At 71.0% G+C, this 55649-nt stretch carries 52 protein-coding genes, 1 tRNA gene and 1 pseudogene (2 of these 54 only partly in view); 27 read left to right on the top strand and 27 right to left on the bottom strand.

Features of this window, described 5'->3' with window-relative positions; translation table 11 throughout:
* The 13 genes and pseudogenes from ssuD to BKE41_RS30780 all read right to left on the bottom strand — a co-directional run.
* Window positions 1-868, bottom strand: the 5' portion of a protein-coding gene (gene ssuD / locus BKE41_RS07870) for an FMNH2-dependent alkanesulfonate monooxygenase (RefSeq protein WP_012318327.1). Its footprint begins 308 nt before the window's first position; only the first 868 of its 1176 coding nucleotides appear in the window; it begins with the start codon at window positions 866-868; its stop codon lies off the left edge, out of view.
* Window positions 869-986: 118 nt separating this feature from the next.
* On the bottom strand, window positions 987-1838 hold the full coding sequence (locus BKE41_RS07865) for an ATP-binding cassette domain-containing protein (protein WP_024830602.1): 852 nt from the start codon (window positions 1836-1838) through the stop codon (window positions 987-989).
* Window positions 1838-2620 carry an aliphatic sulfonate ABC transporter permease SsuC gene (gene ssuC / locus BKE41_RS07860; protein ID WP_012318325.1) on the bottom strand — a complete coding sequence of 261 codons (783 nt, stop codon included), beginning with the start codon at window positions 2618-2620 and terminating at the stop codon, window positions 1838-1840. Before ssuC ends, BKE41_RS07865 begins: the two co-directional genes overlap by 1 nt.
* Complete coding sequence (locus BKE41_RS07855) at window positions 2620-3684, bottom strand: sulfonate ABC transporter substrate-binding protein (RefSeq protein ID WP_070999013.1); 1065 nt, start codon at window positions 3682-3684, stop codon at window positions 2620-2622. The genes ssuC and BKE41_RS07855 overlap by 1 nt, the downstream gene beginning before the upstream one ends.
* An 18-nt stretch (window positions 3685-3702) precedes the next feature.
* Window positions 3703-4662 carry an aliphatic sulfonate ABC transporter substrate-binding protein gene (locus tag BKE41_RS07850; RefSeq protein WP_012318323.1) on the bottom strand — a complete coding sequence of 320 codons (960 nt, stop codon included), beginning with the start codon at window positions 4660-4662 and terminating at the stop codon, window positions 3703-3705.
* 8 nt (window positions 4663-4670) lie between these two features.
* Window positions 4671-5243, bottom strand: a complete 573-nt coding sequence (gene msuE / locus BKE41_RS07845; protein WP_024830604.1) for an FMN reductase — start codon at window positions 5241-5243, stop codon at window positions 4671-4673.
* A 495-nt stretch (window positions 5244-5738) separates the two neighbouring features.
* Entirely contained in the window at window positions 5739-6101 is a 363-nt protein-coding gene (locus BKE41_RS07840; RefSeq protein WP_070999011.1) for a hypothetical protein, read from the bottom strand.
* A 142-nt stretch (window positions 6102-6243) separates the two neighbouring features.
* Complete coding sequence (locus tag BKE41_RS07835; RefSeq protein WP_059409712.1) at window positions 6244-7284, bottom strand: sensor histidine kinase; 1041 nt, start codon at window positions 7282-7284, stop codon at window positions 6244-6246.
* Window positions 7271-8779 (bottom strand): ATPase domain-containing protein, encoded by a 1509-nt coding sequence (locus tag BKE41_RS07830; RefSeq protein WP_070999009.1) that lies wholly within the window; start codon window positions 8777-8779, stop codon window positions 7271-7273. The genes BKE41_RS07835 and BKE41_RS07830 overlap by 14 nt, the downstream gene beginning before the upstream one ends.
* Before the next feature lie 273 nt (window positions 8780-9052).
* Window positions 9053-10585 (bottom strand): carbohydrate porin, encoded by a 1533-nt coding sequence (locus BKE41_RS07825; protein ID WP_083374316.1) that lies wholly within the window; start codon window positions 10583-10585, stop codon window positions 9053-9055.
* Between the two features lie 86 nt (window positions 10586-10671).
* Window positions 10672-11598, bottom strand: coding sequence for a Gfo/Idh/MocA family oxidoreductase (locus BKE41_RS07820; protein WP_053621415.1), 927 nt, complete (start codon window positions 11596-11598; stop codon window positions 10672-10674).
* 1 nt (window position 11599) lies between these two features.
* Window positions 11600-12580: an AraD1 family protein gene (gene araD1 / locus BKE41_RS07815; RefSeq protein ID WP_070999007.1), complete on the bottom strand. Its 981-nt coding sequence runs from the start codon at window positions 12578-12580 to the stop codon at window positions 11600-11602.
* A gap of 71 nt (window positions 12581-12651) precedes the next feature.
* A pseudogene (locus BKE41_RS30780) lies at window positions 12652-12912 on the bottom strand (aldehyde dehydrogenase (NADP(+))); the annotation flags it as partial.
* Between the two features lie 516 nt (window positions 12913-13428).
* Here BKE41_RS30780 and BKE41_RS07805 point away from each other — a divergent pair.
* Entirely contained in the window at window positions 13429-14178 is a 750-nt protein-coding gene (locus BKE41_RS07805) for a FadR/GntR family transcriptional regulator (RefSeq protein ID WP_244633069.1), read from the top strand.
* 57 nt (window positions 14179-14235) lie between these two features.
* Here the strand turns inward: BKE41_RS07805 and BKE41_RS07800 are convergent, their stop codons facing one another.
* Both BKE41_RS07800 and BKE41_RS07795 read right to left on the bottom strand, forming a co-directional pair.
* Entirely contained in the window at window positions 14236-16035 is a 1800-nt protein-coding gene (locus BKE41_RS07800) for an IlvD/Edd family dehydratase (RefSeq protein WP_012318313.1), read from the bottom strand.
* Complete coding sequence (locus BKE41_RS07795) at window positions 16032-17195, bottom strand: aldose epimerase family protein (RefSeq protein ID WP_029359199.1); 1164 nt, start codon at window positions 17193-17195, stop codon at window positions 16032-16034. Before BKE41_RS07795 ends, BKE41_RS07800 begins: the two co-directional genes overlap by 4 nt.
* 160 nt (window positions 17196-17355) lie before the next feature.
* Here BKE41_RS07795 and BKE41_RS07790 point away from each other — a divergent pair, with 160 nt between their 5' ends.
* The 14 genes from BKE41_RS07790 to BKE41_RS07720 all read left to right on the top strand — a co-directional run bounded on the left by BKE41_RS07790 (window position 17356) and on the right by BKE41_RS07720 (window position 32696).
* The gene (locus BKE41_RS07790) at window positions 17356-18711 is read left to right on the top strand and encodes a sugar MFS transporter (RefSeq protein WP_070999005.1); all 1356 of its coding nucleotides are present in this window, start codon (window positions 17356-17358) and stop codon (window positions 18709-18711) included.
* Window positions 18712-18740: 29 nt separating this feature from the next.
* Window positions 18741-19604 (top strand): SMP-30/gluconolactonase/LRE family protein, encoded by an 864-nt coding sequence (locus BKE41_RS07785; protein ID WP_059409717.1) that lies wholly within the window; start codon window positions 18741-18743, stop codon window positions 19602-19604.
* 436 nt (window positions 19605-20040) lie between these two features.
* Window positions 20041-21153, top strand: coding sequence for an SDR family NAD(P)-dependent oxidoreductase (locus BKE41_RS07780; protein ID WP_029359196.1), 1113 nt, complete (start codon window positions 20041-20043; stop codon window positions 21151-21153).
* Window positions 21150-22214 carry an SDR family NAD(P)-dependent oxidoreductase gene (locus BKE41_RS07775; RefSeq protein WP_070999003.1) on the top strand — a complete coding sequence of 355 codons (1065 nt, stop codon included), beginning with the start codon at window positions 21150-21152 and terminating at the stop codon, window positions 22212-22214. The genes BKE41_RS07780 and BKE41_RS07775 overlap by 4 nt, the downstream gene beginning before the upstream one ends.
* Window positions 22211-23518: a TIGR04295 family B12-binding domain-containing radical SAM protein gene (locus tag BKE41_RS07770; protein ID WP_012318307.1), complete on the top strand. Its 1308-nt coding sequence runs from the start codon at window positions 22211-22213 to the stop codon at window positions 23516-23518. The genes BKE41_RS07775 and BKE41_RS07770 overlap by 4 nt, the downstream gene beginning before the upstream one ends.
* Entirely contained in the window at window positions 23503-24636 is a 1134-nt protein-coding gene (locus BKE41_RS07765; RefSeq protein WP_029359195.1) for a glycosyltransferase family 4 protein, read from the top strand. Before BKE41_RS07770 ends, BKE41_RS07765 begins: the two co-directional genes overlap by 16 nt.
* Window positions 24633-25952 carry a glycosyltransferase gene (locus BKE41_RS32000; protein ID WP_245295921.1) on the top strand — a complete coding sequence of 440 codons (1320 nt, stop codon included), beginning with the start codon at window positions 24633-24635 and terminating at the stop codon, window positions 25950-25952. The genes BKE41_RS07765 and BKE41_RS32000 overlap by 4 nt, the downstream gene beginning before the upstream one ends.
* On the top strand, window positions 25949-27052 hold the full coding sequence (locus tag BKE41_RS07750) for a glycosyltransferase (protein WP_070999001.1): 1104 nt from the start codon (window positions 25949-25951) through the stop codon (window positions 27050-27052). Before BKE41_RS32000 ends, BKE41_RS07750 begins: the two co-directional genes overlap by 4 nt.
* Window positions 27049-28173 (top strand): glycosyltransferase, encoded by a 1125-nt coding sequence (locus BKE41_RS07745; RefSeq protein ID WP_024830622.1) that lies wholly within the window; start codon window positions 27049-27051, stop codon window positions 28171-28173. The genes BKE41_RS07750 and BKE41_RS07745 overlap by 4 nt, the downstream gene beginning before the upstream one ends.
* 15 nt (window positions 28174-28188) lie before the next feature.
* Window positions 28189-29196, top strand: a complete 1008-nt coding sequence (locus BKE41_RS07740; RefSeq protein ID WP_012318302.1) for a UDP-glucuronic acid decarboxylase family protein — start codon at window positions 28189-28191, stop codon at window positions 29194-29196.
* 27 nt (window positions 29197-29223) lie between these two features.
* A complete protein-coding gene (locus tag BKE41_RS07735) occupies window positions 29224-30306 on the top strand; it encodes a myo-inositol-1-phosphate synthase (protein WP_012318301.1) in 1083 nt (360 codons plus the stop codon).
* 109 nt (window positions 30307-30415) lie between these two features.
* Window positions 30416-31018 carry a histidine phosphatase family protein gene (locus BKE41_RS07730; RefSeq protein WP_024830625.1) on the top strand — a complete coding sequence of 201 codons (603 nt, stop codon included), beginning with the start codon at window positions 30416-30418 and terminating at the stop codon, window positions 31016-31018.
* Window positions 31015-31788 carry a TIGR04290 family methyltransferase gene (locus BKE41_RS07725; RefSeq protein WP_012318299.1) on the top strand — a complete coding sequence of 258 codons (774 nt, stop codon included), beginning with the start codon at window positions 31015-31017 and terminating at the stop codon, window positions 31786-31788. The genes BKE41_RS07730 and BKE41_RS07725 overlap by 4 nt, the downstream gene beginning before the upstream one ends.
* A complete protein-coding gene (locus BKE41_RS07720) occupies window positions 31785-32696 on the top strand; it encodes a beta-xylosidase (RefSeq protein WP_024830626.1) in 912 nt (303 codons plus the stop codon). Before BKE41_RS07725 ends, BKE41_RS07720 begins: the two co-directional genes overlap by 4 nt.
* Before the next feature lie 236 nt (window positions 32697-32932).
* Here the strand turns inward: BKE41_RS07720 and BKE41_RS07715 are convergent, their stop codons facing one another.
* Entirely contained in the window at window positions 32933-33154 is a 222-nt protein-coding gene (locus BKE41_RS07715) for a hypothetical protein (protein WP_012318297.1), read from the bottom strand.
* Between the two features lie 241 nt (window positions 33155-33395).
* Here BKE41_RS07715 and BKE41_RS07710 point away from each other — a divergent pair, with 241 nt between their 5' ends.
* Window positions 33396-33602, top strand: a complete 207-nt coding sequence (locus tag BKE41_RS07710) for a hypothetical protein (RefSeq protein WP_012318296.1) — start codon at window positions 33396-33398, stop codon at window positions 33600-33602.
* A 228-nt stretch (window positions 33603-33830) separates the two neighbouring features.
* On the opposite strand, the gene BKE41_RS07705 is transcribed toward BKE41_RS07710, so the two are convergent.
* Complete coding sequence (locus BKE41_RS07705) at window positions 33831-34514, bottom strand: DUF4142 domain-containing protein (protein ID WP_029359190.1); 684 nt, start codon at window positions 34512-34514, stop codon at window positions 33831-33833.
* Between the two features lie 341 nt (window positions 34515-34855).
* Here BKE41_RS07705 and BKE41_RS07700 point away from each other — a divergent pair, with 341 nt between their 5' ends.
* Window positions 34856-35911: a LacI family DNA-binding transcriptional regulator gene (locus BKE41_RS07700; RefSeq protein ID WP_070999000.1), complete on the top strand. Its 1056-nt coding sequence runs from the start codon at window positions 34856-34858 to the stop codon at window positions 35909-35911.
* Between the two features lie 19 nt (window positions 35912-35930).
* On the opposite strand, the gene BKE41_RS07695 is transcribed toward BKE41_RS07700, so the two are convergent.
* The 3 genes from BKE41_RS07695 to BKE41_RS07685 are packed head-to-tail and all read right to left on the bottom strand — an operon-like array spanning window position 35931 to window position 39734.
* Entirely contained in the window at window positions 35931-37679 is a 1749-nt protein-coding gene (locus tag BKE41_RS07695; protein WP_024830629.1) for an ABC transporter ATP-binding protein, read from the bottom strand.
* Between the two features lie 13 nt (window positions 37680-37692).
* A complete protein-coding gene (gene fhuF / locus BKE41_RS07690) occupies window positions 37693-38475 on the bottom strand; it encodes a siderophore-iron reductase FhuF (protein WP_012318292.1) in 783 nt (260 codons plus the stop codon).
* A complete protein-coding gene (locus tag BKE41_RS07685) occupies window positions 38472-39734 on the bottom strand; it encodes an MFS transporter (RefSeq protein ID WP_041372539.1) in 1263 nt (420 codons plus the stop codon). Before BKE41_RS07685 ends, fhuF begins: the two co-directional genes overlap by 4 nt.
* Before the next feature lie 223 nt (window positions 39735-39957).
* Between BKE41_RS07685 and BKE41_RS07680 the strand changes: the two genes are divergently transcribed.
* The 3 genes from BKE41_RS07680 (at window position 39958) to BKE41_RS07670 (ending at window position 42432) form a co-directional block, all read left to right on the top strand.
* Window positions 39958-40176 carry a hypothetical protein gene (locus BKE41_RS07680; RefSeq protein ID WP_012318290.1) on the top strand — a complete coding sequence of 73 codons (219 nt, stop codon included), beginning with the start codon at window positions 39958-39960 and terminating at the stop codon, window positions 40174-40176.
* A 105-nt stretch (window positions 40177-40281) separates the two neighbouring features.
* Window positions 40282-40659 (top strand): hypothetical protein, encoded by a 378-nt coding sequence (locus BKE41_RS07675; protein WP_070998998.1) that lies wholly within the window; start codon window positions 40282-40284, stop codon window positions 40657-40659.
* A 6-nt stretch (window positions 40660-40665) separates the two neighbouring features.
* The gene (locus BKE41_RS07670; RefSeq protein ID WP_012318289.1) at window positions 40666-42432 is read left to right on the top strand and encodes an HWE histidine kinase domain-containing protein; all 1767 of its coding nucleotides are present in this window, start codon (window positions 40666-40668) and stop codon (window positions 42430-42432) included.
* A gap of 169 nt (window positions 42433-42601) precedes the next feature.
* Here BKE41_RS07670 and BKE41_RS07665 read toward each other — a convergent pair whose 3' ends face one another.
* From BKE41_RS07665 to BKE41_RS07655, 3 genes are all read right to left on the bottom strand, one after another.
* Window positions 42602-42991, bottom strand: coding sequence for a phage holin family protein (locus BKE41_RS07665; protein WP_012318288.1), 390 nt, complete (start codon window positions 42989-42991; stop codon window positions 42602-42604).
* 79 nt (window positions 42992-43070) lie between these two features.
* Window positions 43071-43490, bottom strand: coding sequence for an RNA polymerase sigma factor region1.1 domain-containing protein (locus BKE41_RS07660; protein ID WP_012318287.1), 420 nt, complete (start codon window positions 43488-43490; stop codon window positions 43071-43073).
* Window positions 43491-43576: 86 nt separating this feature from the next.
* Entirely contained in the window at window positions 43577-44668 is a 1092-nt protein-coding gene (locus BKE41_RS07655) for an acyltransferase (RefSeq protein WP_070998996.1), read from the bottom strand.
* Window positions 44669-44845: 177 nt separating this feature from the next.
* Here BKE41_RS07655 and BKE41_RS07650 point away from each other — a divergent pair.
* Window positions 44846-44922, top strand: a tRNA-Arg gene (locus BKE41_RS07650).
* Window positions 44923-45170: 248 nt separating this feature from the next.
* A complete protein-coding gene (locus BKE41_RS07645) occupies window positions 45171-47798 on the top strand; it encodes a serine protease (protein WP_070998995.1) in 2628 nt (875 codons plus the stop codon).
* A gap of 370 nt (window positions 47799-48168) precedes the next feature.
* Here BKE41_RS07645 and BKE41_RS30120 read toward each other — a convergent pair whose 3' ends face one another.
* Genes BKE41_RS30120 through BKE41_RS30105 form a run of 4 tightly spaced genes read right to left on the bottom strand, consistent with a single transcriptional unit; the run spans window position 48169 to window position 51858 of the window.
* Window positions 48169-48828, bottom strand: coding sequence for a non-canonical purine NTP pyrophosphatase (locus BKE41_RS30120; protein ID WP_083374315.1), 660 nt, complete (start codon window positions 48826-48828; stop codon window positions 48169-48171).
* Window positions 48825-49667 carry an SIR2 family protein gene (locus BKE41_RS30115; protein ID WP_245295920.1) on the bottom strand — a complete coding sequence of 281 codons (843 nt, stop codon included), beginning with the start codon at window positions 49665-49667 and terminating at the stop codon, window positions 48825-48827. The genes BKE41_RS30120 and BKE41_RS30115 overlap by 4 nt, the downstream gene beginning before the upstream one ends.
* Complete coding sequence (locus tag BKE41_RS30110) at window positions 49664-50278, bottom strand: class I SAM-dependent methyltransferase (RefSeq protein ID WP_083374313.1); 615 nt, start codon at window positions 50276-50278, stop codon at window positions 49664-49666. Before BKE41_RS30110 ends, BKE41_RS30115 begins: the two co-directional genes overlap by 4 nt.
* On the bottom strand, window positions 50275-51858 hold the full coding sequence (locus BKE41_RS30105; RefSeq protein WP_159392736.1) for an HTH domain-containing protein: 1584 nt from the start codon (window positions 51856-51858) through the stop codon (window positions 50275-50277). Before BKE41_RS30105 ends, BKE41_RS30110 begins: the two co-directional genes overlap by 4 nt.
* A 636-nt stretch (window positions 51859-52494) precedes the next feature.
* Between BKE41_RS30105 and BKE41_RS07640 the strand changes: the two genes are divergently transcribed.
* From BKE41_RS07640 to BKE41_RS07625, 5 genes are all read left to right on the top strand, one after another.
* On the top strand, window positions 52495-53679 hold the full coding sequence (locus BKE41_RS07640) for a hypothetical protein (RefSeq protein ID WP_245295919.1): 1185 nt from the start codon (window positions 52495-52497) through the stop codon (window positions 53677-53679).
* Between the two features lies 1 nt (window position 53680).
* Window positions 53681-53911 carry a hypothetical protein gene (locus BKE41_RS07635; RefSeq protein ID WP_070998991.1) on the top strand — a complete coding sequence of 77 codons (231 nt, stop codon included), beginning with the start codon at window positions 53681-53683 and terminating at the stop codon, window positions 53909-53911.
* Window positions 53908-54429, top strand: a complete 522-nt coding sequence (locus BKE41_RS07630) for a hypothetical protein (protein WP_070998989.1) — start codon at window positions 53908-53910, stop codon at window positions 54427-54429. Before BKE41_RS07635 ends, BKE41_RS07630 begins: the two co-directional genes overlap by 4 nt.
* Entirely contained in the window at window positions 54429-54554 is a 126-nt protein-coding gene (locus BKE41_RS32405; RefSeq protein WP_280944514.1) for a hypothetical protein, read from the top strand. Before BKE41_RS07630 ends, BKE41_RS32405 begins: the two co-directional genes overlap by 1 nt.
* A 541-nt stretch (window positions 54555-55095) precedes the next feature.
* On the top strand, window positions 55096-55649 hold the 5' portion of the coding sequence (locus BKE41_RS07625; RefSeq protein WP_070998987.1) for an EVE domain-containing protein. Its footprint extends 253 nt past the window's final position; only the first 554 of its 807 coding nucleotides appear in the window; its start codon is at window positions 55096-55098; the stop codon falls past the right edge of the window.

The following is a 55649-nucleotide window of genomic DNA, read 5'->3' as shown; positions in this document are numbered from 1 at the left end:
GCTTGTCGCGGCTGCCGCCGTGGAGCGCCATCATGCGGCTCTGGCCGACGGAATCCTGCCGCTTCAGGGTCTCCTGCGCCTTGGCGATGGTGGCGTCGTCGAGCTTCGAGATCAGCTGCTCGGCGGCCTCCCAGGCCGCGGCCTCGGTCTCGCGGGCGATGACGTGCAGGCGGATGCCGTACGAGAAGGTCTTGCCCTTCGCCTCGGCGGCCTGCCGGGCGGCGGCGATCTTCTCCGCGACCTGGGCCGGGGGCTCGCCCCAGGTGAGGTAGACGTCGCAATGCTCGGCCGCGACCGCCATGCCGGCCGCCGACGAGCCGCCGAAGTAGAGCGGCGGATAGGGCTTCTGCACCGGCGGGAAGATCAGCCGGCCGTTCTCGGTGCGCAGGTGATCGCCCTGGAAGGTCACGGTCTCACCCGCGAGCAGGCCGCGCCAGATCGTCAGGAACTCGTCGGTGACGGCGTAGCGCGCGTCGTGGGACAGGAACACGCCGTCGCCGGCGAGTTCCACCGGGTCGCCGCCGGTGACGACGTTGATCAGGAGGCGCCCGTCCGAGATCCGGTCGAGGGTCGCGGTCATGCGGGCCGCCGCGGAGGGCTCCATCAGGCCCGGCCGCACCGCCACGAGGAAACGCAGCTGCTTGGTCAGCGGCGCCAGCGCCGAGGCGACGATCCAGGAATCCTCGCAGGAGCGCCCGGTGGGCAGCAGCACGCCGTAATAGCCGAGCTCGTCCGCCCCCTGCGCGATCTGCCGGAGATAGCTGAGCGAGACGTCCCGGGCCCCCTCCCGCGCACCGAGATAGCGGCCGTCGCCGTGGGTCGGCAGGAACCAGAGGACGTCGGCGCGCCCGTCATTGGCTGCGTGCATCGGAATCTCCTGTGCGGCCCGGTGGCCGGATGCGGAAAAGCCGGACCCGACTGCGCGGATCCGGTGATCGTCGAGAGCTAGGGCGGGCCGCCGCTTCCGGGAAACGGCGGCCCCGCGTTCAGGCGGTCGGCTGCGATCCGAGCAGGTGATCGAGGATGCGGCCCTCGAGGCGGGCGAGGTCCGGATCCCCGCGCCGGCGCGGCCGCGGCACGTCGACCCGCAGGTCGAGGGCGATCCGCCCTTCATCGACGACGAGGATGCGGTCGGCCAGCGCCACCGCCTCGGTGACGTCGTGCGTGACGAGGAGCGCGGTGAACCCCTGCGCCCGCCAGATCCGCTCGATCAGGTCCTGCATGCCGATCCGGGTCAGGGCGTCGAGGGCGCCCAGCGGCTCGTCGAGGGCGAGCAGGCCCGGCCGGCTCACCAGCGCCCGGGCCAGGGCCACGCGCTGGCGCTGGCCGCCCGACAGGGTGGCGGGCCACTGCCCAGCCTTGTCGGCGAGGCCGACCTCGGCGAGCGCGGCGAGCGCCCGCTCCCGGCGCTCGGCCCGGGAGCCGTGGCCGGACAGGCCGACCGCGACGTTGTCGACGACCCGCGCCCAGGGCAGCAGCCGCGGCTCCTGGAACATGATCCGCTTCGGCGGCTCGGACCGGCGCGGGCTGGCGGCCGGCCCCTCGAGGTCGATCCGGCCGCCGGTGGGCGTGTCGAGCCCGAGGATGAGGCGCAGCAGGGTGCTCTTGCCGCAGCCGGAGCGGCCGACCACCGCGGTGAACCCCCCGGCCGGCAGGAACAGGTTCAGGCCCTCGATGACGGCGTTGCCGTCGAAGCTCTTGTGCAGGTCGCGGACGGTGACGGCGATCCCGCGGGCCGGCGGCTCCGCGGGCGCGCGCGCCGGCGCGGCGGCGGCCGCCTGCCGGGGATCGGTGCCGAGGTCGGGAAGCGCCTCGCGGCGGACGGCGTCGAGCAGCATCAGGCGCTCCTGTAGGCGGGGTTCCAGGCGAGGCAGGCGCGCTCGAGCTGGCGGGTCAGGGCGTCGGCGAGCTTGCCGAGGGCGGCGTAGATCAGGATCGCCAGCACGACGACGTCGACCAGCATGAACTCCCGGGCCTGCATGGCCATGTAGCCGAGCCCCGACGAGGCCGAGATCGTCTCGGCGACGATCAGCGTCAGCCACATGATGCCCAGCGCGTAGCGCAGGCCCACGAAGATCGACGGCAGGGCGCCGGGCAGCACCACGCGGCTGAACAGCTCGGTGCGGGACATGCCGTAGACCCGGCCCATCTCCACGAGGCCCGGATCCACCGAGCGGATGCCGTGCAGGGTGTTGGCGTAGATCGGGAAGAACACGCCGAGCGCCACGAGGAACAGCTTGGCCTCCTCGCCGATGCCGAACCACAGGATCACCAGCGGGATCAGCGACAGGTGGGGCACGTTGCGCACCATCTGCACCGAGGTGTCGGTCAGCCGCTCCGACAGGCGCGACAGGCCGTTGGCGAGGCCGAGCGCGAAGCCGATGCCGCCGCCGATCACGAAGCCCGCCAGAGCCCGCAGGGTGCTGACGCCGAGGTTGGTCCAGAGTTCCCCGGTCCGCCCGGCCTCCCAGCCGGCCCGGACCACGTCGAGGGGCGCCGGCATGAAGCGGTTGGAGACGAGCCCGGCCGAGACCGCGGCCTGCCAGCCGAGCAGGATGGCGGCCGGCAGCAGCCAGGGCACCGCGGAGTCGCGCAGGCGATCGAGCTTGGAGGGGCGCATCAGCGGTTCTCCGTCCGCTTCTCGGACTTGACGGCGTCCGCGGGCCCGGGCGCCGTCCAGACCGCGTCGGCGACCCGGACGGGCTTCGGCAGGAGCCCGAGGCCGTGGAAGGCGTCGGCGACCTTCTGCTGGTCGGCGATCGCGGTCGCATCCAGGGGCGCGACGCCGTAGGACAGGCGGCCGAGCGCCACGGCCAGGACCGGCGCGGGGATGCCGACCGAGGGCGCCAGGTCCGCCGCCACGGCGTCGGCATGGCCCGCGGCCCATGCGTCGACCTCCCCGATCGCCTTCAGCACGGCCGAGACGATCGCGGGGCTCGTGTCGGTGAAGCCGCGCCGGGACAGGTAGAACTGGCGGTTCGGGGCGAGCGCGTGCCCGTCGACCCCGCGCCCGTCGACCCCGCGCCCGTCGACCAGGACCCGGGCGCCCGTGGCGCGCTCGGCGGCGGCCTGGAACGGGTCCCAGATCACCCAGGCGTCGACGGAGCCGCGCACGAAGGCGGCGTTGGCGTCGGCCGGTGCCAGGAAGGCGAGTTTCACCGCGTCGTAGGGGACGCCGGCCTGCTCCAGGGCGCGCACCAGCAGGTAATGGACGTTCGAGCCCTTGTTGAGCGCGATGGTCCTGCCGCGCAGCTCGGCGACGCTGCGGATCGGGCTGTCCCTGGGCACGAGGATCGCCTCGCCCCGCGGCGCCGGCGGCTCGGCGGCGACGTAGCGCAGCTCCGGGCTCGCGGCCTGGGCGAAGATCGGCGGCGCTTCGCCCGCCGAGCCGAAGTCGATCGCCCCGGCATTCAGCGCCTCCAGCAGCGGCGGCCCGGACGGGAATTCCGACCACGCCACCGTGGTGCCGAGGGGCTGGAGGGCCCGCTCCAGGGTGCCGCGGCCCTTCAGCAGCACGAGCGACCCGTATTTCTGGTAGCCGATCCGGATGCTGCCGGCCGCGCGGGCCGGCCGCAGCAGCGCGGTCGCCGCGAGGCCGAGCCCGGCGGACAGGAGGAGGCGCCGGTTCGGGGCGGGGCCGCTGGCGGGCGACAGGGACGGCGCGCGGGGCGATCGGTCGGTCATGGCTCTCTGCGGTCGGTCTCAGCCGTTGCGGGCGGGGGGCGTCCAGACCGCGTCGGCGATGCGGATCGGCTTGGGGATCAGTCTCAGCGCGTGGAAGCGGTCGGCGATCCGCTGCTGCTCGGCGGCGACGCGGTCGGTCATGGGACCGATCACGTAGTCGGTCCGATCCACCGCCCGCCGGGTCGCGGCCAGCGGCACGCCCGTGCCCTGCGACAGGAGTTCCGCCACCGCGCCGCGATTCTGCGTGCACCAGGCCGCCACCTCGCCCAGGGCGTCGATCACCGCGGTGAGGACCGGGGCCCGGCTCTCCGCGAAGGGCCGGCTCGCCAGGAAGAAGTTGTTCTGCGGGGTGACGTCGGTGGCCCGCACCAGCACGCGCACGCCCTCCCCCTGCTCGGCGATGGCGAAGTACGGGTCCCAGATCGTCCAGGCGTCGATGCTGCCGCGGGCGAAGGCGGCCGCGGCGTCGGCGGGCGCCAGCGTCACCGGCTCGATGTCGGCGTAGCTCAGGCCGGCCTTCTCCAGGGCCGCGATGGTCAGGTTGTGGGAGCTCGATGCCTTGGCGAAGGCGACGCGCCTGCCCCTGAGCTCGGCGAGGCTGCGGATCTCGGAGCCCTTCGGCAGCAGGATGCCGGCGCCGGAGCCGCCGGCCTCCTGGGCGGCCGCGTAGACGAGGTTGGAGCGCGCGGCCTGGGCGAAGATCGGCGGGGCATCGCCGGTCTGGCCGAGATCGATCCCGTCCAGCGACAGGGCCTCCAGCAGCGGCGGTCCGAAGGAGAACTCGACCCAGCGCACCGCGTATCCGAGAGGCTCCAGACGCTTCTCGATGATCTTCTGCTGCTTGGCGACGACCAGGATGCCGTTCTTCTGGTAGCCGATCCGCAGCACGCCGGGCTCGGCCGCCCGGGCGCCCGGGGCGAGCGCCGGCGCGAGGGGCAGGGCCGCGAGGGCGGCCAGCAGGGCGCGACGGTCGAGCATCGGGCGCCTCACTCGGCGGCGGCGAGGGCCGGCCGAGCCGCCGCGGCCCGGTGCACGAGCAGCGCGGCGAGCTGCCCGCCGGCCTCGCGGGCGCGGGCGCGCACGCCGGTCTCGGTCAGCACGCCGTCGCTGAAATCGGGATCGGAGGCGTAGACCGCGGTCGGGATCTGGAGCGCCCCGAAGAAGCCGAAGAGCGGCCGGAAGGCGTGCTCGACCACGAGGGCGTGGCGCGCGCCGCCGCCCGTGGCCACGATCGCCACCGGCTTTCCCGCGAGCGCGCCCGGATCGACCAGGTCGAACAGGTGCTTGAACAGGCCGGTATAGGCGCCCTTGTAGACCGGCGAGCCGACGACGAGCCCGTCCGCCTCCTCGATGGCCGCGAGCACGCTGCGCGCGGCCGGCGCGAGCTGGTCGCGGGTCCAGGCGGCACCGAGGCCGGTCCCGGCATCGACGAAGTCGAGGATCTGCGCGTCGAGGGGAGCCTGGGCGCTGGCCTCGCGGAGCACGGCATCCACCAGCGTGCGGGTCTTGGAGGGCCGCTGCACGTTGGCGCTCAGCCCGACGAGTCTCGGTCGTGTCATTCCGGATGCCTTGCTGTGAGACGGGATGACGGACCGCCCCGACTCCGAAGAGCGGAGGTTGCGCGGCCGGACATCCGAACAGGCCGCTAGAATTGATGGCCGCGACATCCGCCGTCAATGAAACGGCGTTCCCAATTCCCCGGTAAAGGAAAAACGTTCTCCTCGAAAACGGGCGTGGAATATGGAACTTCATCTCGCCAGCCGCGCAGGGCGGCGGAGAGATCTTGCGTCCTCGCGGCTCAGGCGCGCGGAAATCGGAGGTTCAGTCTCCCGATGTGCCTGAGGGGAGAAGTGTCTTCTCGAAACGCGGGCCGGCTTGGAACCGAATCGCCGAGCGCGCTCGCCGGAACGGCGCCGGATGCCGGCGCGGCCGGCGACCCTTCCGCGGTGTCATCCGGGCGGGCGTCAGCGTCGCCGTCGCCACGGTCGCCGCCACCGTCGCCGCGACCAACATCGGCGGCGCACCGGCGAGAGCCCTCATCGGCGGGCGCGTGCCTACTTGCGGGCGAGGAGATGCTGCACGGTGCCGTCGTCGCCGTACTTGGTCCACATCCGCGCGCAGGCCTCCTCGGGACGCGCGCGGAACTGCGCCAGCTCCGCGTCGAGGTCGTGCTGCAGGGCGACCGAGCGCTTCTTCGTGAAGAAGTCCGCGTGATTCAGATGGTTCTCGCGCGAGAACTGACGGAAGCGCTCCGTGTCGATCCGGACGGCCGGACAGTGTCTCGCGGCCAGATCGGCCTCGATCCCCGGACGGAGCGCCGGCATGTCCTTCTGCAAGGCCGAGCGGCGGGCTTCGGCCCAGGTACCGAACACGGCCCAGGCCAGTGCGGCCGCCACGAGGGGAGCAAATCTATTCATCGCAAGACGTATCGCTGTGCTGCGACATCCCAAATCTCGCACCTGCGATAAGTTCGATCAGGGCCGCGGAACGCAAGACACTTCTGTGTGAAAGCGCACGCCCCGCGACCGGCGCGGCGCCGGGTCCGGAACCCGGACGGCCTCAGTAGGCCGGGACGACGCGCGTCTCGGGCAGCGGCGCCCGCATGGTGAAGTGCAGCCCGGCCGGCTGGAAATCGAAGGCGATCTCCGCCTGGCACTGGACCTTCAGGACGCGCTGCAGCAGCGTCGAGCCGAAGCCCTTCCGCGTCGGCGCCGCCGTGGCCGGACCGCCCCGCTCGGTCCAGTCCAGGTGGAGCAGGCGGGCGGCGGGCGTCTGCTCGATATCCCAGCGGACCGCGATCCGGCCCTCCGGAACGGACAGCGCGCCGTGCTTGGCCGCGTTGGTCGTCAGCTCGTGGATGGCCATGCCGGTTGGGACCGCGAGGTCGCCCATCAGGTCGATCGCGGGGCCGTCGAGCTGGATGCGGGCGCCCTCGACGTCGTTGTAGGGGCCGAGCTCGTTCATCAGCATGTCGCGCAGGGGCGCCTGCTGCCAGTAATCCTCGGTCAGGAGATTGTGGGTCTTGGCCAGCGAGATCACCCGCGCCGAGAACGACGCGTAGAACGCGTCGACGCTGGTGGCGGAGCGGGCCGAGGCCCCGAGCAGCGCCTGCACGGTCGCCAGCGTGTTCTTTACCCGGTGATGCAGCTCGCGGATCAGGAGCGCCTGCCGCTCGGTCGTGCGCTCGCGCTCCTCGAGATAGGCCCGCGCCTCGAGCTGCCGGCGCTTGGCGCGATGGGCGGAGCGGGCCGCCATGACCAGCGTCGCCGGATGGAACGGGCGTTCCAGCACGCTGACGTTGCCGAGCATGTCGGTCAGCTGCGCGATGGGCTCGGCGCCCCGCAGCCGCAGGAGGATGAACGGGAAGTCGGACCAGGGCGGCTGCGCGGCGATCCAGTCCGCCAGGGCCTGGCGGTTCGAGGACAGCAGCGCCTCCTCGGTGAGCACCGCGCAGGCGGCCGTGTCGAGCCGGGAGACCACGTCCGCGAGGCTGGCGCACACCTGTATCGCGATCCCCGCCTCGCCGAGGATCGCCGCGGCGACGGCGGCGTCGCGGCCACCGGGCGTGAAGATGAGAACCGGCGGTTCAGCCTCGGTCATCAGCCGCGCGGGTCGGCAGGAGCGACGACCGCTCACCCTCGAATGTCGGAACGCCGGTCATGATACCTCGGAACGCGCTGAGCGGTTCGCCAACGCGGATCCCGCCGGAGTCGATCCGCAATTCGCGGATCGCGTCCTCGTGGCTGCCGGTGCGCTTCTTCACGACCGAGATCGCGCGCCGCAGCCGCCCCTCGGCCTCGAAGGTGCGGAACAGCAGGATCGTGTCGCTGAGGTAGGTGAGATCCACGTTCGTGCCCATCGCCCCGATCATCCCGTGCTGGGCCAGGACGAGGAGCGTGATGACGCCCTGCTGGTTCAGGTAGGTCAGCAGCTCGTGCATCTGCAGGAGCAGGTAATTCTCCTCCGGCATGGCGTTGTGATAGCCGGTCAGGGAGTCGATCACGACCGTCGTCACGCCCCGGTGCTCGACCGCGTTCTGGACGATGTCGGCGAGTTCACCGGGCGAGACCTCGGCCGGGTCGATCTGCTCGACGATGAGGGATCCGGCGGCGATCGCGTCGTCGATCGGCATGGCGAGGCCGCGGGCCCTGCGCGTGAGGACGCCGGTGGTCTCGTCGAAGCTGAGGATCAGCGCCCGCTCGCCGCGGGCGATCGCCGCGGTGACGCAGGTGAGCGCCACCGTGGACTTGCCGACGCCGGACGGGCCGATCAGCATCGTGCTGGTGCCCCGGTCGAGGCCGCCGCCGAGCAGCTTGTCCAGTTCGGGGCTGCCGGTGCCGCACTGGTCGTCGGAGGAGGTGCCGAGATGCTCGGCCGCGACGAGGCGCGGGAACACCGTGAGGCCGCCGCGCCGGATGACGTAGTCGTGGAACCCGCCCCGGAACGGCGTGCCGCGCATCTTGATCACGCGCAGGCGCCGGCGCTCGCCGCCGTACAGGGGCGCGAGCTGCTCCAGCCGGATCACGGCATGGCTGAGGCTGTGCAGATTCAGGTCGTCCGTCTCGGCGGTCAGATCGTCGAGGAGCAGCGCCGTGGTGTTCTGGATGAGCAGGAAGCTGCGCAGGGCGTGGACCTGCCTGCGGTAGCGCAGCGATCCCTGCGAGAGCAGCCGGATCTCCGACAGGCTGTCGAACACCACGCGCTCCGGCTTGAGCCGCTCGATCTCGGCGATCGCCATCCGGATGGTCTCGCCGAGCTCAAGGTCGGACGAGTGGACCAGGCTCTGCTGCTGCCCGGGATCGAGGCTGAGTTCCGGCGCGACGAGCTCGCAGATCTCGATGCCGTCGAGGGACCAGCCGTGGCGCTCCGCGACGTTCAGGAGCTCGCGCCGGCTCTCCGAGAGCGTGATGTACAGGCAGCGCTCGCCCCGGCGCACGCCGTCGAGCAGGAACTGCATCGCCAGCGTCGTCTTGCCGGAGCCGGGCCGCCCCTCGATGAGGTGCGAGCGCTGGGACGCGTAGCCGCCGGCCAGGATGTGGTCGAGGCCGGTCACCCCGGTGGAGACCGGTGCCGCGTCGTGATCGGTCACTGCCATGTCCAGCTTCCTGCCGTCGTCCCACGGGCGGGCGGCCCGTCGACCGCCCGACGGAACGCGGAGCCCGGTCTCGTACACGAAGGCGCGCGCAGCGCGAAACGCCGCCGCGCGGCCGGTACGGCGCGCCTGCCCGACGGGCGCGCGGCGCGGCCGCTGCCCCCGCGGGTTCGGGAACCGGCACGCACGGGCCTCGCGGTCGCGGGACGGTCCCTCCCCCGGCCGGGTCCGCGTGCCCGGCGCCCGCAGGGAGCGGGCGCCGGGGCGGTCAGGGCGTCACTGGCTGCCCGGGCCCTTCGCGAGGCCGGCCAGGGTGAACAGGTCCACCGACAGCTTCGCGCCGATCACGAAGGCGTCCGGGATCGGCTTCGGGCGGAACGGGAAGCGGGTCTGGTCCGGGTCGATCACGTATTGCAGGTTCGGCATCAGCCGCACCGCCGGGGTCAGCTGGATGCCGTAGCTCAGCTCCAGGATGGTCTGCAGGGACTCGACGTTCCGGGTGCCGAGCCCCAGCGACGCGCGCGCCGCCCGGATGTTGGCCGTGCCCAGGGACGAGAGCTTCTCCATGGCGAAGACGAGGCCGAGGGTGTCGTAGGGCCGGCCCGGGAAGGTGCCGGTCAGCACGGCGCCGCCCTCCAGGAAGTAGTGCTGGGTCTGCCGGCCGCCGGTGCCGCCGATCGCGACGCCGAACACCGACAGGCCCTGGACGCCGTTCGGATCCGGCCGCCAGACCATCTGGTCGAAGCGGGCGTAGACCGCGGACCGTCCGAACCGGGTCAGCGGATCGAGGCCGCTGAAGACCTGCGCGCCGCCCCGCCGGTCGCGCACGGGATCCGCGTAGTCCGACCGGTCGAACACGGCGCCCAGGCTGTAGTTGCGCGGCAGCGGGTCGTTGCCGAAATTGGTCGTGTAGCCGACCTCGACCGGCACCAGGAATCCCGTGGCGCCGCTGGTCGACCAGTCGACGCCGTTCCGGGTCGGCAGCTGGTCGCGCGGGTTCACCTCGTAGATGCCGGCGTGCAGGAACACCGTGTCGGTGACCCAGGCCTTGGCGTGGCCGCCCCAGGTGGCGATCGGCCAGTAGGTGAAGTTCGTCAGCTTGAAGATGGACTTGGGCGCGCCGCAGGTCGCGTTGTTCTGGAAGTTGCAGTAGAGCGGCGAGGCCAGGAAGTTGGGGTTGGCGAGCAGGCGGCCGACCTCGATGTCGAGGCGGTTGTCGAGCAGCTTCTGCTCGTAGGACAGCAGCGTCAGGTGGTCGGTCTGGCCGCCGCCGTAGATCTCCTGCACGCTGCCGTTGAAGCCGATATCGTCCTGCGCCAGGCTCCGGCCGTGGCGCTGGGTGACGATCGTGTGCACCGAGCCGCCGTCGATGCCGGCGAGGCGGCCGAGATCGGCGTCGAGGCCGAACGCGATCTGGCCCGCGTAGGCCGATCCCTGCCGGATCCCGCCGGACGGGTTGGCGGCGAACTCGCCCGTGTAGTTCAGGATCATGCTGATCCCGTTGCCGAGATCGAGGGTGCCCGGCGGCAGGCTGGGCGGCGTCGCGCTGCTGCCCTGCACGTCGAGGCTGGCCGCGGCGCTGCTGGCGCCCGAGAAGCTCCGCGCCTCCCGGATGACCCGCCGCCGGGCGCGGTTCGCCCGATATCTCGCCTTCTGCGCCGGGCTCGCCTCCGGCCCCGGATTCACCAGGGACGGTCCCCCGTCCGGGGCGGTCGCCTCGACCTGCGCGACCGCCGGGCCCGCCGTGACCGCCGCGGCGCAGAACGCGAGCGCGGCCCATCGCCGATGCTGTCCCCTATGCTTTCCCATGTGTGACTCCCCCTTAACCGCGCGGCCTTGCCTGGCTCTGTCGCGTTCGTGTCCCGCAGGGGCCCTCCCGGGCAGTCCGTGTCCGGTCAGTCCGTGAAGGCCTCCACCGTGCGGCGCTCGCCGCGCATGAAGGCGTCGGCGGCGTGGATCAGCGGATTCAGGTCGACGTCGCTGGCGCCGGAGCGGACCAGGGCGGCGAAGCGGTCGTAGAGGCCGCGGTACTCCGCCTCGGGCGGGAGCGGCCGGTCGCGGCCGGCGATCGACAGGGCGGCCCCGCCCCGCGACAGGACCAGAGGGCCGTCGTCGGTCTCGACGCGGATGTCCCAGGTCTGCGGCCCGGTCTGCCGCCAGTCGAACCGGGCGCGGATCGGGGTGCCGGCGGCGTCCGCGAAGTGCAGGTCGGCGGCGATCGGCGCCTGCCGGTTCGCCGGCACCGACAGGGTCGCGCCGGTGAGGAAGAACGGCGGCAGGATGTGGGTGGCGATCGACAGGGCGTTGATCCCCGGATCGAACACGCCCATCCCGCCCGCGTCCCAGATCCAGTCCTGGCCCGGGTGCCAGTGCCGGACATCCTCCAGCCAGGCGATCGCCACCGACCGGATCCTGCGGCCCGACAGCCAGCGGCGGGCGGGCTCCACCCCCGGCGCGTAGCGGGAGTGCCAGCTCGCGAACAGGCTCACGCCCCGGTCCCGCGCGGCCGCGACCAGGAGCCCGACCTCGGCCAGCGTCGCGCCGGGGGGCTTCTCGAGGAAGACGTGGCGGCCCGCCGCGATCCCCGCCAGGGCCGCCGCGAACCGCGCCTGCGGCGGCTGGCACAGGGCGACGGCGTCGAGGTCGCCGTGCGCCGCCAGCATCGCCTCCAGCGTGGCGTAGCTCGGCACCCCGTCGAGGCCGCCGTGCGGGCTCGCCACCGCCACGAGCGCGTAGTCCGGCGAGGCGGCGAGGACCGGCAGGTGCTGGTCGCGGGCGATCTTGCCGACGCCCACGAGGCCGATGCGGATCGGGGACGCCATCTCAGAGCACCCGCACGGACGGTGCGCCCGCCGGCGCGATCGCCAGCGGGTTGCGCAGGGGCAGCGTGAACGGCGCCGCCGCGATCTCGAACACGTCGCCCGGCCGGGTCGCGACGCCGTCGCTGAACGACAGGGTCGCGGTCCCGAAGAAGTGGACGTGCACGTCGCCGGGCCGCCGGAACGGCCCGTACTTGAAGTGGTGTTGCTCCAGGTTGGCGATGCTGTGGGACATGTTGGCCTCCCCGGAGAGGAACGGCTTCTCCCAGAGCACGGCGCCGTGGCGCAGGATGCGGCTGGTGCCGCGCACGTCCGGCGGCAGGGCGCCGAGCCACAGCTCCGGGCCGAGGGCGGCCGGGCGGAGCTTGGAATGGGCGAGCCACAGGTAGTTGCCGCGCTCGGTCACGTGGTCCGAGAACTCGTTCGCCAGGGCGAAGCCGAGGCGCACCGGCGTTCCGTCGGCGTCGATCAGGTAGATCCCGGCGATCTCCGGCTCCTCGCCGCCGTCGCGCGCGAAGGCGGGCGAGACCAGCGGCTCCCCGGAGGCGACGAGGCCGGAGACGTCGCCCTTGTAGAACCATTCGGGCTGCGCGCCGGCCTCGCCCGGCGCCGGCTTGCCGCCCTCGACGCCCATCCGGAACATCCGCATCGAGTCGGTCGGGGCCGGATCGGCGGCCGCCGCGCGGTGCATCGCGTCGCGGCCCTCCGCGGAGCCGAGATGCGTCAGGCCGGTGCCGCTCAGCAGCAGGTGGGCGGGGTCGGCGTGGTCGATCGGCGGCAGGAGCCGGACCGCGTCGAGATCGACGGGCGCGCCGAGCCCCGCCCGCTCCGCCGTCGCGGCCAGATCGTCCCCCGCCGCGAGGGCCCTCTGCGCCAGGGCGAGCACGCTGTCGACGCCGAGCACCCGCCGCGCCCGGCCGTCGGCGAGCAGCGCGAGGCCCCGCTGCCCGTCGGCGGCGCGGAATTGTAGGAGTGATTGTCCCATCTGGTCCTCCCGGGGACGACCGCTCCGGGGCGTCCCGAACGCGCGGCCGTCGAGGGTCGCGCGGCGGCCTGTCAGCGGCCGGGTTGCGGGGCGAGAGCGCCGTCGATCCGGCGCGCGAGGTGCCAGGGATCGTCCGGGCGCAGGGGCGGCGGCGGCAGCGCGTCGCGCAGGTCCCGGTAGCAGACCGGCCGCAGGAACCGCTCGATCGCCAGCGGTCCGACCGCGCTGCTGCGGCCGTCCGAGGTCGCCGGGAACGGGCCGCCATGCCCCATCGCGGGGGCGACCTCCACGCCGGCCGGCCAGCCGTTCGCCAGGACCCGGCCGACCCTTCGGGCCGACCGGACCGGATCCGCCAACAGGTGCAGCTGCTCGACCGTGCCGGCGCGCTCGTCCTCGGGCCGCGCGCGCGGCAGGCCCTTCTCGCCCGTCGCCCGCGCGACGAGCGGCGCGGCGAGTTCGGCGATGCCGTCGGCGACAGCCTCGAGACAGCGCGCGCGTGTTGCTAGGGGCCTCTCGGAGGCGTGCGGCGATGCCGCCGCCAGCGCGCAGGCGGCCTCGACCTCCGCCGGGCCGGCGGCCGAGAAGGCCGGCTCCAGGGCCGCGCCGGTGGCGGGACCGACGGCCCGGAAGACCTGTACCGTGGCCACGTCGGCGGCGCCGATGAGGACGCTGCCGCGGATCGTGGCGGACCCTGGCGGTTCACTACTCATACAATTAAGCTAGGGCAGTTCGCCTCCGCCCGCAAGCGCGACCGCGATCCCGGTGCGGCGGGCGCTCCCCTTTCCGCTCCTACAACTTCAGGATACGATCGCGCCGTTCCTGCCCCGATCCGGTGGCCCGGACCGGAGGTGGACGAGGTGAGGCAGGAGCGCGGCCCGGAGAACATCACGCTGCCCCTCGCCACGGGGACGCGCCGCATCCACGGCTCGGTCGCCCGCGATCTCGGTGTGGCGATCCTGGGCGGCCGCTACGCGCCCGGGGACGTGCTGCCCGGGGAGATCGAATTCTCTGAGAAATTGAACGTCTCGCGCACCGCCTATCGCGAGGCGATCCGCATCCTGAGCGCCAAGGGGCTCGTCGAGAGCCGCCCGCGCACCGGCACCCGCGTCAGCCAGCGCAGCCGCTGGAACCTGCTCGATCCCGACATCCTCGCCTGGGCCTTCGAGTCGGAGCCGAGCGAGTCCTTCATCCGCGACCTGTTCGAGCTGCGGATGATCGTCGAGCCGGCCGCGGCCGCGCTCGCGGCCGAGCGGCGCTCGGGCCTCGACATCGCCCGGATGGGCCACGCCCTGGAGGAGATGGGTCGCCACGGCCTCGCCACCGAGGCCGGGCGGGCCGCCGACCAGGCCTTCCACAACACGATCCTGGAAGCGGCCCGCAACGGGGCGCTGATGGCCCTGTCGAGCTCCATCGCCGCCGCGGTCACGTGGACGACGATCTTCAAGCACCGCCGCCAGGGCCTGCCCCGGGACCCGATGCCGGATCACCGCGCCCTCTACGACGCGATCGTGGCGGGCGACCCGGACGCCGCCCGCGCGACCATGACCGAGCTGGTCCGCCTCGCCCTCGCCGACACCGAGCTGGCGATGCGGCCCTGACGGTGCCGGCGGCGGGGCGCCGCCGGCCCGGACAGCGGCCGAGTGGCCTCAGGGGCCTCAGTGGTTGTCGCGCGGCACGCCCCGCGTCTGCGCGATGCGCTGGAACGCCTCGGCGCCCTCCAGGATGGCCCCGGTGTGCATCTGCCCCACCGCGGCGCGCTGCATCGCCTGCCAGGGCGTCTGCGACGCCGGATAGGCGTAGCCGCCCGCCGCCTCCAGGGCCTCGCGCCGGCGCGCGATCTCGTCGGCGTCGACCAGCATGTCGGCGGTGCCGCGGCGCAGGTCGATCCGCACCCGGTCGCCGGTGCGCAGGAGCGCGAGGCCGCCGCCGGCCGCCGCCTCGGGCGAGGCGTTGAGGATCGACGGCGACCCGGAGGTGCCGGACTGGCGCCCGTCGCCGAGGCAGGGCAGCGCGTGCACGCCGGCCCGGATCAGCTGCGCGGGCGGGCGCATGTTCACCACCTCGGCGGCCCCCGGGTAGCCCACGGGCCCGGCCCCGCGCATGACCAGGAGGGTCTCCTCGGTGATGCCGAGGCTCGGGTCGTCGATCCGGGCGTGGTAATCCTCCGGCCCGTCGAACACCACGACGGGACCCTCGAAGGCGTCCGGATCCTCCGGGTTCGACAGGTAGCGGCTGCGGAACTCCGCGCCGATGACGCTGGTCTTCATGACCGCGGCGTCGAACAGGTTGCCGCGCAGGACCAGGAAGCCCGCCGCCTCCTTGAGCGGCCGGTCGATCGGCCGGATCACGTCCTCGTCCTCGATCGCCGCGCCCCGGCAATTGTCGCCGAGGGTGCGCCCGTTCACCGTCAGCGCGCCCTCGCGGATCAGGCCGCGGCGCATGAGCTGCGCCACGACCGCGGGCAAGCTGCCGGCGCGGTAGTAATCCTCGCCGAGATAGGCGCCCGCCGGCTGCAGGTTGACGAGGAGCGGCACGTCGAGCCCGTGGGTCTGCCAGTCCGCGATGTCGAGCTCGACTCCCATGTGCCGGGCGATCGCCGCGAGGTGGATCGGCGCGTTGGTCGAGCCGCCGATCGCGGAATTGACCGCGATGGCGTTGAGGAAGGCGTCGCGGGTCAGGATGTCGGAGGGCTTCAGGTCCTCGGCCACCATGGCGACGATGCGCTTGCCGGTCAGGTAGGCGGCCTCCTGCCGGTCGCGGTAGGGCGCCGGGATCGCGGCCGAGCCGGGCAGCATCATGCCGAGCGCCTCGGCGAGCGTGTTCATCGTAGTGGCGGTGCCCATCGTGTTGCAGAAGCCGGTCGAGGGCGCCGACGAGGTCACCAGCTTGATGAAGCCGTCGTGGTCGATCTCGCCGGCCGCCAGCATCTCGCGGGCCTTCCAGACGATCGTGCCCGAGCCCGTGCGCTGGCCCTTGAACCAGCCGTTGAGCATCGGCCCCACCGACAGGGCGATGGCCGGGATGTTCACGGTGGCGGCCGCCATCAGGCAGGCCGGGGTGGTCTTGTCGCAGCCCGTGGTCAGCACGACCCCGTCGAGGGGGTAGCCGTAGAGCAGCTCCACGAGGCCCAGATAGGCGAGGTTGCGGTCGAGGCCCGCGGTCGGCCGCTTGCCGGTCTCCTGGATCGGGTGGACGGGGAATTCGAGGACGATCCCGCCCGCCTCGCGGATGCCCTCGCGGATCCGCTCCGCGAGGACGAGGTGGTGGCGATTGCACGGGGACAGGTCCGAGCCGGTCTGGGCGATGCCGATGATCGGCTTGCCCGAGCGCAGCTCCTCCAGGCTGAGGCCGAAGTTCAGGTAGCGCTCCAGGTAGAGCGCCGTCATGTCGATATTGTCGGGGTTGTCGAACCACGCGCGCGAGCGCAGGGGCCGTGCAGTCGGTCGGTCGGTCATTTCTGGGTCCGGTGGGCGGGGCTGGTCGAGAAGCGGTAGGTGATGACGTTCCGGTAGGTCTTGCCGGGATCGAGCCGCGCCGAGCCGAAGGCCGGCCGGTTCGGCGTGTCGGGGAACAGCTCCGGCTCCAGCGCCAGGGCGTCCGACTGGCGGTAGGCGAGGCCGGATTTACCGACCGCGGTCGCGTTGAGGAAGTTGCCGGCGTAGAACTGGAGGCCGGGCTGGTTGCTCGCCACGTCGAGGACGCGGCCCGACTCCGGATCCTCGACCCGCGCCACGGGGTGCGGCTCGGCCGTGGGCGCGTCGGTCACGACCCAGTTGTGGTCGTAGCCGCGCCCGCGCACGATCTGCACGTCCCGCCCGTCGCGGATCCGCGCGCCGATCACCGCGGGCTCGCGGAAGTCGAAGGGCGTGCCGGCCACCGGCAGGATCTCCCCGGTCGGGATCAGGGTGGCGTCGACCGGCGTGAAGCGCTCCGCCGGGATCGTCAGGGTCTGGTCGAGGATCGAGCGGCCCGAGCCCTCGCCCGCGAGGTTGAAGAAGCTGTGGTTGGTCAGGTTGACGATCGTCGGCTTGTCGGTGGTCGCCTCGTAGGTGACCGTGAGCGTGTTCGTGTCGTCCAGCGCGTAGGTGGCGGTCGCCGTCAGCGTGCCGGGATAGCCCTCCTCGCCGTCCGGACTGACGTAGCGCAGGGTGACCGAGGGGGCCGCGCCGCCCTTGACCGCGGTGATCGTCCAGAGCCGCTTGTCGAAGCCGGCCGCGCCGCCGTGCAGGGCGTTCGGGCCGTCGTTGGTGGCCAGGGTGTAGGCTTGGCCGTCGAGGGTGAAGCGCCCGGCGCGGATGCGGTTGGCGTAGCGCCCGACGCTCGCGCCGAAATAGCTGCCCCTGGTCAGGTAGGAGGCGAGGTCGTTGTAGCCGAGCACCACGTCCGCGGCCTTGCCGGACCGGTCCGGCACGTCGAGGCTCCGCAGGAGCGCGCCCCAGGACAGGATCCGCGCCGTGAGGCCCTTGCCGTTCGTCAGCGTCACCTCCTCGACCGTCCGGCCGTCCGGCAGCGTGCCGAACACCGTCCGGGTCGGCTCGGCCGCCCGCGCCGGTCCCGGCGTCAGGCCCGGCAGGGCCGCACAGGCGCACAGCGCCAGGGATCCCACTCCACGCATCGCGTTCTCCCCCTCGTGACTCCGCCCGCCGCGCCGGTCCTGCGCCGGCCCGCGGCGGGGCTCGCGGTTGACGTCCGCGAACCCGCTATATACTCAGACAAATAAAAGGGACAACACGGGACCCCGACAAGGCGGCCCGGAAGGCAGAGGACAACGCCCGATGGCAGGACCGATCGCGACCGCTGGGACCGCGGCGCCCCGGACGGGGGCGGAGGCCGCGCGCGACCGGGGCGGCTACCGCCCGGCCCTGTCGCTGCTGGCGAGCCTGTTCTTCATGTGGGGCTTCATCACGGTCATCAACAACACGCTGCTGCCGCACCTGCGCAGCGTGTTCGACCTCGATTACACGCAGACCACGCTGATCGAGTCCGTCTGGTTCATCGCCTACTTCGTCGCCTCGATCCCGGCGGCCAAGCTGATCGAGCGGGTCGGCTACCAGCGCGCCCTGGTGGCGGGGCTGGGCATCATGGCGCTGGGCACGCTCGGCATGATCCTGGCCGCCCACCGAGTCTCCTACGCGATCACGCTCACGGCCCTGTTCGTGATCGCCAGCGGCATCACCCTGCTGCAGGTCGCCGCGAACCCCTACGTGGCGGTGGTCGGCCCGGCCGAGAGCGCCCCGGCGCGGCTCAACCTCGTGCAGGCGTTCAACTCCCTCGGGACGACCCTGGCGCCGCTGTTCGGCGGCTACCTGATCCTCGGCCGCTCCGCCTCGGGCAACGCCGCCGCCGGGGCCAGCCTGACCCCGGCCGAGCGTCTGGCCGACGCGCAGTCGGTGCAGCTGCCCTACCTGATCGTGGCGGTGATCCTCGTCGTCCTCGCCGTGGTCATCGCCCGCTTCCCCCTGCCCGCCATAGGCGGGTCCGGCGGTGCCGGCGGGTCCGGCGGTGCCGGCGGCGCCGCGGCCCGGGCCGCCGAGGCCGAGCGCGCCGGGCTGTCGCTCTGGCGCCACCGCAACCTCGTGCTCGGCGTGCCGGCGATCTTCATCTATCTGATCGCCGAGATCGGGGTGTCGAACCTGTTCATCAACTTCGTGTCGCAGCCCGAGATCGGCGCCCTGACCCACGCCCAGGCCTCGCGCTACCTGTTCCTGCTCTGGGGCGGCATGATGGTCGGCCGCTTCGTCGGCAGCTACCTGATGCAGCGGCGCCCGGCCGAGACCGTCCTGGCCGGCGCGGCGATCGGCGCCTGCGCGGTGATGCTGGTGGCGACCTTCGCGACCGGCCACCTCGCCCTGTGGGCGCTGATCTCGGTCGGCCTGTTCCACGCGATCATGTTCCCGACGATCTTCACCCTGGGCATCCGCGGCCTCGGCCCCCTCACCGAGGAGGGGGCCGGACTGCTGATCATGGCGATCGCGGGCGGGTCGCTGGTGGTGGTGCAGGGCTGGGCGGCGGACCGGTTCGGGCTGCAGCGCTCCTTCCTGATCACCGCCGCCTGCGAGCTCTACGTCCTGTTCTACGCGCTCTGGGGCAGCCGCACCGGCGCCGCGGCGCCGCGCCCGGCGGGCGCCTGAGCGTCCGCCGGAGGGGGGAGGGCACGGCCATGGACCCGCGGATCCGCATCCTCGCTCGGTCCCGGCGCGACCGGCTCGGCGAGGGCCCGGTCTGGGTTCCGGAGCGGGGCGTGCTGTTCTGGGTCGATATCGAGGCGCCGGCCCTGAACTGGCTCGACCTCGCCGACGGCGCGACCGGCACGCGCCCGTTCCCCGAACCGCTCGGCTGGATCATCCCCCGCGCCGGCCGGCGCGACTTCATCGTCGGGCTGAAGAGCGGCTTCGCGACCTACGACCTGGAGGCCGGTCGCCTCGTGCCGATCGGCGACCCCGAGCCCGACGACCCGGACAACCGCCTGAACGACGCCAAGGTCGACGGCGCCGGCCGGATCTGGGCCGGGAGCATGCACCAGGCCGAGACCGCGGTGTCGGGCTCCCTGCACCGGCTCGATCCGGACCTGACGTGGCGGCGGATGGACACCAGCTACGGCGTCGCCAACGGGCCGACCTTCAGCCGCGACGGCCGGATCCTCTATCACAGCGACAGCGCCGCCCGGACGGTCTACGCCTTCGACCTCGCCGCCGACGGCGCGCTGACGGGCAAGCGGCCCTTCCTGCGCTTCCCCGACGCCTGGGGCTGGCCCGACGGCATGACCACGGATGCCGAGGGCTGCCTGTGGATCGCCCACTGGGGCGGCGGCCGGCTCAGCCGCTTCGATCCCGAGGGGCGCCTCGTGCGCGCGATCCCCCTGCCCGCCCCCAACATCACCAGCTGCGCCTTCGCGGGCCCCGGCCTCGACCGGCTGTTCGTCACCTCGGCGGCGCGGGGGGCCGAGCACGTGCCGGAGGCCGGCGCGCTGTTCGAGCTCGACGTCGGCGTCGCCGGCCTGCCGCCCCGCGCCTTCGCGGGCTGACGGACCCCGCGCCTAGGACAACGATCCCCTGCGGCGATCTTCCCCCGCCCCCGCCGGACCGGTTCCCTGGCGGCCGGGGAGCGGGAAGCCGGGGCCTGCGCGTGGCAACGGGCCCCGCGGATCCCGCGACGGGACCGCCGCGCCATGTGCCCGTACGGTGCCGGCGAGGCCCCGCCAGTACAGCCAGCGCGGGTTTGCTGGCGAAATAGGGCGCTGATCGTCGCCTCCGGGGCCGCGCATACTGGCGGCGGTCGCGGATCGACTGCCGCCCGATGATCCGTTGTTGTCGATAAGTAAGCGGCCGTATCTTTTCGTCTCCGCCGTTATAGTCCCGCTTTTCGGCGCAGAAATCCGGCTCTTAACCTGAGTTATTTCATCGAGACGGGATTCCCGATCTACATAGCTTTAAGTCCTCGCAGGGGAGTTTCCACGCCTCGTGCCGGAATCTGTGCTCATTACCGGTGGCGCCGGCTTCATCGGCCGCCATCTCGCCGCCGAATTGCTGCGCCGCGGCTACCGCGTGCGGGTGCTCGACAGTCTGATCGAGCAGGTCCACGGCGGCGAGAGCGGCGCCGAGGCGCTGCCGTCGGACGTCGAGTTCCAGGCGGGCGACGTCCGCGACGGTGCGGCCGTGGCGCGCGCCCTGTCGGGCATCGACCGGGTCGTGCACCTCGCCGCCGAGGTCGGCGTCGGCCAGAGCATGTACGCGGTCGAGCGCTACGTCTCGGTCAACGATTGCGGCACGGCGGTGCTGTTCCAGCAGCTCATCGACGCCCCGGTGAGGCGCGTGGTCGTCGCCTCCTCGATGAGCATCTACGGCGAGGGGCTGTACCGCACCTCCGACGGGTCGACCGCCGAGGAGGTGGTGCGCCGCCCGCGCCAGCCCGGGGAGCCCTGGGACCCCCTCGACGGGCACGGGCAGCCCATGCGGCCGATCCCGACGCCCGAGACGAAGCGCCCGGCCCTCGCCTCCGTCTACGCCCTGACCAAGTACATGCAGGAGCGCCTGACGCTCACCCTCGCCCCCGCCTACGGGATGGAGGGCGTGGCGCTCCGCCTGTGGAACGCCTACGGGCCGGGCCAGGCGCTCTCGAACCCCTATACCGGCGTGCTGGCGATCTTCGCGGCGCGGCTCCACAACGGCCAGCCGCCGATGATCTTCGAGGACGGCGCGCAGCGGCGCGACTTCGTCCACGTCGAGGACGTCGCGCAGGCCTTCGCGCTGGCCCTGGAGCACCCGGCCGCCGCCGGTCAGGTCTACAACGTCGGCAGCGGCCAGGACCGCACGGTCAGCGAGGTCGCCCGCCTGCTCGCCCGCGCGATGGGCCGCGAGGAGATCGGGCCGGAGGTGACCGGTCAGGCGCGGCTCGGCGACATCCGCCACTGCATCGCCGATATCGGCAAGATCCAGCGGGAGCTCGGCTACGCGCCGCGCCGCGATTTCGCCGAGGGGCTCGCCGAACTCGCCGCCTGGGTGGCCGAGCAGCAGGCCGTCGACCGCGTCGCCGAGGCGCGGCGCGAGCTCGAAGCGCGCGGTCTCGTCGCGTGAGCGGCCGGCCGATCCTCGTCACCGGGGGCGCCGGGTTCATCGGTGCCAACCTGTCCGACAGCCTCGCGGCCGACGGCCACGCGGTGATCGTCTACGACATCCTCTCGCGCCCCGGCGTCGAGGCCAACCTCGCGTGGCTGCGGCAGCGCCACGGCACCCGGATCATCCCGATCGTCGCCGACATCCGCGACATCCAGGAGCTCGGCCGCGCGGTGGCGGAGGCCGGCGCGGTGTTCCACTTCGCCGCCCAGGTGGCGGTGACGACGAGCCTCGTCGCGCCGCGGGCCGACATGGAGATCAACCTCCTCGGCACCGTGAACCTGCTGGAGGCCCTGCGGGCGCAGGCGCGGCCGGTGCCGCTCCTCTACGCCTCGACCAACAAGGTCTACGGCGACCTGCCCGACATCGCCCTGGAGGCGGTCGGCGACGCCTATCTGCCGGCCGATCCGGACCTGCGCCGGCGCGGCATCGGCGAGACCCGGCCCCTCGACTTCCACACGCCCTACGGCTGCTCCAAGGGAGCGGCGGACCAGTACGTCCTCGACTACGCCCGCAGCTTCGGCGTCCCGGCGGCGGTGATGCGGATGAGCTGCATCTACGGTCCGCGCCAGATGGGCAACGAGGACCAGGGCTGGGTCGCCCACTTCCTGATCCGGGCGCTCGCCGGCGAGGCGGTCACGCTCTACGGCGACGGACGGCAGGTGCGCGACATCCTGCACGTGCGCGACGTGGTGGCGGTCTACCGGGCGGCGCTCGCCCGCATCGACGACGCGGCGGGCCAAGCCTTCAACGTCGGCGGCGGCCCCGGCAACGCCGTGAGCCTGCTGCAGCTCCTCGACCATGTCGGCACCCTGCTGGGGCGCCCGGTATCGCGCAGCTTCGAGGCGTGGCGCCCGGGCGATCAGCGCTACTACGTCTCGGACACGCGCCGGGCCGTCGCGCGGCTCGGCCTCGCCCCCTTCACGGGCTGGCGCGACGGCGTCGCCGACCTCGCCGGCTGGCTCGCCGCCGCGCGCGCGTCGTCGGATGGCGCGGCACCGATCGCGGGGGCGGCCGCATGAGAGTCGCGCTGGTCAACCCGCCCTGGGACTACCGCAACAGCATCTATTTTGGCTGCCGCGAGCCGCACCTGCCGCTCGAACTCGGCTACTCCGCCGCGCTGCTGGCGGCCTCCGGCCACGAGACGCTGCTCGTGGACGCGCATCTCGAGGGCCTGACCGCCGAGGCCGCCGCCGACCGCGTCGCGGCCTTCGCCCCCGCCATGACCGTGGTGGCGACCGCCCCCACCTACCTGTTCTGGCGCTGCGCCCCGCCGGAGCTGCGGGTGCCCCGCCTGTTCCTCGACACCCTGGCGGGCCGGGGCGGCACCACCGTCGCGGTCGGCCCCCACGGCTCCGCGACACCGCGTCCGGCGCTCGACAAGCTCGGCTGCGACATCGTCGTGCGCGGCGAGTGCGAGGAGGTCGTCGCCCGGCTCGCCGGCCTGCCCGACCTGCGCCCGGAAACCCTGCGGGCCGTGCCCGGCCTCGCGGTCCGCGACGGTGAGGCGGTCGCGGTGACCGGCCCGCCCCAGGCCGGCCGCTTCACCGACCTGCCGGCCCTGCGCTGGCCGGATCACTGGATCGCCCGGCACCGGCACCACCACCACCGGTTCGACGCCGCGCCGGACGGCCCTGGCGCCGAGGTCGAGGCCTCGCGCGGCTGTCCCTATACCTGCTCGTTCTGCGCCAAGATCGACTTCCGCGACGCCTACCGGCGCCGGGATCTCGGGATCGTCCTCGACGAGATCGACGGGCTGATCGCGCAGGGCGTCACCTACGTCTACTTCGTCGACGAGATCTTCCTGCCGCAGAAGCCGCTTCTGGAGGCGCTGGTCACGCGCAACATCCGCTTCGGGATCCAGACCCGGATCGACCTGTGGAAGCCCGACCTGCTCGACCTCCTCGGGGCGGCGGGCTGCGTCTCCATCGAGGCCGGGATCGAGAGCCTGACGGAGGAAGGCCGCGCCGCCCTCGACAAGCGCTGCCGCGCCTCGACCGACGATCTCGCCGAGCGCCTGATCCACGCCCGCCGCACGGTGCCGTTCGTGCAGGCGAACCTCATCGCCGTGGCGGGCGACGATCCCGATCTCGTGGCGACGTGGCGCGACCGCCTGCGCGGCCAGGGGGTCTGGGCGAACGATCCCGTCCCGCTCTACCCGTATCCGAGCTCCCCCGATTACCGGCGCCTCTGGGGCGAGCCGGACGACCGGGCCTGGGAGCGGGCGCACGCGCACTATCTCGGCCAGTTCACGCAGTTCAGCGAGATCCAGGACGAGCGTCCCCTGCCGCTGTCCGAGCTGGAGGCCGCATGCGGGTGCCGCTGAGCCCCTCCCCGGCAGCGGCGCCGCACGTCCTGATGAGCGCGGACGCGGTGGGCGGCGTCTGGCAGTACAGCCTCGACCTCGCGGCCGGCCTGGTCCGGCGGGGCCTCGCCGTGACCGTCGCGGTCCTGGGCCCGGCCCCCTCCGAGGCGCGGATCGCGGCGGCCGAGGCCGCCACGGGCGCGCGCATCCGCGCCACCGGGCTGCCCCTGGACTGGACCGCCGCGACGCCCGACGCCGTGCTGGGCGCCGCGCGGGCGCTGGCCGGGCTCGCCCGGACCCTGCGCGCCGATCTCGTCCACCTGCACAGCCCCGCCATGGCGCTCGCCGACTTCCCCGTGCCGGTGGCGGCCGTGTGCCATTCCTGCGTGGCGACGTGGTGGGACGCGGTCGAGACCGGGCCGCTCCCGGCCGACCTCGCGTGGCGCCACGACCTCACCGCGCGGGGCTGCCGCGCCGCCGACGCCCTCCTCGCCCCCACCCGGGCGCACGCGCTGGCGACCGCCCGGGTCTGCGGCCTCCCGCAACCGCCCGTCGTGGTCCGCAACGGGCGCGCGCCGAGCGGCGCGCAGCCCCGGGCCGCCGCGCCCTTCGTCTTCACGGCCGGGCGCCTCTGGGACCGGGCGAAGAATGCCGCCGCCCTGGACCGCCTCGCCGCCCGCCTGCCGGTGCCGCTGCGCGCCGCCGGCTCCGTCGACGGGCCGAACGGCGCGCGGGTCGAGACGTGCCACCTGCAGCGCCTCGGGCGGCTCGACGATGCGGGCATCGCCGCGGAGCTCGCCGGCCGCCCGGTCTTCGTGTCCCTCGCCCGCTACGAGCCGTTCGGCCTCGCCGTGCTGGAAGCGGCCGCTTCGGGCTGCGCCCTCGTGTTGTCCGACATGCCGGGCTTCCGCGAGCTGTGGGACGGCGTTGCCGCCTTCGTGGGCGCGGACGACGACGGGGCCGCCGCGCAGGCCGTGCGGGACCTCCTGGACGATCCAGCCCGGCGCGCCGCCGCCGGGGCGGCCGCGGCCGATCGCGCCGCCCGCTACGGGGTCGAGGCGATGACCGAGGGTGTGCTCGGGGTGCTGCGCGGCCTCCTCGACGGGGCGCCGGCCCGGCTCGGCGGAGCCGCCGCATGAGGATCGCCTACTTCACCCACTCCCTGGCCTCGTGCTGGAACCACGGCAACGCGCATTTCCTGCGCGGCGTCCTGCGCGAGCTGAGGGCGCGCGGCCACAGCGTCAGGGCCCACGAGCCGGAGGGCGCCTGGAGCCTCGAGAACCTCCTGCGCGACCACGGCGCGGCCGGCCTCGACGCCTACCGGGCGGCCTATCCGGAGCTGGCCTCCGACCGCTACGCCGCCATCGACGCGGTGGTCGAGCGCGTGTCCGACAGCGACCTCGTGGTGGTCCACGAGTGGAGCGAGCCGGCCCTGGTGGCGGCGCTCGGCGCCGCCCGGCGCCGCGGGGCGCGCTACACGCTCCTGTTCCACGACACCCATCACCGGGCGGTGAGTGCCCCGGCCGAGATGGAGCGCTTCGACCTGTCCGGCTACGACGGCGTGCTCGCCTTCGGAGAGACCCTGGCCGCCGTCTACCGGGCGCGAGGCTGGGGCCGCCGGGTCTTCGTCTGGCACGAGGCGGCCGACACGCGGCTGTTCCACCCGCCTGCGCGCGAACTGCCGGATCTCGACGGCGCCGGATCTGGCGCGGGTCCCCTCTCCCGTTCGGGAGAGGGACAGGGTGAGGGATCAGGTCCATCCGGACGCGGCGCGCCGTTCCTGCGCGTCGCTGGCGCGCCTCATCCGGAGGGTTCGCCACCCTCACCCCAACCCTCTCCCGCACGGGAGAGGGCGCGCGTCGCGTCCGATCCGGATGGTCGGGAGAGCGCCCGCGCCGGCCTGATCTGGATCGGCAACTGGGGCGACGACGAGCGCAGCGCGGAGCTGGAGACCTACCTGTTCCGCCCCGCCGCGCAGGTCGACCTGCCGCTGGACATCTACGGCGTGCGCTATCCCGAGGCGGCGCTCGCGACGCTCCGGCGCTACGGTGCCCGCTATCACGGCTGGGCGGCGAACGCCGCCGCGCCGGGCCTGTTCGCCCGCCATCTCGCCACCGTGCACGTGCCCCGGCGCTTCTACGTGGAGCGCCTGCCGGGCATCCCGACGATCCGGGTGTTCGAGGCGCTCGCCTGCGGCATCCCCCTGGTCTGCGCGCCGTGGGACGACGCGGAGGGCCTGTTCCGGCCGGGCCGGGACTACCTCGTCGCCCGCACCGGCGCCGAGATGGAGGGTCACCTGCGCGCCCTGCGGTCGGATGCCGGTCTCCGGCAGGCGCTCGCGGCCTCCGGCCTCGCCACGATCCGGGCGCGCCACACCTGCGCGCACCGCGCCGAGGAACTCCTGTCCATCGCCGCGAGCCTGCGGGCGCCCGCCACCCTGGAGGCCACCGCGTGAGAATCGCCTTCTACGGCTCCTCCCTGCTGTCGTCCTACTGGAACGGCGCCGCCACCTATTACCGGGGTATGCTCGCCGCCCTGGCGCGGCACGGCCACACGATCACCTTCTACGAGCCCGACGCCTTCGACCGGCAGCAGCACCGGGACATCGAGCCCCCGCCCTACGCGTCCGTGACGGTCTACCCGGCGACGATCGAGGCGGCGCGCGCGGTCATCGCCGAGGCGGCGCAGGCCGACGTGGTCGTGAAGGCGAGCGGCGTCGGCGTGTTCGACGACGAGCTGCTCCACGGCGTCATCGCGGCATCCCGCCCGGAGGCGGTGCGGATCTTCTGGGACGTCGACGCCCCGGCGACGCTCGCCGAGATGCGCGCCGACGCCGACCACGCGCTCTGCCGCGCCCTGCCCGATCTCGACCTCGTGCTCACCTACGGCGGCGGCCCGCCGGTGGTCGAGGCCTACGAGGGCTTCGGCGCCCGGGCCTGCATCCCGATCTACAACGCGCTCGACCCGGACACCCATTTCCCGGTGCCGCCGGAGCCGCGCTTCGCGGCCGACCTCGCCTTCCTGGGCAACCGCCTGCCCGACCGCGAGGCCCGCGTCGAGAAGTTCTTCCTCGCGGCGGCGGCCCGCCTGCCGGAGCGGTCGTTCCTGATCGGCGGCAACGGCTGGGAGAGCCGCGGCCTGCCGCTCAACGTCCGGCATCTCGGCCACGTCTACACGCGCGAGCACAACGCCTTCAACACGACGCCGCTCGCCGTCCTGAACATCGCCCGCGACAGCATGGCGGCGGTCGGCTTCTCCCCGGCCACCCGGGTGTTCGAGGCCGCCGGCGCCGGCGCCTGCCTGATCACCGACGCCTGGGAGGGCCTCGGCCTGTTCCTCGACGAGGGGACCGAGGTGCTGGTCGCCCGGGACGGGCGCGACGTCGCCGACCACGTCGCCGCCCTCACCCCGGAGCGGGCCCGCGCCATCGGCGAGGCCGCCCGCCGGCGCATCGCGGCCGAGCACACCTACGCGCGCCGCGCCGTCGAGGTCGACGCGATCCTGCGGGCGGAGGCGGCCCGCAAGGCGGACGCGAACCGGCGGAGCGTCGCGTGAGCGCGGCCCCGATGCGCCTCGTCGTCCTGGGGCTCAGCCTGTCCTCCTCCTGGGGGAACGGCCACGCGACCACCTACCGGGCCCTGCTCAAGGCCTTCACGGGCCGCGGCCACGACGTGCTGTTCCTGGAGCGCGACGTGCCCTGGTACGCCCAGCACCGGGACCTGCCCGATCCCGATTTCTGCGACCTCGCCCTCTACGCCGACCTCGACGGGCTCGACGCGCACCGCGCCGCCATCGCGGCGGCGGACGCCGTGATCGTCGGCTCCTACGTGCCCGACGGCGTCGCGGCGGGCGCCCGGGTGCTCGACTGGGCGCGGGGAACCCGCGCCTTCTACGACATCGACACGCCGGTGACGCTGGCCGCCCTGGAGGCCGGCACCTGCGCCTACCTCGCGGCCGGGCAGATCCGGGACTACGACCTCTACCTGTCCTTCACGGGCGGCCCGACCCTGCGGCGCCTGGAGCGGGCCTACGGCGCGCCCGCAGCCAGGGCTCTCTACTGCTCGGTCGACCCCGACGCCTACCCGGCCCTCGACCGCCCGGCGCGCTACGACCTCTCGTATCTCGGGACCTACAGCCCGGACCGGCAGCCGACGCTGGAGCGCCTGCTGATCGAGCCGGCCCGCCGCGCGCCCGATCTCCGCTTCGCGGTGGCGGGCCCCCAGTACCCGGCCGGCATCGACTGGCCCGCCAACGTGGAGCGGATCGAGCACCTGCCGCCCGACCGGCACCCGGATTTCTACGCGGCGAGCCGCTACACCCTGAACGTCACCCGCGCCGACATGGTCCGGGCCGGCTGGAGCCCGAGCGTGCGCCTGTTCGAGGCGGGCGCCTGCGGCACGCCGGTGATCTCCGACCGGTGGGACGGCCTCGACACCCTGCTCGTCCCGGAGCGCGAGATCCTGCTCCCCGACGGCCCGGAGGCCGTCCTGGCCATCCTGCGCGGGCGCGCCGAAGCGGATCGGCGGAGCCTCGGCGCCGCCGCCCGCGCGGCGATCCTCGCGCGGCACACCGCCGCCGCCCGCGCCGAGGAACTCGAACGCTTCCTCGACGAAGCGGGCGCGCGGTCCGGATCCGCGCGCTCCGGCGCGCCCGATCTCGCGATCATCGGTCACTAGGCACTCGGGAGAATGATGGTGGGAACCAGGAGCGGCATCCGAGTCCTCGTCGCCGGCGGCGCCGGGTTCATCGGCTCGCATCTGATCGACGCGCTCCTCGCCGACGGGGCGCGCGTCACCTGTGTCGACAGCCTGCTGACCGGGCGGCGGGCGAATCTCGCCCATCTCGCCAACGAGGCGCGGTTCGACTTCGTCGAGGCGGACGTGACGGAGCCGCTGCCGGCGCTGCCGCGGTTCGACTGGGTGTTCAACCTCGCCTGCGCGGCCTCGCCGCCGCACTACCAGGCCGACCCGGTCCACACGATGATGACCAGCGTGCTGGGCACCGGCCGGCTGCTGGAGGTCGCCCGGGACGCCGGGGCGCGCTTCCTCCAGGCCTCGACCAGCGAGGTCTACGGCGATCCGGAGCGGCACCCGCAGCAGGAATCCTACTGGGGCAACGTCAACCCGACCGGGCCGCGGGCCTGCTACGACGAGGGCAAGCGCTCCGCCGAGACCCTGACCTTCGATTTCGAGCGCCAGCACGGCCTCGACATCCGCGTCGCGCGGATCTTCAACACCTACGGCCCGCGGATGCGCGCCGACGACGGCCGGGTCGTCTCCAACGTGATCTGCCAAGCCCTCGCGGGCGACGACATCACGGTCTACGGCAACGGCGAGCAGACCCGTTCCTTCTGCTACGTCAGCGACTTGGTGGACGGGCTCCTCCGGCTGATGGCCGCGGAGACGCCCCTCGCCGGCCCGGTCAACCTCGGCAACCCCCGCGAGCTGACGGTCGGCGCGCTGGTCGACCTCGTGGTGCGGATGACCGAGACCCCGTCCCGGATCGTGCGCCGGCCGCTGCCGGTGGACGATCCCCAGCGCCGCCGGCCGGACATCACCCGCGCCGAGACCCTGCTCGGCTGGTCGCCCCGGGTGCCCCTGGAGGAGGGGCTGGAGGCGACGATCGCGTGGTTCTCCCGCGAGATCGCCCCGCGCCGGGCCCGTCCGGCCATCGAGGAGCGCGCCGTTGTCGCCGGCTGAGCCGCGCCCCGGGCGGCCGAGGCGCTGATGGCCGCCGCCCCCATCCGCGTCGGCCTCGTCGGGATCGGCAACTGCGCCTCGTCCTTCGTGCAGGGACTGCACCATTACCGCGACGCGGCGCCCGGCGAGCCCGTGCCCGGCCTGATGTCGCCGGATCTCGGCGGCTACCGGGTGCGCGACATCGCGGTCGTCGCCGCCTTCGACGTCGCCGCCGGCAAGGTCGGGCGCGACCTCGCCGCGGCGATCCTGGCCGCGCCCAACAACACGCAGGTCTTCGCCGCTGTGCCGGAGACCGGCGTCACCGTGCGGCGCGGGCCGACCCATGACGGGATCGGCCGCTACCTCGAGGGCGTGGTCGCGGAATCGCCCGAGCCGGTGGCCGACGTGGTCGCGGAGCTGCGGCGCACCGGCACGCAGGTGCTGGTCTCCTACCTGCCGGTGGGCTCGCAGGCGGCCACGGAGTTCTACGCGGACTGCGCCCTGCAGGCCGGCTGCGCCTTCGTGAACTGCATCCCGGTCTTCATCGCGTCGAACCCGGAATGGGCGGAGCGCTTCGCCGCCCGGGGGCTGCCGATCGTCGGGGACGACATCAAGAGCCAAGTCGGCGCCACCATCGTGCACCGGGTGCTGGCCAATCTCCTGCGCGAGCGCGGCGTCCGGCTGGACCGGACCTACCAGCTCAACTTCGGCGGCAACGCCGACTTCCTGAACATGCTGGAGCGCGAGCGGCTGGAATCGAAGAAGCTCTCGAAGACCCGGGCGGTGACGAGCCAGCTCGACGGAGCCCTGGCGCCGGGCGACATCCATGTCGGCCCGAGCGACCACGTGCCGTGGCTGACCGACCGGAAATGGGCGCATATCCGCCTGGAGGGCACGGCCTTCGGCGGCGTGCCCCTCAACATCGAGCTGAAGCTCGAAGTGTGGGATTCGCCGAACTCCGCCGGGATCGTGATCGACGCGGTGCGCTGCGCCCGCCTCGCCCTCGACCGGGGTCTCGGCGGGGCGCTCGAGGGTCCGTCGAGCTACTTCATGAAGTCCCCGCCCCGGCAGTTCACCGACGCCGAGGCGCGCGAGCGGACCCTGCGCTTCGCGGCGGGCGAGGGCGCGTGATGGGGCGCGGTCCAGACCCGACGCGCGCCTCGCCCGCCCCCGCGGCGGGGGGTGGGAGAGGCGCGCAGGCGCGGCGCGCATGCGGCGCCGCGCCGGGCCGGAGCCCCGGATGAGGCAGGTCTTCCTCGTCCGCCACGGCAGCCACGACCGGCTCGGGCGGATCCTGTGCGGGCGCATGCCGGGCGTCTCCCTGAGCGAGACCGGCCGCGCCGAGACCCAGGTCCTCGCCCGCTCCCTCGCCCGCCGCCTCGCCGGGGGCGGCGCCGGCACCCTGCTGGCGAGCCCGCGCGACCGCACCGCCGAGACCGCCGCGCCGATCGGGGCGGCCCTCGGGCTCACGGTCGAGACCGAGCCCGACCTCGACGAGATCGAGACCGGCGCCTGGACGGGCCGCGGCTTCGACGAGCTCGCGGCCGATCCCCTCTGGGCCGCCTGGAACGCGGAGCGCGCGACGGCGCGCCCACCGGGCGGCGAGAGCATGGCGGAGGCGCAAGCGCGCGTCGGCCGGGTCCTCGCCCGCTTCGCCGCGGACGGCGCGCCCGTCATCCTGGTGAGCCACGGCGACGTCATCCGGTCCGCGCTCCTCGGGATCCTCGGTCTCGGCCTCGAGGCCTACGACCGGATCGTCGTCGATCCGGCCTCCTGCAGCGAACTCGCCCTCTGGCCCGGCGGCGGGCGGGTGGTGTCGATCAACGAACGGACCGCCCCATGACGGCTGCAGAGCTGCGCCGGCAGGCCGACGCCCTCGGCCCCTGGTTCCACAACATCGACCTCGGCGACGGGGTCTGGACCGCCCCGGACCATTTCCTCGGCGACTATCCGGGCGTGAAGTGGCGGCGCTTCGCCGACGCGCTGCCCGCCGACCTGACCGGCAAGAGCGTCCTCGATATCGGCTGCAACGGCGGCTTCTACGCCATCGCGATGAAGCGGCGCGGCGCGGCCCGCGTGCTCGGCCTCGACTCCGATGACCGCTACCTCGCCCAGGCCCGCTTCGCCGCGGCCCGGCTCGGCCACGACATCGAGTTCCGCAACCTCTCGGTCTACGATGTCGGCGCGCTCGGCGAGCGGTTCGACGTCGTGCTGTTCATGGGCGTGCTCTACCACCTGCGCCACCCGCTGCTGGCCCTCGACCTGATCCGCGAGCACGTGGCCGGCGACCTCCTGGTGTTCCAGTCGATGCTGCGCGGCAGCCGGGCGGTCGAGCCGGTCGCCGAGGATTACGAGTTCTGGGACATGGACCAGTTCGAGCGGCCCGGTTACCCGCGGATGCACTTCGTCGAGCGCGCCTACGCGCACGACTGGACGAACTGGTGGATCCCCAACCGCGCCGGCATCGAGGCGATGCTGCGGGCGAGCGGCTTCGCCATCGAGGCCCAGCCCGAGGCGGAGGTCTACCTCTGCCGCACCGCGCCGGTCCCCTACGGGGTGGGGGCCGAATATCCCGCGCGGGCGGAGGCTCACGGACGCGGGGGAACGCGATGATCGACTCGGTGATGCTCTGGAACGAGCCCAACAACAAGTCACACTGGGATCCCGAGATCGACCCCGACTGGCTGCTCTTCGCCGAGATGGCCAAGGAGGCGGGGCACGCGGTCCGGGCGGCGAACCCGAACCTGACGCGCGTCCTCGGCGGCATCTCGCCGATCGACCCGGTCTTCATCCGCAACATGGAGGGGCGCGGCGTCCTCGACGCCGTCGACGCCGTGGCGGTGCACGGCTTCCCCCTCGACTGGAACCTGTGGTCGATCCACGACTGGCCGGCCAAGCTGGAGGAGATCCGCGCGGTCACCGACCTGCCGATCTGGGTCTCGGAGGTCGGCGTCTCGACCTTCGGCGCCGAGGAGGTGCAGGATTGGGGCCTGCGCCGGACCCTCGAGCTGCTCTCCGGCCGGGCGCCGCGGATCCACTGGTACAGCCTCTACGACCTGCCGCGGGAATGGGAGGCCACCACCCGCCACAAGGAGGCCGAGGGCTCGTCCTATTACCGGCACTTCCACATGGGCCTGCTCCGGCAGGACGGCACCCCGAAGATCGCCCTGGAGAGCTTCGCCCGCCACACGCCGGAGATCGGCCTGTGCCAGTGGTTCCACTTCGAGGACCACCGGCTCGACGAGGCCGTCGCGTGGATGAAGCGGCTCGGCGTGCGCTACCTGCGCACCGGCCTGTCCTGGGCCGACAGCTTCCGGCCCGGGGCGCTGGACTGGTTCGACCGGCAGATGACGGCGCTGCAGGATTTCGACGTCACCGTCACCTTCTGCTTCACCCCGGAGCATCGGGGGATCTCGCCCCATCACACCAGCGCGCCGCTGGTCCGCGCCGAGTTCGCGGAGTTCTGCGCCGCCATGGTCCGCCGCTACGCCCCCGGGCCCCTGCCGGGCACGACCTGGTAGAGCGCGCGGCCCGCCGGCCGGGCCATCGCGGGAAAGCAGACGCGGCCGGCAGCCGCGGGCCGGCAGCCGCGGGAACGTGCGCCGGCCTCATCCGGATGGGGGATGCGGGTGCCCCGTCCCGGGTCTACGGTCGCACCGTCTCCGAGACGAGATCACCTCAAAGCCCGCCCGGCCAGGCCGCGGCGGGCTTCTTGTCGGGCGCCGACCGGCGCCCCGCCGCGCGTCCTGGACCCGCGCTACCGCCGGATCGGCAGCCGGTGGCGGGCGTACCCGGCGGCGTCGCGCACGACCAAGCTCCAGGACCGGTCGGGATCGGCCGTGCAGACCTCGTCGGCCATCTCGGCGATGACGCTGCGCGCCTCGGCCATGGCCTCGTCCAGGCTGCCGACCTCCACGCCGTCGTCGTCCCGGATCGTCTCCTCGCCGCTCTCGAGGTCGAAGTAGAAGCGCTCGGACACCGCCCTCCCCCCTGCTGCCGCCCCGCGGCGGTCGTCCGGATATCTCTACGTAGTGCGGAACACGACTGGGAAAGGTCTTCGGTTGGATAAACCTTAACGCATCTAAAACATGGAGTGTGCCCGGTTCTACGCGATCCGGCCGAGATTCCGCTCAGATTATCAATTATAAGAATCCGCGGCGTCCCCCCGCCGTCGTCCGACGGCCCGGTGCGGTGGCGCGCCTGAGTCGGGGCTCCGTGACATGTCGACCTCCGCCAACCCGCCCAACCCGAGCGCCGTGACGGCGGCGCTCCGCAAGGACAAGCTGCGCGCGCACATCAGGAACGTTCTGTCGACGATCCGGTCCCATCATACGGGGAGCGGGGCGTCGTCGATCCGCGCGACGGGCTACGTCCTTGGAGGGTGGTTTTGCGGCGCGGCCGCGGCGTCGATCCCGCTTTTTACGTAGCAACGGTCCGTCCAAGGGATGTGTTTCTCGAGGCGCCGCAGTCCGGCGCTTCGAACGGCGTCCCATGGCAGAGAACACCCAGCTTCGATCCCATATCCGCGGCGTGCTGCTCAGATGGGTGCAGCGCCTGCGCGAGCGGGCCGGCTGACGGGGCCTGTTCGAGGCCGGTCGGAAACCTCAGGGGACGCCGCTCCGCCGCGCGGCGGAGCGGCTCCGTCGTCCGGCGGCTCAGCCCGCCTGACCGCCCATCATCGCCTGCATCCGGCTGAGTCGGGCGATGTGGAGGTTGATCAGCGGCAGGGCGCCGCGGGCGATCGCGCGCAGGCCGGGATCCTCCCCCGACTGGGCGTAGGCGCCGTGGATGCCCAGCGCCTCCTGATGGCCCTGGAGCGAGGCGTTCACGAAGGTGGCGTCGTATCGCGGCCCCGGCGGCATGGCGCTGAGCTGCGCCAGGATCTGCGCCTTCTGCGCGTCGGTGGTCATGCCCTGGGCCGGGGCCGGGCCGCCGAGCACGCCGCCCGCGACGCCGCCCACGACACTGCCCGCCGCGGTCACGGCGGTGCCGGCCACGGCCACCGGCGCCGCGACGAGGCCGCCGATCAGGCCGCCCGGGCCCGCCGCCGCGGCCGGGCCGGGCATCGGGGCGCCGCCCGTGTAGGCGCTGATCTTGCGGGCGAGGTTCACCTGCTCGACCACCTCGGCGCGGGCGAACTTCTTGACGCCGGGATTGGCGGTCTTCGCGTGGGCGTCGCGGGCGGTGTTCTCCAGGAACAGGCCGCCGCTGGTGGCCATCTGGAGATAGGCGCCGGTCGGGATCGCGCCGGCCGGCGTGACCTGCGCGAGGGCGGTGCGCGTGACCGCCAGGGCCGCGGTGGCGCCCAGCATCGTAGTGAGGAGACCGCGTCGGTGCATGCGACGGTGCATCATGGAGTGGCTTCCGGATTGAGTGAGGCACCCGACGCCCCGATCATCGCTTGAGGTGCTGCCCGGCGAACCGCACAGGGCGGACAAGGTTCCTGCCCGGCGCCCCCGTCGCAGAGCGGGACAGGGGCACCCGAGAACCCGCTGGATGGACCGGAATTCGCGCGCGAATGATCGGTCTTGCGCGGGTTCTGCGCCGGAAGGTGCCGTCTTTGCTGCCCGGCCCGCGGCTTTATCTCCGATCGATACAGATCTAGATTGCCGCACCGAACGAGGCGGCGCCGCGCGCCCGCGCCCGGCCGCGACCGTTCGGACCGGCTCGCGAGGGGACGATGGGCCAGACGACGATCAAGGACGTCGCCCGACGGGCCGGCGTGAGCTTCCAGACGGTCTCGCTGGTCCTGAACCACCCGCAGAAGGTCGCCCGGACCACGCGCGAGACCATCGAGACGGCCATGCGCGACCTGGACTTCGTGCCCAGCCTCGCCGCCCGGTCCCTGCGCAAGAAGCCGAGCCGCAGCATCGCCTGCGTGTTCGCCCCCGGGCCGGAGCCCGCCGCCGACGGGTCCCGCCCGGGGGAGGAGACCGACCACGGCCGCGTCCTCCAGACCTTCGGCACCGTCACCGACCAGCAGGGCTACACCCTGGTCCACCGCTGCCGCCGCGGCGACGACCCGGACGGCCCGGGCCGGATCGCCAGCCTCGTCAGCGAGGCCCGGGTCGACGGCCTCGTGGTCTTCGCCGAGTGCCGGGACGACCCGCTGATCGGCCTGCTCCAGGCCAAGCGGTGCCCGTTCGTGGTGTTCGGCCTGGACGTGCCCGGCACGCACTACGCGGCGCGGGCCGAGCGCGACGCGATCCACGGGGCCGTTCGCCACCTGATCGCGGCGGGGAGCCGGTCGATCTGCCTGCTCACGGGCGACGCGCGCCGGCCGGCCGCCGACACCGAGCGGTTCCGCGGCTACAGGGACGCCCTCGCGGAGGCCGGCCTGCCCCTGCGCGACGCCCTCGTGGTCCCCTGCGACGGGACCGCCGCGGGCGGCTACCGGGCCGCGCGGGCGCTGCTGGAGACCGGGCCCGGCGCCCGCCCGGACGCCGTCGTGGCCGCCAGCGACGGGGTGGCGCTCGGCGTGCTGCGGGCGCTGCACGAGGGCGGCGTGCGGGTCCCCGCGGAGATCCGCGTCGTCGGCTTCGACAACCTCGCCCAGGGGGCCTACGCGGTCCCGAGCCTGACCTCGGTCGATGTGCCGGTGCTCGACATGGTCCGGTTCGCCTTCGCGACGCTGGTCGAGCTGATCGAGGGGACGCGGGCGCCGGACGACCTCGCCCAGAAGCTGTTTCCCACGCGCCTCGTCGTGCGCGAGTCGAGCGCGGCGGCGCCGTCCTAGCGGAGTCTGTGGCCGGTTCTCACTCCGCCGCGAGGACGCCCGCGCCGGATGCGCCGCGCCCGAACTGCGCCGCGTGCAGGCGGCTGTAGGGGCCGCCGGCGGCCAGCAAAGCCGCGTGCCGGCCCTCCTCGACGACCCCGCCCTCCCCCAGGACCACGATGCGGTCGGCGTCCCGGACGGTGGCGAGGCGGTGGGCGATCACCAGGGTCGTGCGCCCGCGGGCCAGCTCGGCGAGCGCCCGCTGGATCTCCCGCTCGGTCTCCGTGTCGAGCGCCGAGGTCGCCTCGTCGAGGATCAGGATCGGCGGGTTCTTGAGGAAGACCCGCGCGATGGCGATGCGCTGCTTCTGGCCGCCCGACAGGCGCACGCCGCGCTCGCCCACCACGGTGTCCAGGCCCTCCGGCAGGCCGTCGATCAGCCCGCCGAGCCGGGCGCGCCGCGCGGCGGCGTCGATCTCGGCCTCGGTGGCGTCGAGGCGGCCGTAGGCGATGTTCTCCCGGATCGTGCCGGCGAACAGGAACACGTCCTGCTGGACGATGCCGATCTGGCGGCGCAGGCTCGCCAGGGTGATGTCGCGGATGTCGAGCCCGTCGACGGTGATGCGGCCCGCCTCGACCTCGTAGAAGCGCGGCAGCAGGGCGCAGAGGGTGGTCTTGCCGACCCCCGAGGGGCCCACGAACGCCACCGTCTCGCCGGCCGCCACCGCGAGGTCGAGGCCGGAGAAGACCGGGCGGCCGGGGCCGTAGCCGAAGCCCACCCCCTCGAAGCGGATGTCGCCGCGCAAGGCGCCGACCGCGCGGGCCTCCGGCCGGTCGGTGATGTCGGGCTCGGTGGCCAGCAGCTCCTGGTAGCGGCGGAAGCCCGCGACCCCCTTCGGATACGTCTCGACCACGGCGCCGATCTTCTCCAGCGGCCGGTAGAACACGCCCACCAGCAGCAGGAAGCCCACGAAGCCGCCCGGCGTCAGGTCGCCCCGGACCACGAAGGCGGCGCCGCCGAGCAGCACCGCGATCTGGACGAGGCGCAGGCCGAGATAGTTGATCGACAGGCCGGCCGCCATCAGCCGGTAGGCCTCGAGCTTGGTGTCGCGATAGCGGGCGTTGTCGAGGGCGAACAGGGCGCGCTCGTGGGGCTCGTTGGCGAAGGCCTGCACGACCCGCATCCCGCCGACATTCTCCTCGATCCGCGCGTTGAAGGCGCCGACCCGTCCGTACTGGGCCTGCCAGTTGCGGGTCATGCGGCCGCCGTAGCGGATCGACACGAAGGCGATCAGCGGCAGGATCGCCGCGGTGATCAGCGCCAGCGGCGCGTGGACGTAGAGCATCAGCGCGAAGGCGCCCAGCAGCGTCATCACGGCGATGAACAGGTCCTCGGGCCCGTGATGGGCGACCTCGCCGATCTCCTCCAGGTCCTTGGTCACCCGGGCGACGAGGTGGCCGGTCTTCTGGCCGTCGTAGAAGCGGAAGGAGAGCTTCTGCAGGTGGTCGAAGGCCCGCGCCCGCATCGTGGTCTCGATGTTGATGCCGAGCACGTGGCCCCAGTAGGTGACCACCACCATCAGGCCGGCATTGGCGACGTAGACCAGCGCCAGCGCCGCCGCGGCGAGCAGGATCAGGCCCCAGTCCTGCCGGGGCAGCAGGCTGTCGATGAAGCCCTTCACCGCGATGGGGAAGCCGAGCTCCAGCAGGCCCGACAGCACCGCGCAGCCGAAATCGACCAGGAACAGCGTCCGGTACGGCCGGTAATAGGCGAGGAAGGCCTTCAGCATCGCGCGGCTCGGATCAGCGTTGGGCGGCGCACTCGACGGGGCAGAGCGCGCCGCAGGACGGCACCCCCGGCAGGCGGTGGCGCAGGCAGCAGACGCGCCGCCGCCGGCAGCCCGACGCCCCCGGGCAGAGCGCCTGCGCAAGAGGACTCTCGAGCGGGCTCCTAGCGCAGCCGGGGCCGGCGCGCCATCCGAGGCAGGCCGCGACGTCGTCACAGGCGTCGGTGCAGGCGCTCGCGCAGGCGGCGCCGTTCCCCTCCCCGCCCCCGAGCGGTCCCCCGGGCGCGCCGCCGAGTTCCCGGGCGACGTAGTCGAGGATCACCGCGGCATTGCCCCAGAGGACCCGGGGCGCGATCCCGCACCGGGCGTGGCAGAGCTCGACGAACGGGCGCAGATGCGCCTCCACCAGCCCGGTCAGGCCGGGCGCCGGGCAGGCCGCGCAGCCGGACCCGTCCGCGGGCAGGCGGAAGCGGCACGGCCGGCCGGCCGCGTCGAGCTCGAGGCTGACCGCGTCGAAGGCGAGCGGCAGCGGCCGGCCGAGGCGCACCAGGGCGGTCAGCGCCGGCGTCGCCAGGGCCGCGAGGTAGAACTGGCTCCAGTACGAGACCCGGACCCGCGGATCCGCGGTCCGGAACGCCGCGCCGAACCCGGCCCCGAAGGCCGCCAGCGTCGCGTCGAACACGTCGGGGTCGCGCAGGGCGCCGAGGGGCAGCGCCTCCGGGCCGCCGGGGCCCTCGGCGACCCCGTCCCGGTAGGCCGCGAGCGTGTCGGGAACCTGGGCGGCGACCTCGGCGATCATCGCGCGGCCCCGTCGTCCCGCAGGGTCCGCTCCACCGCGACGGCGAGCCACGCCACCGCGGCGGCGTAGAGCGGCAGGGTGGCGGCGAAGTAGCCCGGCCAGCCGATCCAGCCGGCGAGCGCCGGGGCGGCCACCCGCAGCGGCATCGCGGCGAAGAAGGCGGCACCGAACAGGAGCGCGTAGTCGGTGGCGGGCTTCGGGCCCTGGGCCCAGCGGTAGATCATGTTGAAGACCGGCACGCCCAGGAACCCGCCCGCGACGAAGCTCAGCACCGCGGCGGCGACGCCGAGATCGGGCATCCGGCCCGCGCAGGCGACGACCATCAGGCCCCCGGAGGCCAGGACGCCGAGGGCCCCCGCGGCGATCAGCCGGACCGTGCCGAACCGCGCGGCCAGCCAGCCGGCCGCCAGCGCCATGACGAGGTTCACGGCCGGGAGCACGGTGCCGGTGAGCGTGCCGACCTGCCCGAGCGGGACGCCGAGATCGAGGAGCGCCAGGGTGTTGGGCCCGGCCACGAGGTAGGAGGCGGCGAAGTAGGCCCCGAGCACCAGCACGCGCCCGGCCAGGCGGCGCAGCCGAGCCAGCGAGCCCGACCAGCGCTCCGGGCCGGCGCCGGTTCCGGCGGCGCCCCCGGCCCCGCGCAGGGGGGCCTCCCGGTAACCCAGGATCGGCAGCAGGCAGAGGGCGTCGAGGGCCGCGCAGGCCAGGACCGCCCCGCGCCAGCCCAGGCTGTCGTAGGAGCCGACCAGCACGCCGACCCCCAGGATGCCGCCGAGGGAGGCGCCGCACAGCTTGGCCGAGGCCACGAAGGCGCGCCGCCCCGCCGGCACGGTCTCGACCACCAGGGCCTCGAGGGCGATGTCCATGGTCGCCACGCAGGCGCAGGCGGCGATCGCCAGGGCGAGCAGCGCCAGGAGCGGCCAGGTCTCGCCGAGACTCAGGACGGCCAGCAGGAGCACCGAGGCGGCCTGCGCGGCCGCGATCCAGCCGATCCGGTGGCTGAGGAACGGCAGGCGGAGCCGGTCGAGCAGGGGCGCCCACAGGAAGGTGAGCCCGACCGGCAGGTTGATGAGCTGCAGAAGCCCGACCTCGGCCAGCTCCACGCCCCGCGCCCGCAGGATCAGCGGCGCCCCGCCGGACAGGAAGCCGAGCGTCGCCCCGAAGGTCACGTACAGGCAGAAGAACGGCGCCAGCGGCCGCAGGCCCGCCAGGGTGTCGACGACCCGGGTGCCGATGGCAGGTCCGGCGGAACCGGTCACCGCGACCCGCACGCTGTGCCGCGATCCGCGCCGGCCCGGAGACTGCAGTTTATAATCACACTAATCTATTGATTTACCTCGGTTTTTGTTGTTTAGAGGGGGCGGCGCCGGGGATCAAGCCGGCGGCGTTTCGCGGCGCGTCGACGCGCGCCCCGCCGGCGGATCCGACGTTAACCTTTCGTCAACCATGCCCCCGACAGAGTCGTCGGCGGAGGGCTGAGCCATGACCCGACGCCGGGATTTCGACGCGCTGAGCGAGGCGCAGATCGCCGCGAACCGCACGCAGGGGCGCTGGGTCGAGCCGAAGGCGGGATTCCGTCCGACCGGTCCGCGGGCCGTGTCCGATCTGCTCGACACGATCCAGCACGTGGCCGAAGCCGCGACCGGCGAGCGCAGCTTCCTGCACCTGCGTCCGGAGGCCGGCCGGCCCCGCGGGCGCTGAGACGATCCCTCCCACGGCGTCGCCCCGATCGCGCGGCGCACTGGCAAGGGCCGACCGGTTCTGCAACAACGCCGGGATGAGACGGCGTCCCGCCCGCGAATCCGCTTGCTCGCACGCGTCGATCGCGTCCGCCCGATCCGGCGGCGCCTCGTGAGCGCGGACGAGGCGGCGGACCGCCGGCCGCGCAACCGCACCCTCGCGCAGGAGGTCGAGCGCCGCCGCGCCGCGCCCGCGGCGACCGGCGCGGCGACCGGGCTGCCGATGAGCGATGTCGGCCTGTCCGGCGGCCTCGACGGCCGGGAGAGGGTGGAAGCGGCCCGGCCGCACCGGCCGGATCCGAAGGTCCTGGTCACCACCGGCTCCGTAAAGATCGCGACCTTCGGCCCCGGCGCCCTCGAACCGGGGATGCGGATGAGCACCGCGCCGCTCGCCGTGGAGACCCTGGCCGCGCGGGCGCGCGCGCCGATCGCCGGTCTCGACTGACCGCCGATGCCGCTCCGCTTCCGGTTCCGCACCCCGCTCCCGCTTCTGCGCTCTCGGCCGCGTTCTCCGACCCTGTCGCTGACGACCCGCATCCTGCTGCTCGTCCTGCTCGCCCTCGCCCCGGCGCTGGCGATCCAGGGCTACAACGAGGTCGCCCTGCGGGCGAGCCGCGACGCGGCCGTGCGGGCCGACGCCCGCGCCACCGCGCGCGACGTGGCGGAGGATTTCGCGCAGGTCTCCGACCGGATGCAGCAGGCCCTCGATCTGATCTCCGGGGACGCCACCGTGCAGGCGCGGGAGCCGGCGGCCTGCACCGCCTACCTGCGGCGGGCGGCCGCGCGGCTGCCGCACGTGCTGCTGATCGCCCTCACCGATCCCGAGGGGGCCGTGATCTGCGACAGCGCCGGCGCGCCCGCGGGCTCCTACTCGAGCCGCGGCCGGGCCTATCACCGCCGCGCCCTGGAGCGGGGCGGCTACGCAGTCGGCGGCTACGCGGTCGGCTTCCAGACACGGCGGCCGTCGATCCACTTCGCCCGGGCCGTCCACGCCGGCGACTCCGGGGGGGCGCCCGCGGGCGTCCTGCTCGCCGCCGTCGACCTCGACTGGCTCTCCGATCATCTGGAACAGGCGCTCCATCAGGCGGAGACGGCGATCACCGTGACGGACCGCGACGGCCTGATCATCGCCCGCCGCCCGGACGAGGCGGCCTGGATCGGCAGGCCGATCCCGCCCGACCGGGTCGCCATGCTGGAGGCCCAGGGCAGCGACGTCCGCGTCGCCGCGGGCCTCGACGGCCGCCAGCGGATCATCGCCACCGCGATGCCGGACGGCCCGCTGGCGGGGGTGCGCGTCGTCGTCGGGCGCGACCACGCCACCGCCTTCGCGGACATCGACGCCGCCACCCGCCGCGGCCTGGTGCTGATCGCCCTCGGGGCGGCCCTGGCGCTCGCCGCCGCCCTCGTGGCCGGGCGGGTGTTCATCCGCCGCCCGGTCGAGCGGCTCCTGCGCACCGCGGCGGCGTGGCAGGCCGGCGACCTCGCCGCCCGCACCGGCCTGCACGGCGCCGCGGAGTTCGACCGGCTGGGCAGCAAGCTCGACGCCATGGCCGCCACCCTCCAGCGCAGCACCGCCGAGCTGCGCGCCGAGATCCAGCGCGGCCGCGCCCTGCAGGCGCAGCAGGGCACGATGCTGCACGAGCTGAACCACCGGGTGAAGAACACCCTGGCCACCGTCCAGGCCCTCGCCCGGCAGTCCCGCGGCTCCGCCGAGGTCCTAGAGGCGCGGATCCTGGCCCTGTCGAAGACCCACGACCTCCTGACCCGCGAGGACTGGAGCGGGGCTCCCCTGCGCGAGGTGCTGGAGAGCGAGCTCGGCCCGTACCGGACCGGCGGCGACCAGATCCGTCTGGACGGGCCGGACGTGTCGCTGAGCCCCCGCGAGGTGCTGGCGCTCGGCCTGACGGTCCACGAGCTGACCACCAACGCCGCCAAGTACGGCGCCCTCTCGGTCCGCGAGGGCCGCGTCCGGGTGGCGTGGTCGGTCGCCGCCGGCGCGGCGGGGGAGCGGCGGCTGCGGCTCAGCTGGGAGGAGCGCGGCGGCCCGCCGGTGCGGGCGCCGACCCGGGTGGGCTTCGGGACGCGGCTGATCGCCGGCGGCGTGCGGCGCGAACTCGCCGGCACGGTCGACCTCGCCTTCGAGGCCGCGGGCCTGCGCTGCCGGCTCGACGTGCCGCTCGATCCGGGCCTCGGCACCATGCTGGCACCGACGGGCTAGGACCGGCGTGGCTCGGCCGAATCGCGCCGTTTGAGCAAGGACTTGGATCCGGATCCGGACAGACCGGTCGAGCGCGCCCGGACCGGTACGCGCGGCGAACCCTCGCTCAGATCACGCGTGAGCGGACCGCCGCATCGACCTGACGGCGCTGAGATTTCCGGTCCCGGAATCACGCGCCGGCGCGGGTCACCTCGCGGACGTCCCGCTTCACCTGCCGCCACGTCCGCCAGGGCTCGAGGTTCGAGAGCGCCATCCGGCGGGCGCCCATCCAGCCGAGTCCCAGCGCGATGACGAGAAACGGCGCGGCGACGATCAGCGCGGCCGGCGCCTCGGCGCCGAACGGCACGGCCAGCAGCTTCACCACGGCGTCCAGGCCGAGGAAGAAGGTGACGATCAGCAGCACCGGGATCGTGCCGACGATGGCGATCAGCGACACGATCGCCCGGAAATTGCCGTCGACCTCCGTCCGCGCCAGCGTGAGCAGCGCCTCGACATGCGCCGTCCCCTCGCGCAGGGCCGCGATCAGCAGGGCGAGGGTTCCGTCCGGGGTCTGACGCATGGATACGAGGGTCCTCGGGGCCGTCTCCGGCCGGCTCTCGCCAACGGGGCCGCGGCCCGAAGCGTTCCGCGCCGGGCGCTCACAGCATCAGGAGCACGGCGCCGAGGACCAGAACGGTCGCCAGGCCGGCCAGGAGGACGGCCCGGCCGGCATCGGCGCCGTCGTCCGGGATCGGCTCCGCGGCGGCCGGCGCGGCGGATGCGGGGGCCGCGAAGGCCGCGCCCGGCCCCGCCTCCGCTGCCCGGACCGGCGGCGTGCCGGACCCCGGCGCGGGAAGGGTGACCGCGGCCGGGACCGGCCGGTCCGTCGGGGGGCCGAAGGCTTCGGGCTCGACGCTCACGCCCGCCGCCTCCAGCTCCAGCATCACCAGGACCAGGGCGTCGACATCCATGCGCTCGACGGGCAGCGCGGCGCGCAGATCGTCGGCGGTGAGGAGGCCCCGGTCGCGGCCGAGGGCGACCAGCCGGTCGAGGGTCCCGCGATCCAGAACCTGCGTCATGTCCCGCCTCCGCGGCCGCGTCCCGCCTGTTCATCGAGAACGCGCCCGGGCGGCGCCGGTTACCGGCGGCCGCGGGCCTTCCGGCGCTAGGCGCCGAGGGCGGGCCCGGCCGCCGGGATCGCGCCGGGCTCCGGCCGGGCGCCGCCCGGTCCGGGCCGGAACTGGAGCATCGGCCGCTCGATCAGGTACCAGCTCAGCAGGCCGAGGGGGATGGCGGCCGCGAGGGTGAGGACGGCGACCGCCCAGGGTGAGATCCCGGGGATCCGCGCGACCAGCAGGTTCTGCACCGGCCAGGCGTAGAGGTAGAGACCGTAGGACGGGTCGACCTGGGCGGTGGCGCGGCTGAGGGCGGTGGGGCGCACCGCGAGGGCGAACCAGAAGATCAGGTAGCCGCCGAGGATCGCGAAGGCCGGCTCGGCCAGCGGCTGGCTGAACATCAGGGGGAGCAGCAGCAGGGCGGCGAGGGTCGCGCCGCGCCGCGTGTAGGTGATCCGGTCGGCGAACAGCCGGAAGGCGCCGCCGCAGCAGAACACGAAGGTGAGGCGGATCATCTCCGACAGGGATCCGAGGATGTCGCCCGGATGCCCGACGGGCAGGAAGAGCCAGCGCAGGGCGAGGAGGCTGCCGAGCCCCCCGAGCAGGCCGAGATAGCGTCCGCGGCGGCGCAGGGCGCGGGCGGTGCCGACGAGGCCGAGCAGCAGGTAGCAGCCGAACTCGCAGGGGATGGTCCACATCGAGCCGTTCAGCAGCGGGTAGGGCAGCTCGGCGAAGGCGCCCGGGACCACCGGCATCAGCAGCAGCGACAGCCGCAGCAGGGCCTCGAGCGGCGAGGCGTCCGCGAGGTTGCCGCCGCCGAGGGGCGCGACGACGGCGATGCAGAGCAGGGACGCGACCACGAAGGCCGGGTAGATCCGCAGCGCTCGCCGCGCGAGGTAGTCGCCGAAGGAGCGCTTGGCGCGGTAGCTCGCGGTGATCAGGTAGCCGCTCACGAGGAAGAAGCCGTCGACGGCGATCTCCCCCAGGGACAGGGTCCCGAAGACCTGGGTCAGCAACTCCCGCGACCGGTTCCCGTCCACGAGTTCGGGGGCGTGGGCGAGGATCACGAGGCCCGCGAACAGGAGTCGCAGGGACCCGAAATTGTTCGCCCGCGGATCCCGGCCGCCCGTCACCTCCGCCACCTCTGCCCGCTCCGCGACCCCTCTGCCCGGCACCCAGGGGCCGGGAAACGGCGCGCGAAGGCAAGGACGCCGGGGCAACACGCGCCGGAGATCGGACCGCGTCGCCCGCGGCCGCACGCGATGGTGCGGCCGCCGTTGCGCTCCCGGCGCGGTTGGGCTAGGGAATGGCCACGGCTTGCACCCGTAGCTCAGCTGGATAGAGCGTTGCCCTCCGAAGGCAAAGGTCACACGTTCGAATCGTGTCGGGTGCGCCAATTTTCCCTTTCACCGACAGCTACTTAGCTGCTTCGCCGATCTGGCGCCCCTGGTCTTTCGAGGGGTGGTGTGCCAGGGGTGTGCCAAAGATGCTGGCGGTTTGCGTGGTGTCGGGCGTCTCCGCGGCGTCGCACAAGCGAAGAAATTTGACACAGGCCGACCGATTCGCCGCGTGAAGTTGGGATAGCCTTCGACTTAAGATTGATCCGCTGCCCTGATCCGGCCAGTTTGCAACCTGGAGGTCGGCATGGGCAGGGTGTGGGCCGGTTTTGTCGCGGTGCTCCTTCTGGTAGCGCTGCCCTCTGTCGCCGATGCAGGCGATCTCGCCCTGTCCGGCAATGCCCGCTGGGTCGTTCTGGCCAGCCGACCGGACCTCGACACCGCCATCGGCGTCGCGCGCTACCATCGCTGGCAGTTCCCGAGCGTGCGTGTCGTGCGCGCGGCCAACGGCTGGTTCGCGGTCGTCGCCGGGCCGGAGAACGCTACCGATCCGCGCGCCCTGCGCCAGCGCCTCACCCGTGCGGGTGGCCTGCCGAGCGACTTTATCTTCTCGCGCGGTGATAGCTACGTCGAGCAGGTCTGGACGCCGCCGCGCCCACCGGCCGGGCCGAGCGCCAAGTACGACGGAAAACGCGACAGCGTCCTGCGCGTCGGCACCCTGTCGGTCATGCTCAGCAGCGCCAGGGGGAAGGACGGCGACCGCCACCCGGTGGCTGTAGGCCGTGAGGATGGGCAGTCGGCTTTCGCCCTGTCCCTCGATCAGTCCACCCGTGGGACTGACAACGATTCGAACTCCGACTTTGCCGAGGTCGCCGCCGTGCGACTCGACCCGATCTCGCCGCGCCTCAGCGTCGTCGTCTCATCATTCTGGGGCGGCGCCCACTGCTGTACGGTGACGAAGATCGCCACGCAGGACTCGCGGACAGGCCGCTGGTTGGTCGCGGACGGCGAGACCTTGGATAGCGGCGGCTACGCCTTTGAGGATCTCGACGGAGACGGCACCTACGAACTGCTCAACGGCGATAACAGCTTCCTGTACGCCTTCGGCCCCTATGCCTCCTCCAATCCACCCGCCCAGATCCACTGGGTGCGCGCCGGACGGCTGGAGGATGTGACCCGCCACGCCACCTTCGCGGGCTACCAGCGCCAGCGGCTCGCCGGGATGGAGCACGCGGCAAGCCTCGACCCCGAGCGGTGGCATGACAACAACTTTCTCGGCGGCTGGGTCGCGCAGAGCATCCTCGTCGGACGCGGTGAGGCCGCGTGGGTGCGCATGCTGCAACTCTACGACCGCAATGCCGAGTGGCCTTACGAGGAATGCACAGTCGCCCTGCCCCTGGCTAAATGCCCGGACGCGCGGAAGCGCAAGACCGACTTCCCGACCGCGTTACGTCGTCACCTGAACGAAGCGGGCTATCCGACGCCCTGGCTCGGACCCCTGGCGGTGGCACCGCCAGCAATCACTGTGCCTGCGGGCCCTGCCCGGTACGAGGTCGCCGCTGCGGCCTTCGAGTCCCAGCCGGTGAATGAGCGCATCCGACTCCAGGTGCTGCTGACCGCCACCGGCCATCAGGTCGCCGTGCCAAACGTCGATTTCTCCAAGCGACTGTTTGAGACGGTGGTGCGCTTCCAGTCGCAGAGCGGGCTACCCGTCACCGGGGTGATCGATGAGGGGCAGGCCGCCGCGCTCATGAGTGAGGCGACGCCGCTGCTGCGCACCTGGGGATTTCGTGCCGCGGCGCACCCGTACCGAGGCCACCCGATCTGGGTGCCGTTCGGCCTCGGGCTGCGCGAGGAGCGCACGGGCTCGGGCGTGACCTGGACCGATCCCGCCAAGCGCGCGACGCTTACCTACATCGCCACCCCGAGCGCGCTGGAGGACGGCTATCGCACCGCCCTCGAACGGTTCGCCGGGGACGGCACGCGGGTGAACTACAAGGTCCTGCGCCCGGACTTCTTCGCGATATCGGCCTCCGGAACGGACGGGCTGGATTGGTATATGCGCTTCCACCGGGACGGGGCGGGCACGCTCGGCTTCTTCCTGGCCTGGAAGTCCGCCGAGACCGACCTGCACATGGAGCGCGTCGCGGTGCTGGTTTCGGGGTCGCTGGCCGCCAGCATGTCGGGCGCGCCGTTCACGGCGCCAATCGCCGTAGCCCCTCCTCCTCCGGCGGTTGCGGTGGCCACGCCCTCGCCGCTAGTCGTTCCGACGCCGCCCGCCGTTGCTCCTAAGCAGCCAGATCTCAAGCCGCACACGGCCTCGTCGGGCACCGGCTTCTTCATCAGCCGCGCTGGCCACCTGCTGACGAACGCCCATGTCATTCAGGACTGCGCAGCTATCGAGGTGAATGGACCAAACGGGCTTATAGCGGCCCGGCTCGTGGCTCAGGACCGGACGAACGATCTTGCGCTTCTGAAGGCGGAAATCACCCCGGTGAAGATCGCTGCCCTGCGCACAGGGGTGCGCCTCGGCGAGGCAGTAGCAGTCTTCGGCTACCCTTTGTCGGGCATGCTCTCGACCTCGGGTAACTTCACGCTGGGCAACGTCACCGCTCTGACCGGGCTCGCCGATGACAGCCGCTACTTCCAGATCTCGGCGCCCGTGCAGCCGGGCAACTCGGGTGGCCCGCTCGTGGACGCCTCCGGCAACCTGATCGGTGTAGTGAGCGCGAAGCTGAACGCACTGAAGGTGATGGTGGCCACAAATGGCGATATCCCGCAGAACGTGAACTTCGCGATCAAAGGTTCGCTGGCAGGGGCGTTTCTGGAGAGCAACGGCGTGGCCTATGCGACAGGGGCCGATACCGCCGCGCTGCCCCCGGCTGATCTGGCTGAGCATGCCAAGGGGCTCAGCGTGTTCGTGGCCTGTCGGTAGAAGGCCGCGGGTTAGGTGGAGGATAGGCTGACAGCAGCCGCCTCCGGCCCTTCGCCAACGATTTGCGATAGGACACGAACAGCCAGCCAGACGACTAATGGCCGCATAGATCCCGCTCCGTAGCAACAAGGACGTAGCTAGATGGCAGGCTGCTGCCGATAATTACGAGGCATGTGAGCGACTTCTACAAGATGGACCCACAATGAACTAACAGTGTGACTTCGCGCAGGTCAAAAAGCGAGGCTGCGTCGGCACGGAGGGAAGCTGCTACATCTACGTTGAACAGCCGCCATTTGCCACCCAACGAGAGAAGATCACCTTCTGCTTGGCCGCGCGCTCGAAGCCGCGCCAAGGCCCATATCCGCCCGGATCAGTTGTCGAAATCTGTAAAAAGCGCGTTGGTCCCCTTGTTTACTCTATACTCAAGAAACTGTTTGAGGGCTTTGTATGATTGTGACACCGACATTTTAGTCGGAACACCTCTCAAAGGGTCTTGAGTTATCTCGGCGTAAGTATCGCCCCCTAAGTCGTCAGGCACAAATATTGTATCCCAATAGAATTTCCGGTCGCCTCGTGCCTCACTCGCTATAGTGCCCTCAGTTTCGCCAACGAAAATCTGGACAGACATGCCGTCGCAATAGCCTATTACCGCTCTGGCGATCGCCCTCTCACCCCCTGCGCGATTTCTGCGCACGAAATCGTCTGCCCCTAGTGAATCCATCATAGGCTGTGTCAAACCTCCGGGGTATCCCACTGCCCGGTGCTCAATGAAAATCAGTCCGGCGTGCTCTACTATGCACGGCATCAGAAGAGCCTTGTATGCTGATACTGCCTTGTGACGAACCATAGTGACAAGGTCAACTTCCAGCGGCTCGTCTGTCCTTACATCCGAGAATACGAAGTTGAAACGATCACCTACGGGCCTGACTCGTCCGTCTTCATCTTGGAATTTACAGCAAGTCTTGATTACCTCGATCTCCTCTTTTTTGAAAATGCTCCTAGTTGCATAATAAACATTGATTTTGCTCATGAAGCCATGTCCGCTAGTATTTTCGCAGCAGCTTGGGTGCGATCGCTTCCGTAGGCGGGGATCACCTCTATATTTCGTTCGTGGAATAACCGATTTTCGAAATCAGACGGATTTTGAACAACGATATATGCTCGTCGTCCGGAGAAGCTATTCGGAAGTCCGCGGAACATATCATTTACAGTTTGAAACAGATAGGCGATGTTAATATCTCTGAAGCTGTAACCTATAAAAACTACGGCACGGCCGAATAGGTCCGAGCGTAGCTTCAGATCCATCGGCCCGTCTAATCGCATGCGCCTATAATAGTGACCTTCAGACATAACCATTTCGTCTGGATTGTTAAAGTCGCCGTGGAATTTTACAATCTGTGTAGAGGCTTGCCTGAAACCCATATCTTCTTCAGTCGCCACTACTTGAACGTGATTTCTGCCGAACGCTTTGAATGAAACTTCAAGAAAATCATCGTAGTTTGTCGTATAAAATATATCACATTCGTTGAGACCGGCTATGTTTTTATGGAGTATTGAGCTTTGCAATGCGCTTTCCGGCGCGTTGATGTTCCGGACCATCCAATTCGTAAGCGGCGCGAAGTTTTTCTTTTTGATCCGAAAATACTCTAGTATCTGAAGATCTGTTCCGCGCATTCGCAGCAATTCGGGGTCGTCATAGCCCAACAGTTTCGCTGCTTCATTTACCATCTGACCCCAACTCGGCCCCCGGATGATTTCACCACCGGGTCCCGGCCACTCAACCGACATGGAAACGCCTGCTCCTATGAACGGTAGCACGCGACCTTGCCGGTAAAGGCGCTTTAGCTCCGGCGGGCATGAGTGGGTCATGCGGTCCTTCTGGCGATCAGCCGACTCAGAGAATGATGATGTGGAATATTATTATGTGGATGAGTCTCGAATAGATCCTCGTCGGAAACATCTAGCGTTTCCCAGTGGCTGTATCTCTCGACATAGAATGCATGAGGAAGGAGGCACGGGCTGAAATTTGGATGTGCAGAGAGTTCGTGGGAGCGGTCGTTGAAAACGCAGATTATATTAAACCCGCCTAACTTGGTGCCGTTTTGCATATTATTGATTAACAAGGCGACAGCCTTGTCATTCTTGAGGCAATGAAGAAGCCCATATGCTATGATTAAATCATAGCTTCGGGGGAGTATTTCGAACTCAATTGCGTCTGCCTGTATCCACCGCACAGGAGCTATCGGATGAGCGCGTCCGGCATTTTCGAGTGCTGCCGAAGAGCAATCTACGGCATCGACTTGGCAACCTCTGCTCGCAAAAGGCACGGCATTCTTACCTTCTCCGCAGCCCAGATCGAGGACTCTGTATGTTGGGCTGATACGATTCTGGGCTATGAAACGCTGGACCAATGACCCTGGCGATAGTCCCCATAAGCAGGGTACAGACAGATATCCCTCATCGTAGCCACCGTCGCTCATGCCCGCAATCTCTCAAGTCCCAGTTCGTTGATCATCTGTTTGACAGCAAGTTCATAGTTTTCAAGTCCGAACCAATTGTATATAACGGCGTCCGCGTCCTGAATCATGAGTCTAACCTGTGACTCGACGGGCGCGTTGTATATCTTCATGAACGCATCAAGGGATAGTTCCTGCGAACCTCCGTCACGAACCATGTACAATTCGTATGCAACATCGGGCGGCGTGTAGACAAACAAATTACAAACGGAAATGGGAGAGGTTTCCTTGAGCCTTTCCAATGTTTCGATTTGACGTATTCCGTCAACGATAATTCTGTCTCCTCCCGCCTTCTCGACCTCTTTAACGATTTCTTTCGCTAAAATTTTCGGACCGTCTGGAGAGGATATAAAATCGTGGGCTTTCTGTTGGAACTCAAGGCGAGGAGTTTGTGGGACAGGCGGAATTCCTAGAATGCGAGCGACAACTCTCCCGGTATTAACTTGTCGGTAGCTCGCTGATTCGCAGAGCCTTGCGGTGGTCACCGATTTCCCAGACCCGACAGATCCAAGGACGCATAAAAGATGCGGCCCATCAAATGAAGAAGGTCGAACAATTTTATATGCGGGCCCGCTCGACAGAAAATAAGGATAGAATTTCCGCAAGCATATTTGCGACCAATATTCAAATTCGAGTAAATCTATCTCCGAACCTTGGGTCTCAATCCACCGAAGTTGCGTAACTGAGGCTTCCCCACGCATCGGGTGTTGCCAATCTTCTGTGTCTGGCGCCCAATACCTCAGAATGATGCCTACGTGCCTTACTCCGACATCCGATGAGTCATCGTTGAGAATTCCGAGAAATTCCATTTCGTCTGGATTAATATTTGGTCTTCCGCCTTTGAAGCTAATTTCTTCCGATATTTCCCGTGCGGCATTTGCACGAATACCCCGGTCATTAAATGTGAGCAGATTCGAATCTTCTTCGGTGACGTGACCTCCGAAGCCTATACATTGTGCTCCTCGGAGGAATGAGGCTGCTCTGTTGTAGCGGCCTCTCCGGAATGCCAGTATTTTGCTTTTATTCTGGATTATAGTATATGTAACAAATTGTTTGTAATTCAAGTTGGTTTCTGCCTCTGTTCTGTGCAGGTAGGTAAGTTTACGGTCGTTGATCAGGCTCTCTAATATGGTCTTGAAGGAGGTCGAAATCCCTTGGAATGTGAGCACCGAACTGTACGATGAATGTGGCGTCACAAGCACGTTTTCACTTGGGTCAGATGGTGCGCGCCGGATTGCAGTATACTCCGTCAGCATGGGGCCATCGAGTTCGGAAGAGGAGTCCGTGTATAGCTCTCTTAAGTAAAAACGTCCTCTTGATGTCCGCAAAAACTTAGAACGTCGCCCCTTGGACAAGATATCCATGCTTAGACGCGCTTGCATAGACTTCTCGGGCGTGCGGCTTATGTCTCTGTCTGCAAACAAGCCACTATCGATTCCAAATGTCACTATCTGGCGCGCTTTGAGTGGGCGGCGGTGCTGGCGAAGCACGGTCTCGGCGACCCATAGATAAGTTGCGCCTTCTCGGGCATTCTGCTCCTCCACCGCGCGATCTCCCTCCCACTCAGCCTCGTTCGTGCAGCATAGCGATTCCGAGCTAATGGAATCTGCCTCTCTGGGGCGCTGTCCCGAGTTTTGATGCGGCTTCCGTGATGCCCGTGTCTTACTCAGTTGCGCTGCGCCGGACATCGTCTGGCATCATGCACCGAAGGATAGTCGCAGCCTTCTCATCGTAAGAAAGTGTACAGCCCACCTCCCGCCAGCGCTGAGGCCCCAGCCCTCGCCATGCTGAGCGCAGCGCTCTGCGAGAACAGCATCCCGAACTCGGTCATAGTGCTGTGCAAGGACATCACGCCTGCGTGCGGCCCTCAGTTCGCGTTCAAACGTCTCCCGCACCGGCCAGAGTGGTAGGCCCGCCTCGCGCCGCAACGCGTTCTTCGTCAAGATCGAAGCAAGGATGGCCGTGGTGTCCACCGTTCTCGTGGCCGATTTCGTCATGATGAGGCCGAGGATGCCGCGCGGAGTTCTGGTCGTCCAGCGTTGTCGCTACTGATCGGCTTTCGGGGTGGATCATCTACCGGGCAAGTTGTAACATGCCGCTCTTGTGTTAAGCTTCCCGCTTGGTCGAGACGGGTCGGCGCGTGAGTTTGCGCGACCACGGCGATGCGCTGGAGCACGCCGTTGGAACTTCTTCTCGCGTCCACCATCGGGAATGATAGGAAGCCTTCGCGGACACCGACGCCATTCTCTGGCTGGGCGCTCGAACTCGCCGTCAGCCTGGATCTTGAGAGCCCTGGCCTGCTCGCCGCGAGCTTTTGCTTCGGTCGGCGGCGACGGCAAGCCATGTTCTTGGTGCTCGCGAACGTCCGGGAGCATGGCATCGAAGAGATCGCCTGCCGTTTGCGTCAAAGAGAACTCGCGCCCGAGTTCCGCGACCTGAAGGATGCTGCCCTTCTCGGTCGTGCAGTCGTTCACCTTCGACGCCCGCGCGATCTGGTGCTGGCAGTGCTCGGCGCCTTACCGGAAGGGCTGCTCGGCGCTCTTGGACGGCTCGGACCCGACCCGCTCGATCAGCCAGACCTGTACCGCGAACTGCACCGCCTGTTCGCCTCGGCTGCTCCGGCCGACCGGCGGCGCGCCAAGATCTTGGGTCAGATTGAGGGGCGACTCGTCGGCGCGCAGATCGAGATCCTGAAGATCCTCGATCCTGTCCTCATGCACCCGGCCCTCGTGTCGAAGATCCACGACGTGGAGCAAGTGACAGACCTTCATTACGCCTTGGCTTACATCCGCACCTACTGCTCCGGCGCTACCGAGGCTGGGATCCGCGCCTCGCTTAGACTGCTGCGGCCGGAAGACAGTCGCGTCGATCTGGTGAGGGCATGGAGCAAGCGCTTCGATCGGCTTCCCAATGACCTCGACACGAGCAGTGATCCCACCTTGGTCGTGCTCGCGAGCGCCGCCGCGATGAACGATGCGGGGGGGCGTTATAGGAATTGTATCTTATCAAGAATCAGCGACGTATTTCTCGGAACGCACCTGTTCATCGAGTACCAGCCGATCGGTAGGAGCGAGCCGGGTGTGATCGCGGAACTGCGACGCATCGAACGCGGCTTCTTCCTGGAAGGCTTATACGGCGTCGGCAACACGCGTGTGCGGGCCGATCGCGCCAATCTCATTCGGCGCAAGCTCGCCGCCTGCGGTGTCGCACTCCTCGACCATGCTCCGGCCAGCCCCAAGATGATGCACGCCGTCGCGGGGATGCTCGGAGCATGGCCGATGGGTGTGCCGGATAACGCTTGTTGGGGTGAGGAGGCCATTGATGCCGAAGATGAACATCAGCCCGTCCTGAACGAGGCAGCCTGACATGGACGGCCCGAGCTATCATCAGCCTGCGCACATCCAGATCCTGCGAGACCAACGTGGGCTTGTGATCGGGCGCCTGGAGGAGCAGCGCTCCACCGGCAAGATCGTTGCCCGGAACGCTCGCGGTCTGCTCGTCGGGATCTACGATCCGCGGGAAGGTACGACGCGTGATGCCCGCGGCCTCGTCATCGCTCGGGGAGATGTCCTCGCGGCAATTCTCGTCCGCCGTTGACCACCTTGCACCCGATCGCGATCCACATCCTGTCGGTGCCGGGCTGGCGGCTGCGGGTCTGGCTGGCCGTTGTGATCAGCCTCGCCCTGGTAGGGCTGCCTCTGCCAATCGCCGGGCTCGTGCTGTGGCTCGGGGGCTTGCTCGGGATGATCCTGATGGAGACCGTCGCAGCGATGATCCGGGAGGAGCATCAGGCACAACGGCGACTGGAGATGGATCGTGACCGGCGGGAACAAGCCGCCGCGCTCGCGGTGCGCGACGCCCAGATCGCCTCGCTCGCGGCTGAACTCGCCTCGGCGCGTTCGAACTCCGGTCTGCATCGGGAAACGGAGGAAAATCGAGTTTACCGGCAGGTCGGACTGCACCCACGGGCCCCGCAGTTCCTGGTCACATCGGCGCGGCGCGCCTACCGGGCGGCCCTGCACCCTGACCGGCACCCACGGAACCGCTTGGAGGCGCAGGACCGCTACCTGAAGGCTGAGGCTGTGTTCGACCGGATTTTGGAGCTTCGGCGCTGATGACCCTGTTGGCTGTGATCCTGCTCATTTACGTCAGCCGTCGCCCGCTGATCTGGATCAGCTTGCGAGTGCTCGCCTTCACGGTCGGCTTCATTGTCGGTTGGCGGTTTATGGAGCGGCGCTGACCCGCCTTGTTTTGACTGCTATGCTTGAAGCAATGAAGAGCCCTTCAGGTGCAACAGGGGAAGGCGATCATGGGCATGGGGGATGAGCCCTGGGAGATCCTTCGGCAGCCGCATCGACCCGAGTCGAAGCCCCGGTTCCTTAGTCCTGACGAAGCTCAGGCGCGGTTCGCGAGACCCTAACGGACGGCCTGCTTCCGGTGACCCGCTATCGGATGATCGAAGAACCGGATGGCCAATGGGAACCTGTGACCGGCCGTATGAAGGAACTGACCGGCTACAAGTTCATCCGCAGGCGCTGACGACCGCCGCCGCCGTCAGGCCGAGGGACAAGCCAAGGCGAAAGCCTAAGGCAGGTACAAGGGCCGAGTCGAGGACGTAGCGCGCAACGCCGGTATCGCGAAGATACTGACGGCATGGATCTCCTGGTCCTCGATCACCAGCGTGACCGGGGCGAGCCGGGTGACGATCGCCAAGGTCGCCAAGCGCATGCGGGAACGTGACGTTCAAGTGCCATCGGTTGTTGGATGGGATAGGAGTCACAATGGCCGCACGTGCAGCCGGTGAGCGGCGCTACTGGACCCTCGTCGCGGATCCAACCGAGTATCGCATCTCCGAGGCGATCTTTCGTCTGAGCCAGGACTGGTGGACGAGCGGTCGGAGCGACATCAGGGTCGGCGATGGCATCGCGATCTGGAAGACGCGCGGCGGCAAGGGCGCCGGAAGGGGCGTGATCGCTCTCGGTCATGTTGTTCAAGGGCCGGTCCCTCGCGCCGACACGGACAATCCTTTCCACCGAAACTCGCAGCGCGCCCGCGAGGTGATGAGCCGCGTGGCTGTCAGCTACATCCCGCTCCCGCGCCCCCTCTGGGACGACGGCGAGCACGGCGCGATGATCTCCTCACTGAATGCGGCGCGGGCACGCGGAGGTACGGTCTTCACGCTCTCACCGGAACAGTGGCGCGTGTTAAAGGTCGCCGGGCTGGAGGGAGAGGATGCTGACGACGAAGAAAAGCTCTTCTCCGTAGTCGAGCGGAAGCGCTACCGGGAGCACCGCCGTATCGAGCGGAAGTCCATCGCGGCGGTCAAGGTGAAGCG

Source organism: Methylobacterium sp. C1, from assembly GCF_001854385.1.
GTDB lineage: Bacteria > Pseudomonadota > Alphaproteobacteria > Rhizobiales > Beijerinckiaceae > Methylobacterium > Methylobacterium radiotolerans.
This window is presented reverse-complemented; position numbering and strand designations above follow the sequence as displayed.

Excerpts from the sequence above, each read along its gene's own strand:
- BKE41_RS07865 (WP_024830602.1), bottom strand. The coding sequence starts at position 1,838 with ATGCTGCTCGACGCCGTCCGCCGCGAGGCGCTTCCCGACCTCGGCACC.
- ssuC (WP_012318325.1), bottom strand. The coding sequence starts at position 2,620 with ATGCGCCCCTCCAAGCTCGATCGCCTGCGCGACTCCGCGGTGCCCTGG.
- BKE41_RS07855 (WP_070999013.1), bottom strand. The coding sequence starts at position 3,684 with ATGACCGACCGATCGCCCCGCGCGCCGTCCCTGTCGCCCGCCAGCGGC.
- BKE41_RS07850 (WP_012318323.1), bottom strand. The coding sequence starts at position 4,662 with ATGCTCGACCGTCGCGCCCTGCTGGCCGCCCTCGCGGCCCTGCCCCTC.
- msuE (WP_024830604.1), bottom strand. The coding sequence starts at position 5,243 with ATGACACGACCGAGACTCGTCGGGCTGAGCGCCAACGTGCAGCGGCCC.
- BKE41_RS07840 (WP_070999011.1), bottom strand. The coding sequence starts at position 6,101 with ATGAATAGATTTGCTCCCCTCGTGGCGGCCGCACTGGCCTGGGCCGTG.
- BKE41_RS07835 (WP_059409712.1), bottom strand. The coding sequence starts at position 7,284 with ATGACCGAGGCTGAACCGCCGGTTCTCATCTTCACGCCCGGTGGCCGC.
- BKE41_RS07830 (WP_070999009.1), bottom strand. The coding sequence starts at position 8,779 with ATGGCAGTGACCGATCACGACGCGGCACCGGTCTCCACCGGGGTGACC.
- BKE41_RS07825 (WP_083374316.1), bottom strand. The coding sequence starts at position 10,585 with ATGGGAAAGCATAGGGGACAGCATCGGCGATGGGCCGCGCTCGCGTTC.
- BKE41_RS07820 (WP_053621415.1), bottom strand. The coding sequence starts at position 11,598 with ATGGCGTCCCCGATCCGCATCGGCCTCGTGGGCGTCGGCAAGATCGCC.
- araD1 (WP_070999007.1), bottom strand. The coding sequence starts at position 12,580 with ATGGGACAATCACTCCTACAATTCCGCGCCGCCGACGGGCAGCGGGGC.
- BKE41_RS07800 (WP_012318313.1), bottom strand. The coding sequence starts at position 16,035 with ATGACCGACCGACCGACTGCACGGCCCCTGCGCTCGCGCGCGTGGTTC.
- BKE41_RS07795 (WP_029359199.1), bottom strand. The coding sequence starts at position 17,195 with ATGCGTGGAGTGGGATCCCTGGCGCTGTGCGCCTGTGCGGCCCTGCCG.
- BKE41_RS07790 (WP_070999005.1), top strand. The coding sequence starts at position 17,356 with ATGGCAGGACCGATCGCGACCGCTGGGACCGCGGCGCCCCGGACGGGG.
- BKE41_RS07785 (WP_059409717.1), top strand. The coding sequence starts at position 18,741 with ATGGACCCGCGGATCCGCATCCTCGCTCGGTCCCGGCGCGACCGGCTC.
- BKE41_RS07770 (WP_012318307.1), top strand. The coding sequence starts at position 22,211 with ATGAGAGTCGCGCTGGTCAACCCGCCCTGGGACTACCGCAACAGCATC.
- BKE41_RS07765 (WP_029359195.1), top strand. The coding sequence starts at position 23,503 with ATGCGGGTGCCGCTGAGCCCCTCCCCGGCAGCGGCGCCGCACGTCCTG.
- BKE41_RS32000 (WP_245295921.1), top strand. The coding sequence starts at position 24,633 with ATGAGGATCGCCTACTTCACCCACTCCCTGGCCTCGTGCTGGAACCAC.
- BKE41_RS07740 (WP_012318302.1), top strand. The coding sequence starts at position 28,189 with ATGGTGGGAACCAGGAGCGGCATCCGAGTCCTCGTCGCCGGCGGCGCC.
- BKE41_RS07735 (WP_012318301.1), top strand. The coding sequence starts at position 29,224 with ATGGCCGCCGCCCCCATCCGCGTCGGCCTCGTCGGGATCGGCAACTGC.
- BKE41_RS07730 (WP_024830625.1), top strand. The coding sequence starts at position 30,416 with ATGAGGCAGGTCTTCCTCGTCCGCCACGGCAGCCACGACCGGCTCGGG.
- BKE41_RS07725 (WP_012318299.1), top strand. The coding sequence starts at position 31,015 with ATGACGGCTGCAGAGCTGCGCCGGCAGGCCGACGCCCTCGGCCCCTGG.
- BKE41_RS07720 (WP_024830626.1), top strand. The coding sequence starts at position 31,785 with ATGATCGACTCGGTGATGCTCTGGAACGAGCCCAACAACAAGTCACAC.
- BKE41_RS07710 (WP_012318296.1), top strand. The coding sequence starts at position 33,396 with ATGTCGACCTCCGCCAACCCGCCCAACCCGAGCGCCGTGACGGCGGCG.
- BKE41_RS07705 (WP_029359190.1), bottom strand. The coding sequence starts at position 34,514 with ATGCACCGACGCGGTCTCCTCACTACGATGCTGGGCGCCACCGCGGCC.
- BKE41_RS07700 (WP_070999000.1), top strand. The coding sequence starts at position 34,856 with ATGGGCCAGACGACGATCAAGGACGTCGCCCGACGGGCCGGCGTGAGC.
- BKE41_RS07695 (WP_024830629.1), bottom strand. The coding sequence starts at position 37,679 with ATGCTGAAGGCCTTCCTCGCCTATTACCGGCCGTACCGGACGCTGTTC.
- fhuF (WP_012318292.1), bottom strand. The coding sequence starts at position 38,475 with ATGATCGCCGAGGTCGCCGCCCAGGTTCCCGACACGCTCGCGGCCTAC.
- BKE41_RS07680 (WP_012318290.1), top strand. The coding sequence starts at position 39,958 with ATGACCCGACGCCGGGATTTCGACGCGCTGAGCGAGGCGCAGATCGCC.
- BKE41_RS07670 (WP_012318289.1), top strand. The coding sequence starts at position 40,666 with ATGCCGCTCCGCTTCCGGTTCCGCACCCCGCTCCCGCTTCTGCGCTCT.
- BKE41_RS07665 (WP_012318288.1), bottom strand. The coding sequence starts at position 42,991 with ATGCGTCAGACCCCGGACGGAACCCTCGCCCTGCTGATCGCGGCCCTG.
- BKE41_RS07660 (WP_012318287.1), bottom strand. The coding sequence starts at position 43,490 with ATGACGCAGGTTCTGGATCGCGGGACCCTCGACCGGCTGGTCGCCCTC.
- BKE41_RS07645 (WP_070998995.1), top strand. The coding sequence starts at position 45,171 with ATGGGCAGGGTGTGGGCCGGTTTTGTCGCGGTGCTCCTTCTGGTAGCG.
- BKE41_RS30120 (WP_083374315.1), bottom strand. The coding sequence starts at position 48,828 with ATGAGCAAAATCAATGTTTATTATGCAACTAGGAGCATTTTCAAAAAA.
- BKE41_RS30115 (WP_245295920.1), bottom strand. The coding sequence starts at position 49,667 with ATGACCCACTCATGCCCGCCGGAGCTAAAGCGCCTTTACCGGCAAGGT.
- BKE41_RS30110 (WP_083374313.1), bottom strand. The coding sequence starts at position 50,278 with ATGAGCGACGGTGGCTACGATGAGGGATATCTGTCTGTACCCTGCTTA.
- BKE41_RS07635 (WP_070998991.1), top strand. The coding sequence starts at position 53,681 with ATGGACGGCCCGAGCTATCATCAGCCTGCGCACATCCAGATCCTGCGA.
- BKE41_RS32405 (WP_280944514.1), top strand. The coding sequence starts at position 54,429 with ATGACCCTGTTGGCTGTGATCCTGCTCATTTACGTCAGCCGTCGCCCG.